At 59.3% G+C, this 47,478-nt stretch carries 44 protein-coding genes (1 of these 44 running past the window's edge); 32 read left to right on the top strand and 12 right to left on the bottom strand.

Annotated elements, in window-relative coordinates; genetic code table 11:
- Positions 1 to 845 precede the first annotated feature (845 nt).
- The 5 genes from GSQ93_RS10280 to GSQ93_RS10260 form a co-directional block, all read right to left on the bottom strand.
- Positions 846 to 1,628 (bottom strand): peptidylprolyl isomerase, encoded by a 783-nt coding sequence (locus GSQ93_RS10280; protein WP_158935550.1) that lies wholly within the window; start codon positions 1,626 to 1,628, stop codon positions 846 to 848.
- A gap of 95 nt (positions 1,629 to 1,723) precedes the next feature.
- Positions 1,724 to 2,047 (bottom strand): BolA family transcriptional regulator, encoded by a 324-nt coding sequence (locus GSQ93_RS10275; protein ID WP_158935549.1) that lies wholly within the window; start codon positions 2,045 to 2,047, stop codon positions 1,724 to 1,726.
- On the bottom strand, positions 2,044 to 2,583 hold the full coding sequence (locus tag GSQ93_RS10270) for a septation protein A (RefSeq protein WP_089160312.1): 540 nt from the start codon (positions 2,581 to 2,583) through the stop codon (positions 2,044 to 2,046). Before GSQ93_RS10270 ends, GSQ93_RS10275 begins: the two co-directional genes overlap by 4 nt.
- A 210-nt stretch (positions 2,584 to 2,793) precedes the next feature.
- Positions 2,794 to 3,216, bottom strand: coding sequence for a peptide-methionine (R)-S-oxide reductase MsrB (gene msrB / locus GSQ93_RS10265; protein WP_158935548.1), 423 nt, complete (start codon positions 3,214 to 3,216; stop codon positions 2,794 to 2,796).
- 83 nt (positions 3,217 to 3,299) lie between these two features.
- Positions 3,300 to 4,898 carry a YdiU family protein gene (locus GSQ93_RS10260; RefSeq protein WP_158935547.1) on the bottom strand — a complete coding sequence of 533 codons (1,599 nt, stop codon included), beginning with the start codon at positions 4,896 to 4,898 and terminating at the stop codon, positions 3,300 to 3,302.
- Between the two features lie 164 nt (positions 4,899 to 5,062).
- Between GSQ93_RS10260 and GSQ93_RS10255 the strand changes: the two genes are divergently transcribed.
- From GSQ93_RS10255 to GSQ93_RS10215, 9 genes are all read left to right on the top strand, one after another.
- The gene (locus tag GSQ93_RS10255; protein WP_158935546.1) at positions 5,063 to 6,721 is read left to right on the top strand and encodes a 3-(methylthio)propionyl-CoA ligase; all 1,659 of its coding nucleotides are present in this window, start codon (positions 5,063 to 5,065) and stop codon (positions 6,719 to 6,721) included.
- 241 nt (positions 6,722 to 6,962) lie between these two features.
- Complete coding sequence (locus GSQ93_RS10250) at positions 6,963 to 9,047, top strand: 3-hydroxyacyl-CoA dehydrogenase NAD-binding domain-containing protein (RefSeq protein ID WP_158935545.1); 2,085 nt, start codon at positions 6,963 to 6,965, stop codon at positions 9,045 to 9,047.
- A 47-nt stretch (positions 9,048 to 9,094) separates the two neighbouring features.
- Positions 9,095 to 9,721 carry a bifunctional nicotinamidase/pyrazinamidase gene (gene pncA, locus GSQ93_RS10245; protein WP_158935544.1) on the top strand — a complete coding sequence of 209 codons (627 nt, stop codon included), beginning with the start codon at positions 9,095 to 9,097 and terminating at the stop codon, positions 9,719 to 9,721.
- 82 nt (positions 9,722 to 9,803) lie between these two features.
- Positions 9,804 to 10,982, top strand: coding sequence for an acetyl-CoA C-acyltransferase (locus tag GSQ93_RS10240; protein ID WP_158935543.1), 1,179 nt, complete (start codon positions 9,804 to 9,806; stop codon positions 10,980 to 10,982).
- 75 nt (positions 10,983 to 11,057) lie between these two features.
- On the top strand, positions 11,058 to 11,360 hold the full coding sequence (locus GSQ93_RS10235) for a Dabb family protein (RefSeq protein WP_158935542.1): 303 nt from the start codon (positions 11,058 to 11,060) through the stop codon (positions 11,358 to 11,360).
- 4 nt (positions 11,361 to 11,364) lie between these two features.
- Positions 11,365 to 11,829: a PaaI family thioesterase gene (locus tag GSQ93_RS10230; RefSeq protein ID WP_158935541.1), complete on the top strand. Its 465-nt coding sequence runs from the start codon at positions 11,365 to 11,367 to the stop codon at positions 11,827 to 11,829.
- A gap of 61 nt (positions 11,830 to 11,890) precedes the next feature.
- On the top strand, positions 11,891 to 12,898 hold the full coding sequence (locus GSQ93_RS10225) for an NADP-dependent oxidoreductase (RefSeq protein WP_158935540.1): 1,008 nt from the start codon (positions 11,891 to 11,893) through the stop codon (positions 12,896 to 12,898).
- Positions 12,899 to 12,940: 42 nt separating this feature from the next.
- Entirely contained in the window at positions 12,941 to 13,804 is an 864-nt protein-coding gene (locus GSQ93_RS10220; RefSeq protein ID WP_158935539.1) for an SDR family oxidoreductase, read from the top strand.
- 88 nt (positions 13,805 to 13,892) lie between these two features.
- The gene (locus tag GSQ93_RS10215) at positions 13,893 to 14,858 is read left to right on the top strand and encodes an alpha/beta hydrolase (protein ID WP_158935538.1); all 966 of its coding nucleotides are present in this window, start codon (positions 13,893 to 13,895) and stop codon (positions 14,856 to 14,858) included.
- 54 nt (positions 14,859 to 14,912) lie between these two features.
- Here the strand turns inward: GSQ93_RS10215 and GSQ93_RS10210 are convergent, their stop codons facing one another.
- Positions 14,913 to 15,752 carry an NRDE family protein gene (locus GSQ93_RS10210; RefSeq protein WP_158935537.1) on the bottom strand — a complete coding sequence of 280 codons (840 nt, stop codon included), beginning with the start codon at positions 15,750 to 15,752 and terminating at the stop codon, positions 14,913 to 14,915.
- Between the two features lie 21 nt (positions 15,753 to 15,773).
- Positions 15,774 to 16,772 (bottom strand): folate-binding protein YgfZ, encoded by a 999-nt coding sequence (locus GSQ93_RS10205; protein ID WP_158935536.1) that lies wholly within the window; start codon positions 16,770 to 16,772, stop codon positions 15,774 to 15,776.
- A gap of 61 nt (positions 16,773 to 16,833) precedes the next feature.
- Between GSQ93_RS10205 and mltG the strand changes: the two genes are divergently transcribed.
- The 10 genes from mltG (at position 16,834) to GSQ93_RS10155 (ending at position 27,135) form a co-directional block, all read left to right on the top strand.
- Positions 16,834 to 17,850: an endolytic transglycosylase MltG gene (mltG, locus tag GSQ93_RS10200; protein WP_158935535.1), complete on the top strand. Its 1,017-nt coding sequence runs from the start codon at positions 16,834 to 16,836 to the stop codon at positions 17,848 to 17,850.
- Positions 17,850 to 18,470 (top strand): dTMP kinase, encoded by a 621-nt coding sequence (tmk, locus tag GSQ93_RS10195; protein WP_158935534.1) that lies wholly within the window; start codon positions 17,850 to 17,852, stop codon positions 18,468 to 18,470. The genes mltG and tmk overlap by 1 nt, the downstream gene beginning before the upstream one ends.
- A 212-nt stretch (positions 18,471 to 18,682) precedes the next feature.
- Positions 18,683 to 19,708, top strand: a complete 1,026-nt coding sequence (locus tag GSQ93_RS10190; RefSeq protein WP_158935533.1) for a DNA polymerase III subunit delta' — start codon at positions 18,683 to 18,685, stop codon at positions 19,706 to 19,708.
- A 31-nt stretch (positions 19,709 to 19,739) separates the two neighbouring features.
- Positions 19,740 to 20,237, top strand: a complete 498-nt coding sequence (locus tag GSQ93_RS10185) for a GNAT family N-acetyltransferase (RefSeq protein WP_158935532.1) — start codon at positions 19,740 to 19,742, stop codon at positions 20,235 to 20,237.
- Positions 20,238 to 20,296: 59 nt separating this feature from the next.
- A complete protein-coding gene (locus GSQ93_RS10180; RefSeq protein WP_158935531.1) occupies positions 20,297 to 21,088 on the top strand; it encodes a TatD family hydrolase in 792 nt (263 codons plus the stop codon).
- Positions 21,089 to 21,176: 88 nt separating this feature from the next.
- Positions 21,177 to 21,953, top strand: a complete 777-nt coding sequence (locus GSQ93_RS10175; protein ID WP_158935530.1) for an ankyrin repeat domain-containing protein — start codon at positions 21,177 to 21,179, stop codon at positions 21,951 to 21,953.
- Between the two features lie 223 nt (positions 21,954 to 22,176).
- The gene (locus GSQ93_RS10170; protein ID WP_089160337.1) at positions 22,177 to 22,533 is read left to right on the top strand and encodes a Rap1a/Tai family immunity protein; all 357 of its coding nucleotides are present in this window, start codon (positions 22,177 to 22,179) and stop codon (positions 22,531 to 22,533) included.
- Positions 22,534 to 22,806: 273 nt separating this feature from the next.
- A complete protein-coding gene (locus GSQ93_RS10165) occupies positions 22,807 to 24,117 on the top strand; it encodes a mechanosensitive ion channel family protein (RefSeq protein ID WP_158935529.1) in 1,311 nt (436 codons plus the stop codon).
- A 257-nt stretch (positions 24,118 to 24,374) separates the two neighbouring features.
- Positions 24,375 to 25,793: an alpha,alpha-trehalose-phosphate synthase (UDP-forming) gene (otsA, locus tag GSQ93_RS10160; protein WP_158935528.1), complete on the top strand. Its 1,419-nt coding sequence runs from the start codon at positions 24,375 to 24,377 to the stop codon at positions 25,791 to 25,793.
- 274 nt (positions 25,794 to 26,067) lie between these two features.
- Positions 26,068 to 27,135 carry a glycosyltransferase family 4 protein gene (locus GSQ93_RS10155; protein WP_158935527.1) on the top strand — a complete coding sequence of 356 codons (1,068 nt, stop codon included), beginning with the start codon at positions 26,068 to 26,070 and terminating at the stop codon, positions 27,133 to 27,135.
- A gap of 154 nt (positions 27,136 to 27,289) precedes the next feature.
- On the opposite strand, the gene GSQ93_RS10150 is transcribed toward GSQ93_RS10155, so the two are convergent.
- From GSQ93_RS10150 to GSQ93_RS10135, 4 genes are all read right to left on the bottom strand, one after another.
- Positions 27,290 to 27,880, bottom strand: coding sequence for a YSC84-related protein (locus tag GSQ93_RS10150; protein WP_158935526.1), 591 nt, complete (start codon positions 27,878 to 27,880; stop codon positions 27,290 to 27,292).
- A gap of 380 nt (positions 27,881 to 28,260) precedes the next feature.
- Positions 28,261 to 28,737: a hypothetical protein gene (locus GSQ93_RS10145; protein WP_158935525.1), complete on the bottom strand. Its 477-nt coding sequence runs from the start codon at positions 28,735 to 28,737 to the stop codon at positions 28,261 to 28,263.
- 354 nt (positions 28,738 to 29,091) lie between these two features.
- A complete protein-coding gene (locus tag GSQ93_RS10140; protein ID WP_158935524.1) occupies positions 29,092 to 29,397 on the bottom strand; it encodes a PsiF family protein in 306 nt (101 codons plus the stop codon).
- A 111-nt stretch (positions 29,398 to 29,508) separates the two neighbouring features.
- Entirely contained in the window at positions 29,509 to 29,751 is a 243-nt protein-coding gene (locus tag GSQ93_RS10135; protein ID WP_158935523.1) for a hypothetical protein, read from the bottom strand.
- Between the two features lie 281 nt (positions 29,752 to 30,032).
- On the opposite strand from GSQ93_RS10135, the gene GSQ93_RS10130 reads away from it, so the two are divergent.
- From GSQ93_RS10130 to GSQ93_RS10085, 10 genes are all read left to right on the top strand, one after another.
- Entirely contained in the window at positions 30,033 to 30,314 is a 282-nt protein-coding gene (locus GSQ93_RS10130; protein WP_158935522.1) for a hypothetical protein, read from the top strand.
- Positions 30,315 to 30,387: 73 nt separating this feature from the next.
- Positions 30,388 to 30,585, top strand: a complete 198-nt coding sequence (locus GSQ93_RS10125) for a hypothetical protein (protein ID WP_158935521.1) — start codon at positions 30,388 to 30,390, stop codon at positions 30,583 to 30,585.
- 90 nt (positions 30,586 to 30,675) lie between these two features.
- Positions 30,676 to 31,668: a sugar ABC transporter substrate-binding protein gene (locus tag GSQ93_RS10120; protein ID WP_158935520.1), complete on the top strand. Its 993-nt coding sequence runs from the start codon at positions 30,676 to 30,678 to the stop codon at positions 31,666 to 31,668.
- Between the two features lie 371 nt (positions 31,669 to 32,039).
- The gene (locus tag GSQ93_RS10115) at positions 32,040 to 33,668 is read left to right on the top strand and encodes a sugar ABC transporter ATP-binding protein (RefSeq protein WP_158935519.1); all 1,629 of its coding nucleotides are present in this window, start codon (positions 32,040 to 32,042) and stop codon (positions 33,666 to 33,668) included.
- Positions 33,669 to 33,975: 307 nt separating this feature from the next.
- Positions 33,976 to 35,055, top strand: coding sequence for a LacI family DNA-binding transcriptional regulator (locus GSQ93_RS10110; RefSeq protein ID WP_158935518.1), 1,080 nt, complete (start codon positions 33,976 to 33,978; stop codon positions 35,053 to 35,055).
- 455 nt (positions 35,056 to 35,510) lie between these two features.
- On the top strand, positions 35,511 to 37,241 hold the full coding sequence (locus GSQ93_RS10105; RefSeq protein WP_158935517.1) for a methyl-accepting chemotaxis protein: 1,731 nt from the start codon (positions 35,511 to 35,513) through the stop codon (positions 37,239 to 37,241).
- Positions 37,242 to 37,661: 420 nt separating this feature from the next.
- Positions 37,662 to 38,423 carry a 2-keto-4-pentenoate hydratase gene (locus tag GSQ93_RS10100; protein ID WP_158935516.1) on the top strand — a complete coding sequence of 254 codons (762 nt, stop codon included), beginning with the start codon at positions 37,662 to 37,664 and terminating at the stop codon, positions 38,421 to 38,423.
- A gap of 678 nt (positions 38,424 to 39,101) precedes the next feature.
- A complete protein-coding gene (locus tag GSQ93_RS10095; RefSeq protein ID WP_158935515.1) occupies positions 39,102 to 41,024 on the top strand; it encodes a PrkA family serine protein kinase in 1,923 nt (640 codons plus the stop codon).
- A gap of 248 nt (positions 41,025 to 41,272) precedes the next feature.
- The gene (locus GSQ93_RS10090) at positions 41,273 to 42,538 is read left to right on the top strand and encodes a YeaH/YhbH family protein (RefSeq protein ID WP_158935514.1); all 1,266 of its coding nucleotides are present in this window, start codon (positions 41,273 to 41,275) and stop codon (positions 42,536 to 42,538) included.
- Positions 42,535 to 44,187 (top strand): SpoVR family protein, encoded by a 1,653-nt coding sequence (locus tag GSQ93_RS10085; RefSeq protein ID WP_158935513.1) that lies wholly within the window; start codon positions 42,535 to 42,537, stop codon positions 44,185 to 44,187. The genes GSQ93_RS10090 and GSQ93_RS10085 overlap by 4 nt, the downstream gene beginning before the upstream one ends.
- Positions 44,188 to 44,300: 113 nt before the next feature.
- Here GSQ93_RS10085 and GSQ93_RS10080 read toward each other — a convergent pair whose 3' ends face one another.
- Positions 44,301 to 45,368 (bottom strand): AI-2E family transporter, encoded by a 1,068-nt coding sequence (locus GSQ93_RS10080; protein ID WP_158935559.1) that lies wholly within the window; start codon positions 45,366 to 45,368, stop codon positions 44,301 to 44,303.
- A gap of 245 nt (positions 45,369 to 45,613) precedes the next feature.
- Between GSQ93_RS10080 and GSQ93_RS10075 the strand changes: the two genes are divergently transcribed.
- The 3 genes from GSQ93_RS10075 to GSQ93_RS10065 form a co-directional block, all read left to right on the top strand.
- The gene (locus GSQ93_RS10075; protein ID WP_158935512.1) at positions 45,614 to 46,198 is read left to right on the top strand and encodes a TetR/AcrR family transcriptional regulator; all 585 of its coding nucleotides are present in this window, start codon (positions 45,614 to 45,616) and stop codon (positions 46,196 to 46,198) included.
- Between the two features lie 94 nt (positions 46,199 to 46,292).
- On the top strand, positions 46,293 to 47,222 hold the full coding sequence (locus tag GSQ93_RS10070; protein ID WP_158935511.1) for an SDR family oxidoreductase: 930 nt from the start codon (positions 46,293 to 46,295) through the stop codon (positions 47,220 to 47,222).
- A protein-coding gene (locus GSQ93_RS10065) for an NAD-dependent epimerase/dehydratase family protein (protein WP_158935510.1) crosses the window boundary here: on the top strand, positions 47,219 to 47,478 show its beginning. It continues 400 nt past the right edge of the window; the window shows 260 of its 660 coding nt (coding positions 1-260); its start codon is at positions 47,219 to 47,221; the stop codon falls past the right edge of the window. Before GSQ93_RS10070 ends, GSQ93_RS10065 begins: the two co-directional genes overlap by 4 nt.

Genomic DNA, 47,478 nt, shown 5'->3' with positions numbered 1-47,478 from the left:
TTTAAAACACGCTACCCTAAGTGTCCACAGCGTGCAGTTTTCATTCATGGGTGCCCCAAAAGCACGGTGCTCGCCAGAGCCACGGATGTGTGAAACCCTCCTTCTCGCGAATCCTGACATAGACACGCTTCGCCACCCGTGCTCTCGGGCAAGCACCCTTGCCAAGGAACCGGCGCGGCCTCACACGTCTTTATTGCGCTGGCTTTTTTGTAGGTTAGCTGTCTGGCCTGCCGTATGCGTGGACCACAGCTTGATAAGTAGTAACTTTACGCGTACTACTGTCTCAGTTTTTGGCAAGTTGGATGCTCTGCCTGCGCGGTTATTTTCGTGAGTATGGCCTTGCGCATCCTGCGGCTTCGTTTCGAGCTGGGTTGGCTCCATGGTTAGGTATGCATACAAATTTGGAAGGAGGTTGTCCGCGGATAGCGCGGGGTGAACCTTAGGCAGCTTCAATCACTGGTGGCGAAGCGTGTCAAAACCTGTGTTCGGAGAAGGAGGGTTTCACACATCCGTGGCTCTGGCGAGCACCGTGCTTTTGGGGCACCTATGAATCAAAACTGCGCGCTGTGGACACTTAGGGTAGTGTGGTTGAAAGCGTTTTCTTTGCTTCGTTTCTTTGTCGCTTTGGACAAAGAAATGACGTGCCGCCACGCACAGTGGCTAACAGTGATAAAGAGAAAATCCGACTCTCGCAGACCACTAAGCCCGAAAGCACCAACCCGGCATAGACCCCGACCGCTAACCCGGCAACCGCGCAACCCCACCATTGACCCCGACGAATCCGCGCCAGCAAACCCCTCCTCCGGTCCACCGGCGCGAGCAACCCCTACTTGGCGAGCAACCCCCTACTTGATTACAGCCTTCTTCTGCAAACCCTCTTCAAAAGCCTGCAGCTTTTCCTGCTGAATCTGCTTCGCAATCTGGTCCTTGACCTGCTCGAGCGGCGGCGGTGCGACATCGCGAATGTCGTCTAACCGGATGATGTGCCAGCCGAACTGCGTCTTGACCGGAGTGTCCGTCATCTCACCCTTCTTCAACTTCTCAGCCGCCGCGCCAAACTCCGGCACGTACGCCTGCGGGCTGGACCAGTCCAGATCGCCGCCATTCTTGCCCGATCCCGGATCCTTCGAATACTGCTTCGCCAGATCTTCAAAACTCGCGCCAGCCTTGATCTTCGCAATCAAGTCCTTAGCCTGAGCTTCGTTGTCGACGAGAATATGGTGCAGGTGATATTCCTTGCCGCCGCCAACTTGCTTCACCATGTCGTCGTATCGCGCCTTGATCTCGGCATCGGTCGGCGCATTGTTCTTCACGAAATCTTCAATCAACGCGCGCAAGACCACGGTCTGCTGAGCAACGGCAATTTGCGCCTTCACGTCAGGTCGCGTGGCAATACCGCGCCGCATCGCTTCCTGCATCAGGATCTCGCGATTCACCAGCTCTTGACGCACGGCCGCCTGCAATTGCGGCGTGTCCTGCTGACCCTGTTGAACGAGTTGCGCGACAAGCGCATCGACACGGGACTTCGGAATCGGCGTGCCGTTCACCACGGCAATGTTCTGAGCAAACACGGGCGCCGCCGCGAACGCGGCCAGCAACACCCAAATACGGGGATTTTTTAAAATCATCAATAGTTCCTGATCAGAACGAGGGCTGGAGATCTTGGCTTAAAGCAAAATTGAACTGAAGGACAGTTCTGACGGACCATTGAGTTACTAAGCGGTCACTCGAACTGGTCTGCAAACTCTTCGGGCGTAAAAGCCTTGATGGCAAGCGCATGAATACCCTGCCGCAGCTCGTCGGCCAGCGCATCATACACTAGCCGATGCCGCGCCACGCGTGGCTTCCCGGCGAATCGGGCCGCTACAATGGTAACCGTATAGTGACTTCCCGCCGAGGCTCCGGCATGACCTGCATGCGCCGCGCTGTCATCGTCGATATGCACCTGCGACGCTTCCAGCGCCGCATTAAGCCGCGCTTCGAGATAAGCGATCTTGGCTTCGGCCGACGCGTTGACGAAGTTCTCGATAAACCCAGGATCGCTCATTTCCCTTCGTCCTCTTTCATATACTTGGCAAGCCACAAACTCTGCGCGACGATAAACACCAGCAAACACCCGGTCGCGCCGAACAGCTTGAAGTTGACCCATTGATCGGTCGTGTAATTGAACGCGACGAACAGATTCACCACGCCGAGAATCGCGAAAAACACGGCCCAGGCAAGATTCAATTGGCCCCACACGCGATGCGGCAACACAATCTGTTTGCCCATCATCGCTTCAATGAGGTTCTTGCCGAAAGCGACCTGCGACACGATCAGCGCGCCGGCAAAAAGCCAGTACAGCGCAGTGGGTTTCCACTTGATGAACGTATCGTTATGCAGCACGAGCGTCGCGCCGCCGAATACGACCACCACACCGAGGCTCACCCACAGCATGGGATCGACCTTGCGATGCCGGAACGCGACCCACGCGATCTGCACAAGCGTGGCAACAATGGCAACAGCGGTGGCGGTGTAGATGCCCCAGATCTTGAATGCGACGAAGAAGAGGAGGATCGGAAATAGATCGAACAGAAATTTCATGTCGTAGGGACGAGGAGGGCATCAATTTGAAAGCGCGCACGCGCCGCGTGTCACCGGTTCGCTACCGGCACAGCGCGACGCCTGGCGAGTGAATGGCCGCAGTCAGCTGCAAGTCGGGCGCGTTTGAAAACGCGCGGCGAGGCAGCCCGCCGCGCCGATGTCGACTCGCCGCAGCAAGGCCGACTCACCGGCCGGCGTCGCCCGACGCGCTTACTTGGGTTCGAATTGTAGCGCAGCCGAGTTGATGCAGTACCGCAGACCGGTCGGCGCGGGACCGTCCTCGAAGACGTGGCCCAAATGCGCGCCACAGTTCTTGCATTGCACTTCAATACGCAGCATGCCATGCGCACGATCGGTCTTTTCGTTGATGACTTCGCCGTTGATCGGCTTGAAGTAGCTCGGCCAGCCGCAACCGGCATCGAATTTCGTATCCGACTCGAACAACGGCGTACCGCAGCACACGCAGTCATACACGCCGCGCTCCGTGTGATCCCAGTATTCGCCGGTGAACGGCCGTTCGGTGGCGGCGTGGCGCGTCACCTGGTACTGGATATCGGTCAATTCCTTTCGATACGCGGCGTCGTCCTTCTGCAGCGGTGCAACGGGGTCTTTCGTGAGATCGTCTCGGTTCATGGTTCTATCTCCAGATCTTTAGCGGAGCCTAAGTGGGTCCAAAAGGAAAGACCCAACAGCGGCTTATTTATTTGGGGGCTATTTCAGGAAGAGCAACTGACTTCCAGGTCGCTCGCCCAGTCGGGCGGCAGGCCGGCGTACGCTTCAAATTCAGGTTGTTCATCGAAGGGATGGCGCAGCACCTGTGCCAGTCGTTCGACTTCGGAGAAATCCTTTTCTTTAGCCAACCGGATGGCATTTTCGGCCAGATGATTGCGTAAGACATATTTTGGATTCACGGCGTTCATCGTGCTTGCACGCGCTTCGTCGCTCTGTGTTTCTTCCGACAAGCGCAGCCGGTAGTCGTTCGCCCAGACATCGAAAGCGGCGCGATCGAGGAACAGGTCACGCACTGGCGCGTCACCAGATGCGTCAGCCTTGCGCATTTTGGCCAGGTTTCGGAACGTGAGCGTGAAATCGGCGCGATTCGCGTTCATCACTTCGAACAGGCGGCTGGCGAGTTTATCGTCGCCTTCGCGAATCTCAGCCAGCCCGAGCTTCGCACGCATACGGCGCTCGAGTGCGGGCGCAAAACGGTCCTTGAACCCTTCCAGCACGCGCTGCGCGTCTTCGATCACCTTATCGTTGCGAGTGTCGCTGTCGTATTGCGGGCCGAACAGCGGCACCAGCGTCTGCGCGAGGCAAAACAGATTCCAGTAGCCAATCTGCGGCTGCATTTTATAAGCGTACCGGCCCTGTGAATCCGAGTGATTGCAGATGTGATTTGCATTGAATCCATCGATAAAACCAAACGGGCCGTAATCGATCGTCAGCCCGAGTATCGACATGTTGTCCGTGTTCATCACGCCATGGCAAAACCCGACGGCTTGCCAGTCCGCCATCAGGTCGGCGGTGCGGTGCATGACTTCCTGCAACAGCGCCAACGCGGGATCGTCGGCTTCGCGGCACTGCGGGTAGAACCGGGCGATCACGTGATCGGTGAGCTTTTTCAATTCATCGAGCCGATCGTTCGTGTAGAAATGCTCGAAGTGGCCAAAGCGCACGAAACTCGGCGCGACCCGCGTCACAACGGCGGCCGTTTCCATGGTTTCGCGGCGAATAGGCTGATCCGATCCGATGACGCACAACGCCCGCGTAGTCGGAATGCCGAGATGGTGCATGGCTTCGGAGCACAAATATTCGCGTATCGATGACCGTAACACCGCGCGTCCGTCGCCCATGCGCGAATACGGCGTGCGTCCCGCGCCTTTTAGCTGCAGCTCGAAACGCTTGCCATCGTGTTCAATCTCGCCCAGGCCGATCGCGCGGCCGTCGCCAAGCTGGCCGGCCCACACGCCGAACTGGTGCCCCGAATACACCGATGCATACGGTAACTTCTCAGCCGGCCATTCGCGGGTGGGGTTGCCCGCAAAAAGCGCTGCAAACGGCGCGGCGAACGCAGGATCACGCGCGTCAGCGGCGTTGAAACCCAATTGCGCGGCGGTATCGGCGGAAATACCCACCAGATAAGGCTCCGGTAAAGGGGCGGCGGGCAGACGGGTGAGAAAGGCGGAGCCGAGTGAAACGAATGCATCGGGCCGATCGGTTTCGATCGATGCGAGCAGCGAATCAACGGGCGCAACCACGGGCGCAAGGCTTGCCGGCTCCGCAACTGCTGCGGTGCTGCTTGGGGAAAACGACATATTGAGCACCTCAAGATTAACCGATATTGTAATTCCGCCCCCGCGCCGCTGCACGAGCCCGCGCGATTGGCTCCCACGTTGGCTCAAGGATCGATTAAGGTATCCATTCCAGTAGTAGATCAGGCATCAAACCCCGTGCATCCGGACTTGTGAGGAACTCGCCCATGACGTCGCCGCTTTTCGGCCAGATGATGGATGTACCGCTACTCGCTTCATCGTTGTTATCCCACGCTGCACGCCATTTCGGCGATACCGAGATTGTCTCGCGCCGTATTGAAGGCGACATTCATCGCTATACCTGGCGCGAATGCGAAAAGCGCGCGAAACAACTGTCGCAGGCGCTGATCGGACTGGGTGTGCAACCAGGCGAACGCATTGGCACGTTGGCGTGGAACGGATATCGCCATCTGGAATGCTATTTCGGCGTGACCGGCATGGGCGCCGTCTGCCACACGATCAACCCGCGGCTTTTCCCCGATCAGGTGGCGTTCATTGTCAATCACGCCGACGACGAATACGTCGCGTTCGACATGACGTTCGCCACGCTGGTGGACATCATCGCGCCGCAGTGTCCGAACGTGAAGGGCTGGATTGCGCTCGGCGACGAGACCTGCATCAGCACCCATCTCGCCGATATGGCCACGCCCGCGCTCAGCTACGAAACGCTGATCGGCAAATGCGACGGCGACTACACCTGGCCCGTCCTCGACGAACGCTCGGCATCGTTTCTTTGCTACACATCGGGCACGACCGGCAATCCGAAGGGCGCGCTTTACACGCATCGATCGACGGTGTTGCATGCGTTTGCGGCGTCGCTGCCTGACGCCATGGGCTGTTCCGCCCGCGATGCCATCCTGCCCGTCGTGCCCATGTTCCACGTCAACGCTTGGGGTATCCCGCACGCCGCGCCGCTGGTCGGCGCGAAGCTCGTGCTGCCCGGCAATTGTCTCGATGGCAAAGCGCTCTACGAACTCATGGAAACCGAAGGCGTCACGTTTTCGGCAGGCGTGCCAACGGTCTGGCTCGGCTTGCTGAACTACATGAAGCAGGCGGGCGTGCGCTTCAATACGCTTAAACGCACGGTGATTGGCGGCTCGGCTTGTCCGCCGACCATGTTGCGCAGCTTCGAAGACGAGTACGGCGTGGAGGTGATTCATGCGTGGGGCATGACGGAGATGTCACCGCTCGGCACGCTTGCCAAGCTCACCTGGAAGCAGCAGCAACGCTCGCCGGAAGAGCAGCGGCATCTGCGTGAAAAGCAGGGCCACGTGATGTTCGGCGTGGACATGAAAGTTGTTGGCGATGACGGCCAGGAACTCCCTTGGGACGGTACATCGTTCGGCGATCTGCATGTGCGCGGGCCGTGGGTGATCGACCGGTATTTCCGCAAGGACGATTCGCCATTGGTCGACGGCTGGTTTCCGACCGGCGATGTTGCGACCATTGATGCCGATGGTTTCATGCACATCACCGATCGCAGCAAGGACGTGATCAAGTCCGGCGGCGAATGGATCAGTTCGATCGACCTGGAGAACGTGATGATGTCGCATCCGCAGGTCGCGGAAGCAGCGTGTATTGCGTGTTCGCATCCGAAGTGGACGGAGCGGCCGCTGGTGGTGGTCGTGCTGCGTCCGGGTGCGACCGTCACGCGTGAGGAATTGCTCGCGTTCTACGACGGCAAGGTGGCGAAATGGTGGAAGCCGGATGACGTTGTTTTCGCCGATGAACTCCCGCATACGGCTACAGGCAAGCTGCAGAAGTTGAGGCTAAGAGAGTTGTATCGCGAGTATGTGCTGCCGACGGTTGATGAAAAAGTGGTCTGAGTTTTTGTCCGATTCTTAGTTTCAGGGTTTTTCGCTTCACCGGGCTGCCGACGCGCAGCCCGACTTTCCCCGCACGTCTCTTCGAAGCTTATTCCCATCTCAGAATTAACAGAATTGAACGAGCGTTCTTTTTTGTGTATTCTTCTCGGGTAACTCACAATCCCAGCGACACGGTAATCAGCGCTTTCCGGGAGTTTCCCGGAGAATCTGGCTATCGCAGGCATCGAATGGAGGTAGACAAATGGCAGTGGACTACACGACTCGCGACGGCATCGCCGTTATTACGCTGAACAATCCGCCCGTGAACGGCCTTGGGTTTTCCACCCGGCTTGGCGTGGTCGAGGGCGTTGAAAAAGCGCAGGCGGACGCGTCCGTCAGCGCGATCGTGATCATCGGCGCGGGCAAGGCGTTTTCCGGTGGCGCCGATATCACCGAATTCAACACGCCCAAGGCAACCCAGGAACCCACGCTGCACACGGTCATCAAGGTCGTGGAGGGCAGCGCAAAACCTGTAGTCGCGGCTATCCATAGCGTCGCGATGGGCGGCGGACTCGAACTGGCGCTTGGGGCGCATTATCGAGTGGCGTCGGTGGGAGCGCAGATCGCGTTGCCCGAAGTCAAGCTTGGTATCTTGCCGGGCGCAGGCGGCACGCAGCGCTTGCCGCGCGCGGTCGGCCTGGAAACGGCGTTGAACATGATCGTGTCGGGTGCGCCGGTGATGTCGGAGAAACTGGCCGGCACGGGCTTGTTCGATCACATGGCGCAAGGCGATCTGCTCGACGAAGCCGTCAAATTCGCGCAAAAAGTGGGCGCGCAAACCGGCCCGCATCCGAAGGTCCGTGATCGCAAGATCGAGCATCCGAACGCCGAGGGCTTTATCCAGTTCGCACGCAACGGCGTCACGCCGCTCGCGAAGAACTTCCCGGCGCCGCTCAAATGTATCGATGCAGTGGAAGCCGGCGTGAAGCTCGGTTTCGATAAAGGCCTGGCCATCGAACGCGAATGTTTCATGGCCCTGGTGCAGACACCCGAAAGCCGCGCGCTGCGGCACGCGTTCTTCGGTGAACGCGCAGCGAGCAAGATTCCCGATGTGCCTTCGAGCACCCCGGTGCGCAAGATCGACCGTGTTGGCGTGATCGGCGCGGGGACGATGGGCGGCGGTATCGCCATGAATTTCGTCAACGCGGGCCTGCCGGTCACGTTGCTGGAGACGAAGCAGGAAGCGCTGGATCGTGGCTTGGCCACCATCCGCAAGAACTACGAAAGCGCCGTGAAAAAGGGACGTTTGACGTCTGAGAAACTGGAAGAACGCATGGCGCTGATCACGCCTACGCTCGCCTACGAGGACCTCAAGGATGCGGACCTGATCATCGAGGCAGTGTTCGAAGAACTTGGCGTGAAAGAGCAGGTGTTTTCGAAACTCGATCAGGTCGCGAAGAAGGGTGCGATCCTGGCATCGAATACGTCTACGCTCGATGTCGACAAGATTGCAGCGTTCACCAAGCGTCCCGAAGACGTCGTCGGCATGCACTTCTTCAGCCCGGCCAACGTGATGAAGCTGCTGGAAGTCGTGCGCGGCGCGAAGACGTCGAAGGACGTGCTCGCCACCGTCATGCAACTCGCGAAGAAGATCAAGAAGACGGCCGTGGTGTCGGGCGTCTGCGATGGTTTTATCGGCAACCGGATGATCGAGCAGTATCTGCGCCAAGCGCTTTTCATGCTCGAAGAAGGCGCGTTGCCGGCGCAGGTTGATCGTGCTGTCGAAAAATTCGGTTTCGCGATGGGACCGTTCCGCATGAGCGATCTCGCCGGCAATGACATTGGCTGGGCGATTCGCAAACGGCGTTATCAAGAGAAACCCGATCTGAAGTATTCGAAGATCGCGGACCGCTTGTGCGAGACGGGGCGCTTCGGACAAAAGACCGGCGCGGGCTGGTACGACTACAAGGCCGGCGATCGCACGGCGCATCCGTCGAAGATCGTCGACGAGATGATCGTTGCGTACTCGAAGGAGCAAGGTGTCACGCGCCGCAAGATCTCCGACGATGAGATTGTCGAACGGCTGGTGTTCGCGCTCGTTAATGAGGGCGCGCTGATCCTGGAAGAAGGGATTGCATCGAAGGCGTCGGACATCGACATGGTCTACCTGACCGGCTACGGTTTCCCGCTGTATCGCGGCGGGCCGATGCTGTATGCGGATACGGTCGGCCTGTACAACGTCGAACGCGCAATGCGCAAATATGCGGACCAAGCCAACGGCGAAGCCTGGAAGCCCGCGGCACGCGTGACTGAACTAGCCGCAGAAGGGCGCGGCTTCAACAGCTAGATTCAAGAGCTAGATTCAAGATCTAGCTACAACCGGTGAGATTCGCGATGAAAGGCGCTGACGAAGTCCTGCTTGTGATCGATGTCCAGAATGATTTCATGCCTCGCGGCGCGTTGCCGGTCGCTCACGGCGACGAAGTCGTGCCGGTGATCAACCGCCTCGCACGCGCGTTTTCGCATGTGGTGGTGACGCAGGACTGGCATCCGGCGAAGCACATTTCCTTCGCCGAAAATCACGCGGGGCGCGCGCCTTTCGACTTGGCCACGCTGAGCTACGGCCAGCAGGTTTTATGGCCAACGCATTGCGTCCAGAACACGGACGGCGCGGCGCTGCATCGCGACCTCGACGTGCCGCACGCTCGGATGGTGATCCGCAAAGGCCATCACGTGGATGTCGATAGTTATTCGGCCTTCATGGAAGCTGATCGCACAACGCCGACGGGCCTCACGGGTTATCTCCGCGATGTCGGCGCGAAGCGGGTCTATTGCTGCGGGCTGGCGACGGATTATTGCGTCGCGTGGTCGGCGCTCGACGCACGCAGCGCGGGTTTCGAAGCGGTCGTTATCGACGATGCCTGTCGCGCGATCGATCTCGACGGTTCGCTTGCGCGGGCGTGGGAGCAGATGACGGCAGCGGGTGTATCGCGAATCGGATCGACGGACTTGCTACGCTGAACGGCGGGTTGAACTCGCGGGTTTAAACCCGCCGGTTAAGCCCAATGAACCAACCCTATTCGTATTCGAAGTGGAGACAAGCATGACTGACGCGGTAATCGTATCGACGGCACGCACGGGCCTCGCCAAATCCTGGCGCGGCGCATTCAACATGACACACGGCGCGACGCTCGGCGGCCATGCCACGCAAGCGGCCGTGGCGCGTGCGGGCATTGACCCGGCGCGTGTGGAAGACGTGATCATGGGTTGCGCGAATCCGGAAGGCGCGACCGGCATGAACATCGCGCGGCAGATCGCGTTGCGCGCGGGTTTGCCGGTCAGCGTGCCGGGCATGACCGTGAACCGCTTCTGCTCGTCGGGGCTGCAGACCATCGCGCTGGCGGCACAACGCGTGATCGCCGGCGAGGGCGATGTCTATGTGGCTGGCGGTGTGGAGTCCATCTCGTGCGTGCAGAACGAGATGAACCAGCACATGCTGCTCGATGGCTGGTTGAAGGAGCACAGGCCCGCTATCTACTGGTCGATGCTGCAGACGGCCGAGAACGTCGCCAAGCGTTACGAGATATCGAAAGAACGGCAGGACGAGTATGGCGTGCAATCGCAATTGCGCGCCGCTGCGGCGCAAGCGGCGGGCAAGTTCAACGACGAAATCGTGCCGATCACGGTGCTAGCCGGTGTCGCCGATAAAGCCACGGGCCGCATGTTCACGAAGGAAGTCACGCTGTCCGCCGATGAAGGCATTCGCGCCGACACGACGCTCGAAGGGGTGTCGAAGATTCGCACCGCGATGCCTGGCGGCGTGGTCACGGCGGGCAATGCCAGCCAGTTCTCCGATGGCGCGTCGGCATGTGTGGTCATGAACGCTACGCTGGCAGAGAAGGAAGGGCTGAAGCCGCTGGGGATTTTCCGAGGCTTCGCGGTCGCGGGATGCGAGCCGGATGAAATGGGTATTGGACCGGTGTTCGCGGTGCCCAAGTTGTTGAAGAAGGCGGGCCTTAAAGTCAGCGATATCGACTTGTGGGAACTGAACGAAGCGTTCGCCGTGCAGGTGCTCTATTGCCGCGATACCTTGGGTATTCCGGCTGATCGCCTGAACGTGAACGGCGGCGCGATTGCGGTGGGACATCCGTATGGCGTGTCGGGGGCGCGCCTCACGGGGCATGCGTTGATCGAAGGCAAGCGGCGCGGCGCGAAGTTTGTCGTCGTGACCATGTGCATCGGCGGCGGGCAGGGCGCGGCCGGGTTGTTCGAAGTGGTGTGATTTTGACCGGTCGCCCGGCGTTTTTGATACGCTTGGGCGATCGACTGAGTCATCGTCTACATCCAGGAGCCCGTCTTGTTACGTCACATCGTCATGTGGAAGTTGAAGGAAAGCGCCGAGGGCGGCACTCGCGCTGAAAACATCGTCAAACTGAAAGCCAAACTCGAAAGCTGCCGCAGCATTGTTTCAGGTCAGGGGCACTTTGAAGTGGGCGTGGCGCAACCCGGTTTCGAAGCCACGTATGACGTGGTCCTTGTCTCTGACTTCGACAATCCCGAAGCCCTTCAAGCCTATCAAGTTCACCCGAAGCACTTGGCAATCAAGGACTTTGTTGCGGCGGTACGTGAATCGCGTCAATGCATCGATTACGAAGTCTGAGACCATGACCGATTTCTCCACGCTCCCAGAAAGCCCGTTCGTCGATTCACTTGGCGTGCAGCTCATCTGCGCCGAAGATGGCGCAAGCGAAGTCCTGCTGCCGCTGAGCGCCACGCACATGAACACCTGGGGCATCGCCCACGGCGGCGTGACCATGACCCTCGCCGACGTCGCCCTCGCGATGGCTGCGCGCAGCCTCGCCGACAACGGCATCGGCGTGGTCACCGTCGAAATGAAAGTCAACTTCATGCAGCCGGGCCGCGGCGAACTCCGCGCGTTTGCCCGCGTGCTGCACCGCTCCACGACAATGGCGTATTGCGAAGGCGAAATCCGCGACAGCGAAGGCCACTTCGTCGCAAAAGCGCTCGGCACCTTCAAATACATGCGCAAGCTCGCCGTCGGCCGCGATATCGCGCAGCAACGCCTCCGTTCAGATCCGTCCGCCACACCCGGTCCCAGCGACGCCTGACGCCGCTTCCAGAGCGCGCCGCGCGCCCTGGTTTATCCCTGGACCGCACAGGAGTATCACGATGTCAGAACACAACTCAATCAATCGCCAGATCCTCCTCGTTTCGCGCCCGCAAGGTGCGGCAAGCGTCGATAATTTCAAACTCGTCGAGACTCCGCTCGAGCCGCTGGCCGAGGGGCAAGTGCGCGTGCGCAATCACTTCCTCTCGCTCGATCCCTACATGCGCGGCCGCATGGACGAATCGAAGTCATACGCCGCATCGCAGCCGCTTAACGAGGTGATGATCGGCGGGACGGTGGGCGAGGTGGTGGAATCGAAGAATCCGAAGTTCGCGATCGGCGACAAAGTGGTCGGAATGGTTGGCTGGCAGGAATTCGGCACGTCCGATGGCAAGGGCCTGCGTAAAGTCGACGACACCCACATCCCGCTTTCCACCTATCTCGGCTCGGTCGGCATGCCTGGGGTAACCGCATGGTTCGGGCTCAACAAGATCATCGCGCCGAAAGCGGGTGAAACGGTCGTGGTCAGCGCGGCGAGCGGCGCGGTAGGAAGCGTGGTCGGCCAGTTGGCGAAAGCAGCGGGCTGCCGCGCGGTCGGCATAGCGGGCGGGGCGGACAAATGCCGCTACGTCACCGAGACGCTCGGTTTCGATGCGTGCATCGACTACAAGGCCGGCAACCTGCATGATGACCTCAAGGCGGCGTTGCCTAACGGTGCCGATGGTTATTTTGAAAACGTCGGCGGCGAAATACTGGACGCCGTGTTATCGCGCATGAACGCGTTCGGCCGGATTGCGTTGTGCGGGATGATCGCGAGCTACGACGGTTCGCCGATGCCACTTAAAAAGCCCGCGTTGCTGCTCACGCAGCGCTTGAAGGTGCAGGGTTTTATCGTCAGCGAAGCGCCGGAAGTGTGGCCCGAGGCGCTCACGCAACTTGGCGGGCTCGTTGCGCAGAAAAAGCTGCAGTATCGCGAGTCGATTGCGCAGGGCCTGGAAAATGCCCCGGAGGCTTTTCTCGGATTGCTCAAAGGCAAGAACTTCGGCAAGCAGCTCGTCAAGCTGATCTGAAGGTTTGGATCTATATAGATCTAAAGGATTAAAGGAGACAAAGTGGATCAGTTCGACGGCAAAGTGGCCGTGATCACCGGCGCCGGCAGCGGTTTCGGCCGTGAGTTCGCATTGAAGGGCGCGGCGCTGGGCATGAAGCTCGTACTCGCCGATGTCGATGTGAAAGGCCTCACGGAAACGGTCGAGATGGCGCGTGGTCTGGGTGCTGAAGCGCTCGGCGTGCCCACAGATGTGTCGGATGCCGTGCAGGTCGATGCGCTGGCGCACACGACTATCGATACCTACGGCGCGGTGCATCTGCTCTTCAACAACGCGGGCGTCGGCACGGGCGGTTTCGTCTGGGAAAGCAGTGCGAACGACTGGGCGTGGGTGTTCGGCGTCAACGTAATGGGCGTGGCGAACGGCTTGCGCGCGTTCACGCCATTGATGCTCGCGCAACAACAGCCCGCGCATATTGTGAATACAGCGTCGGTGGCGGGGTTGCTGTCGGCGCCAGGGATGGGCGTCTATAACGCGTCGAAGCACGCGGTCGTCGCGTTGACCGAGACCCTGTATCACGATTTGAAAATTGTCGGCGGTCCAGTGGATTGTTCGTTGCTGTGTCCGGCATTCGTGCCGACAGGCATCGCGAATGCCGAGCGGGTGCGGCCCGAAGGCTTACGCAACGATGAGCCATTGACGGCATCGCAGCGCATGGCCGGAAAGCAGCTCACGAAGGCGGTAGAGAGCGGCAAACTGAACGCGACACAGGTGGCGGAATTGACCTTCGAAGCGGTGCGCGAACGGCGGTTTTATGTGCTTACGCACCCGAAGATTCTGGCGTCGGTGCAACTACGTTTCGATGACATCACGCAATTGCGCAATCCGACCGATCCGTTGTCGTTGAAGCCGGAGGTGAGGGGGTAGGCGGACGGTTTTGACGAGCTGACGCGCGGAATTCGCCGCCCTATGTCATCATCGCGAGCTTCCAACGCTCGCCCATTTGCCCGCTCCCATGCCGCTGAATCCTGCCATTGCACAGGTCGTCGAACTCATCGCGAAGGCCAAGCGGCCGCCGTTCCACACGCTTTCGGCTTCCGCCGCGCGCGCGTCCTACGAGCGCAGCGCGCTGATTCTCGACATCGCGCCGGCCGCGATGTTCGATGTCCAGAAACTCACCATTCCCACGCGTGATCAAGCGTCCATTCGTGCGCGCCTTTATCACCCCGTCGAGCCCAACTGGACTGCTCCCACACCTACGCTGATCTACTTTCACGGCGGCGGTTTTGTAGTCGGCAGCATTGATACCCACGACTCGCTCTGCCGACGCCTCGCCGCGGATTCGGGTTGCGCGGTGGCATCGGTCGATTACCGGCTTGCGCCCGAACACAAGTTTCCGACCGCCGTGCACGATGCCTTCGATGCCCTCACGTGGCTTCACGCGCAAGCGGCATCGCTAGGGCTCGACAACACGCGCTTCGCGGTCGGTGGCGACAGCGCGGGGGGCACGCTCGCAACGGTGTGCGCCTTGCTCGCTCGCGATGCCAGCATTCCACTACGTCTTCAATTGCTGATTTATCCCGGCGTAAGCGCGCGGCAGGATAGCCAATCGCATGCGCAATTTGCCGAGGGTTTTGTGTTATCGGCGAAAACTATTCAGTGGTTTTTTGCGCAGTATCTTCGCGACGATAAAGACCGTGACGACTGGCGTTTCGCCCCGCTGGACGCACGCGGGTCGGTGCTTGATTTCACCGGCGTTGCGCCTTCGTGGATCGCTGCCGCTGATCACGATCCGCTCTTCGATGAAGACGTGGCGTATGCGGCCAAGCTTGAAAGGGCAAACGTCCCGGTCGAACTGGTCCGCTATGAAGGCATGACGCACGAGTTCTTCAAGATGGGCGGTTTTGTGCCGGAAGTGGCGAAAGCGCATGCGGACGCGGCAGATGCATTGCGTCGATACATGGACGTCACAGAGAGATAAGAATCAGCGCCCGGAACTTTAGGCGCACAAAGTTCCGCTTGGAGTTCAACTGTCCTAAGCCGCCCGCACGATCGTGAAGGCATCGCTTCGTTCGAACGCGCCGGGACGTTGGATGTTGTGCGAACCATCGTCGTCGCTAAGTTCCTTGATCTGCAGCGTCAAATCACCGTTAACCGCCGCAACCCGCAACGCCGTCGTACTGCGCGTGCCGTAACCCTCGGACTCAATAAACGCCGCCGACAACACACGCTCGCGTTCAAGCGAGAGTCCGGTGGACGGCAGCAGATGGTCATCGGCGAGTTGGGGATTGCGCATGGTCTCGATCAAGCTGTCCAGCGACGGCCGTTCATCGACGTGAAGCAGATCCCGCAGCGCGTCGCGTTGCGCGACAAGCTTGGGCCAGGGGGTATCGAGCAAACTATTCGACAACCCGTGAATGCCGGGATCAAGCAGGGAAGGTGGCGCATCGGCACGATTGCCGTACCAGGCCAGTTCGCGCCGCGTGAAGTCGCCGACAACCAGATTGAAGCCGTTGTACCGATGCCCGTCGCGGGCCACCGCGTCCAGATAGGCCATCGGCGCGATCGGTGCGCCCGACAAAAAGTCACTGACCAGCGTACCGCGAGTCGGCGCATTAGGCCGCACTTCCGCTGGCGCCCGATAGTTCGTCAACGCGGCGAAACGGCCGTCGCGCGTGACGCCGAGCCAGGTTCCGCCACCCGTCAGGTCGCGTCCGGCGAGCACTTCCGGCGCGCTTTCCAACCTTCTCCACCAGTGCAACGGCTCGGTTTCGCGACGAAAAAACTCGTCACGATTGGCCGCAAGCGTGAGCAATGGGCGCTCAGCATCGGACGCCGCGGCATCCGGTTGCCAATCGAAGACAATCAGGCACATGAGCAACCCGTCCGCAATAAGTCAGACTTCACTCGGCAGCGCATAGGGCAGCGGCGAGAATTTCAGCGCGGGACCCTCGGCCGTACCGACGTGAACCGAACCCTGTTCAAGCGCCGCGAGCTTGATTTCCACGAGCGCATCCACGCCGCCGCCGGGCGCGGGCGCCACATTGACTACGAGGCCGCACGGCTGGCCGGGGTCGTCGGAGTGGAACAGTTCGTCGCCGGGCTTGGCGGTTTCGGCATGGGCCAGCGACGTGCGGCGCTTGATCGTCCCGCGATACTGGCTGCGCGCGACCACTTCCTGCCCCGGATAACAGCCCTTCTTGAAGTTGACGCCGCCGAGCACGTCGAAGTTGACCATTTGCGGGACGAATTGCTCCGATGTCGGCAGCGTAATGCGCGGTTCGCCCGCGTGAATGTCGAGCCAGTCCCATAACTCGGCCGGGGCACGCGTGAGCTGTTTTTCGATATCGGCGAGGCGCGCTTCGACTTCGGCCTTCGGGCCTACCCAGAGGAAGCGCGGCCGGCCGGCGGCATCGGGAACCCGGATCAGCGAGCCGAGCGGACCGTCCACTTTCACATGTACGCCGTCGGGCATGGCGTCGAAGAGATGGGACAGCGTCTTGCGGACGTCGCCGGCAAAACCCACCGCAGCGAGAGCCGGCGTGGCATCGACGAGCTTCGCTTTCGCGCGCATCACGAACATCGACAAGCGTTTTTGCACCGATGCCTGTATGTCAGCGGCGAGCATCAGACGCACGGCCTCACCGCACCGCCATATCAAAAACGACGCCAGCAAGCGGCCCTTCGGCGAGCAATAACCGGCGAGACGCGCGCTTGATGCGTCCAAGTGCTGGACGTCGCTCGTCAATTGCGTGTGAAGAAACGCAGCGGCGTCGTCGCCGGTGGTGTCGATGATGCCGAATTGCGTCAGCGGCACGAATACGCCGGCGTGAAGGACGGCGTCGAAGGGAGACGTAAGCGGAGATGAAAGCGATGAAGCGGTCGAAGAATTCATGGACCTGACTTGGGCGATTGCGAACAAGTATTATATGGGTCTTACTTAGAGCGTGTTTCGCATGTCCCTTTTGAAGAAATGTTTGGCCGCGGCGGTCGTCGCGGTCGTGGTTGGCGGTGCGCTCGTTGGCGGCGTGTTCAAATGGGCGAATAGCCCGGTCGAGCTGGCCTCACCCGAACTCGACATCACCATCAAATCCCACAGCACGTTACGCAGCGTGGCCCTCCAGCTGGACCGCGGCGGCGCGCACATCCAACAGCAGTTGTTCGTGCTGATGACGCGCGTGCTCGGCCTTTCCGCGCAGCTCAAGTCCGGTAACTACGAGTTCAAGGAAGGCATCACGCCCTACGAGATGCTGCAGAAAATCGCCCGCGGCGACGTCAACGAATACGTAGCGACCGTGATCGAAGGGTGGACATTCCAGAAAATGCGCAACGAACTGGACGGCAATCCGGCGCTGCAGCACGACACGGCGGGCATGACCGACACCGACTTGCTCAAGGCAATCGGCGCGCCGGACGACGTGATTGCGCGGGCGAGCGCGGAGGGGCTGTTTTTCCCCGACACCTATCTCTTTGACAAAGGCACGAGCGATCTCGCCGTCTACAAACGGGCGTACAAGCTGATGCAGCAGCGCCTCGATGAAGCCTGGGGTACCCGCGCGCAGAATTTGCCGTACAAGACGCCTTACGAGGCGCTGATCATGGCGTCGATTGTCGAAAAGGAAACGGGGCGCGCCGCCGACCGGCCCTTGGTCGCGGCCGTGTTCGCGAACCGGCTGCGTATCGGCATGCCGCTGCAAACGGACCCGTCAGTGATCTATGGCCTGGGTTCGGCCTACGGCGGCCGGCTGCGTAAAAAAGACCTGCAAACGGACACTCCGTACAATACCTACACGCGCATGGGCCTTCCGCCCGGTCCGATCGCGTTGCCGGGCGTCGCGGCCCTCGCGGCGACGGTCAATCCTGCGTCCAGCACGGCACTGTATTTCGTGTCGCGCGGTGACGGCAGCAGCTTCTTTTCAGACAATCTCGGCGACCACAATCGGGCCGTCGACAAGTACATCCGGGGACAATGATGGTGCGCGGCAGATTCATCACGTTTGAAGGCATCGACGGAGCGGGTAAGACGACGCACCTCGCGTGGTTTCGTCAGCGCCTGGACGACAAGATCGCAGCCACGGGCCGTTCGGTCGTGATCACGCGCGAACCTGGCGGCACGACGCTGGGAGAGAGCCTGCGAGACTTGCTGCTTAACCAGCCGATGGACCTCGAAACCGAAGCGTTGCTGATGTTCGCGGCACGCCGCGAACATCTGGCGCAGATCATTGAGCCGGCGCTGGCGCGGGGGGATTGGGTGCTGTCGGATCGCTTCTCCGACGCCACCTTCGCGTATCAGGGCGGTGGTCGCGGCTTGCCGCGTGACAAGCTGGAAGCGCTCGAGCGCTGGGTGCAGGGTGGTTTCCAGCCAGACCTGACCTTGCTCTTCGACGTGCCGACGAACATAGCCAGCGAACGACGCGGCGCGGTTCGCTCACCCGACAAGTTCGAGAGCGAATCGGATTCGTTTTTCGGCCGAACCAGGGCCGAGTATTTGCGCCGGGCGGCAGAATCGCCGGAACGATTTGTAATAATCGATGCTACCCAGTCCATAATCGATATTCAGAAACAACTCGAAGCAGTGGTCGCAAGTATTTGATTTTTAATAAAGATTAGTAAATAGAATTTACTTTAAGTCTGGTTAAACGTAGTGTTGGTCGCTGAAATTCGTGGACACAACCGCTGGTCACGCCTCGAAAAAGCTTCAATTACTGTCAACAAACAATTGAATTCATTGAATTTTAGCAACGACTTAAAGTAAATTCAGACTCATAGGATTCTGTCGCAAACACCTGATCCAAAAGACTTTTCATGATCTATCCGTGGCAAACCGATGACTGGACCCGACTTGACCAACTGCGCGCAAGCTGGCCGCACGCGTTGCTCCTGCACGGTCGCGCGGGTATCGGCAAATTGCAGTTCGCGCAGCATCTTGCTCAAAGCCTGCTTTGCGAAACCCCGACCGACACTCGCGAGCCATGCGGAAAGTGCGTTGCCTGCCTGTGGTTCAGCCAGGGCAACCATCCCGACTATCGCGCGGTCCTGCCGGAAGCGCTCGCTGGCGAATTGATCAGCGACGACAAGGCGGAGAAGGCAGACGAGGACGGCAAGAAAACGAAGGTCCTGAGCAAGGAGATCAAGATTGATCAGGTGCTCGGGCTGATGAATTTTTTCAGCCTCGGTTCCCACCGGGGCGGTTTGCGCGTCGTGTTGCTGTATCCGGCTGAATCGATCAACGTGTTCGCCGCGAATGCCTTGCTCAAGACACTGGAAGAGCCGCCCGCGGGCGTGGTATTCATTCTGGTGACGGCGCGTATAGACCGTTTGCTGCCGACGATCATCAGCCGCTGCCGCCAATGGCCGATGACCCTCCCGGCCACCGAGCCCGCCGTTGCATGGCTTGCGCAGCAGGGCGTGGAGCGTCCCGCAGCCGTGCTGGCAGAAGCCGGCGGCGCGCCGTTGACCGCGCTGGCGCTCGCCTCCGATGAAAACCGCGCGCTGCGTGATTTCGCGCTGGCGCAACTGGCCGCCGGGCCCGCGTGCGACGCGTTCGCGTGCGGAGAAAGCCTGCAGAAGCTGCCGGTGCCCATGGTGCTCGGCTGGCTGCAGCGCTGGCTATACGACCTGCTTGCGCAGAAAACGGCGGGCCGTCCGCGCTACTTCCCGGGGGCATCGAAGGCGCTCGAACGCTGCGCTGCGCAGATCGATACCGAGCGTTTCGCCCGCTTTCAAAAGACGGTGACACGGCAGCGCGCGGTGGAAAATCATCCGCTGAACGCGCGGCTGGTGTTCGAAGAACTGTTCCTGGGCTATCGCGACGTGTTCACCACGGCCTGACTACCGACTCACTTTTTTGCATACGAACGCTATGAATCCCAATTTCCGCGACGCCACGCTCGACGATCTTCCCGGCATCGTGGCCATCTACAATTCCACCGTGCCCTCGCGCCTCGTCACCGCTGATCTCGAGCCGGTCACGGTCGAAAGCCGGCTCGCGTGGTTTCATGCGCATGGCCCAAAGGCACGCCCGCTATGGGTCGTCGAAGAAAACGGCGAGGTCATCGCGTGGCTGAGCTTCTCCGATTTCTACGGCCGTCCGGCCTATCTGCGCACGGCTGAAGTCAGCATCTATCTCGCCGAAAGCGCGCGTGGCAAAGGGCTAGGGAAGCAGCTGCTGCAAGTGGCGCTGGAACGTGCGCCGGCGTTGGGTATCGACACGCTGCTGGGTTTCATCTTCGGCCACAACGAAGCAAGCCTGCGCCTGTTCCAGCGCTTCGAATTCCAGACGTGGGGGTCGCTGCCGCGCGTCGCCCTGCTGGACGGCGTTGAGCGAGACCTCGTGATTCTTGGCCGGCGGCTTGGCTAAGCCGCACCGAATGATCGCTAGCTCGCCAGCCAACCCAATCCCGCTTTAACGGAAAACCCATGTTCGTCGATTCGCATTGCCACATCAATTTCGAAGGCTTAGCCGACCGTTTGCCCGAGGTGCTCGACAAAATGCGCGAGCTGAAAGTGACGCATGCGTTGTGCGTATCGGTTGATCTGGAAACGCTGCCTTCGGTGTTGAAGATTGCCGAAGAAAACGAGCATATTTACGCATCGGTCGGCGTGCATCCGGATCACGAGGACGCGCGTGAACCGAGTGTGGCGGACCTCGTGGAACTGGCACGGCATCCGAAAGTAGTGGCTATTGGTGAGACGGGGCTGGATTATTACCGCCTGGAAGGCCGCAGCATCGCCGATATGGAATGGCAGCGCGAACGCTTCCGCACACATATTCGGGCGGCGCACGCGACGGCGAAACCGCTGATCATCCACACGCGTTCATCGTGGGAAGACACGCTGCGGATCATGGCCGAGGAGCGCGCAAGCGTGCCGGGCGGCGTGATGCATTGCTTCACGGAGCCGTGGCATGTCGCCGAGGCGGCGCTCGCCCAGGATTTTTACATTTCGCTGTCGGGCATTGTCACGTTCAAGAGCGCGAAAGACGTGCAGGACGTCGCGGGGCGTGTGCCGCTCGAGCGTTTGCTGATTGAAACGGACTCGCCGTATCTGGCGCCGGTGCCGTATCGCGGGAAACCGAATGAACCTGCGTACGTAAGTTATGTCGGACGCTTCATCGCGCAATTGCGCGAGCTGCCGGAAGAAGCATTGGCGGCAGCCACAACGCGTAATTTTTTCACGCTGTTCAAGATCCCGCAGCCAGTTGAGCAGTGAGGCGCGCCATAGATTTTTCACCGCAGCGCGTCCGATCACTCGCCTGAAAGATTCGTTATTAGAACGTTAAGTAATCCCCAAGGAACACATGCTTACATTTTCAACGGTTTCCGCTTCGACCCTCTCCACGTCCTCGACCCGCCAATCCACCCTGACGCGTAAAACGTGGCGAACCCTGGTGACGGGCCTGGTGCTGACGGCCGCCGCCATCGCGCAACCCGCCTTCGCGACGCCTGCCGACTCCATGATCAAGGCAGTAAAGTTTGACGATATATCTGCCGTTAAAAAGCTGTTGTCACAGGGCGTGGATCCGAATCTCGTCGATGACACCGGCACGCCGCTGCTCGTGATCGCGGCACGGGAAAAGTCGGACAAGGTAGGCAAACTGCTCGCCGATAACCCGAACATCGACCTTGAAAAGCTCGATCCCGCCGGTGAAAACGCGATGATGCTGGCCGCGCTCAACGACGACCTCACCTTCGTGAACCTACTCATCGCGAAGGACGCGGAAGTGAACAAGAAGGGCTGGACGCCGCTCCACTATGCCGCCACCAACGGTCACGACGACGTGGTGAAGGTGCTGCTCGACCATTCGGCCTACATCGACTCGGGTTCGCCCAACGGCACGACCCCGCTGATGATGGCGGCGCGCGGCGGCCATTTGTCGACGGTCAAGCTGTTGCTCGATGAAGGCGCTGATTTGCGGGTGAAGAACCAGATTGGCCTGACGGCGGTGGACTTCGCGAAGCAGTATCACGAGAAAGACGTGGCGGAAGGGCTGGCGGCACGGCTGGCATCGATGCAAAACCAGGGCGCAGCGGGCGCGTCAGGGGCACCGCAAAGCGGCGCAAACAGTGCAAAATGACGCTCGCAAGGCGAGGAACCTGACTCAGGACTGACTTCGGTCTGACTGACAACAGGTCCCGACCGCGCGATACGAGGAACAGCGGGTGTGATCCGGAAATGATGAGCCAAGACATGGCGCGTCCGGGTTCGTCCGTTGATAAGACGGGTTGGCCAACAAGACAGGATGTTTCCACCTGCGCATCCAGGCCGGCCCGCAACCGCCAACATAAAAAAGGACCATCATGCAGCGGGTTTTTGTCATGGCCAGTGTGCTCGCGTTTCCGCTCAGCGCGGCCGCGTTTACGGGCAACGATCTGAACATGCTTTGTACCAAGACGGACACAGCCTCACGCAGCGCATGCGCGGCTTATATAGAAGGTGCCGCTGACGGTATCTACAACACCATTGAAGCAATTGGCGGCACATCGGGACCGCAGGTTGGCCAGTATTTTTGCCTGCCAGTCGATGTCAAACCGCAGGAGCTGACGGACGCGGTACGCAAGTTCATCGCCGACAATCCCACGCGTGGCAACTTCAACGCCACGACCATGGTGTCGCTCGGGCTCGGCAAGGCTTTCCCCTGCAAAGCAGAAAAGTAAGCCGCCATTGGGCGTGACACAGTGCATCCGGGCTGCCCGCCAGGTCATCGACCGACCGGCCGGCGCAGCATTTGCTGCAATGCAATAGAATAGTCAACTCATCACGCGGCTGGCGGGTCAACCCTGTCGGCCGCTGATTTCACTGCTTTAAATCACCACTGATATCACCGCTGACGCCACTACGCTCCACGCGCACGCAGACGCAATCGGGTTTTGCACACTCCCGTCGTATCCCTCCGATATCACCTTCCAAAGGCGGATGCCACGACGACGATGATCTCTTTCGCTTCCTTCGATTTCGACTCCTTCGAGCGCATCGCTTCCGCTCCGCTTAGTACCTGGCCCGGCACGCTTGTCGTGGCGGCGCTCTCCGTGCTGTTCGCCATCGGCGTGCATCGCGTGGGCGCCCGCATCCTGATGCGCATTGCGCGGCCGTACCCGTTGATGAGCGTGGTATTGCGCTTTATCGACAAACCCGCGCTCGCGCTGCTAATCATCCTCGGCCTGGGTTTCGTGCTGGTTGAAGCTCCCGATGCACTGCCGTTCGCCGCCGCGCTGCGCGACCTGCTCACCGTGATGCTGATTGTCGCGCTGACGTGGCTTGCCGTGCGCTCAGTGGCCGCGGTGGCCGAAGCCTTGGTGCAGGCTCATCCGCTCGACAGCCAGGACAACCTGCAAGCGCGCCGGATTCACACGCAGGCTCGCGTGCTGGCGCGTTCGGTGATGGTAGTGATCGTGATCATCGGCTTTGGCGGCGCGTTGATGACGTTTCCCGCCGTGCGTCAGGTCGGCGCGAGTTTGCTGGCGTCGGCGGGCGTGGCCGGGCTGGTGGCGGGTATTGCCGCACGGCCGGTGCTCGGCAACTTGATCGCGGGATTGCAGATTGCGTTGTCGCAACCCATCCGGCTCGACGACGTCGTGGTGATCCAGGGTGAATGGGGACGGGTGGAGGAGATCACCGGCACCTATGTGTCTATCCGGATCTGGGACCAGCGGCGCATGATCGTGCCGCTGCAATGGTTTATCGAGAATCCGTTCACCAACTGGACCCGCAACAGTTCGCAGATCATTGGCACGGTGTTTTTCTACGTCGATTACCGCATGCCGCTTGCGCCAATGCGCGAAGAGCTCGAGCGGATTTTGCAGAACGCGCCGGAGTGGGACAAGCGCGTGCAAGTGCTGCAGGTCACCGACGCCACTGAAAAATCGATGCAACTTCGCGTGCTGGTCAGTTCCTTCGATTCCGGCTTGAACTGGGATCTTCGATGCCGGGTGCGCGAAGGCTTGTTGGACTTCATGCAGTCGTCGTATCCGCAATTCCTGCCGCGCACGCGTGCGGATATATCGCCGGAAGGGGAGCATGTCGATTTTGTTGCGCCGCTTGAACGCAGCATGGCGGACGGGCTTGACGGCACGGCCGGAACGATCAGGCCGCCGGCATCGAGCCGGACAGCGAACACGGAAGCCGATCCGGTAGCGAGCCGGGGAGAGCGGCACGGGCCGGCGGCATCGGCGAATTCGGCGGCGAGCACCGCACCGAGCGCGCCCGGCGGCGGCGCGGCTAAACCCGCCGACCGGCGCTGAGCAGGCGCGGTGGCATCGAGATTGCGGACAAGCTCACGCTAAGCAACAGTGAGAGACCGAGTAGCGAGGCCGCGAAGCACGCCCGGGCACGGGAGAACGCGACAATGAAATTGAACTGAGGCCGTTGCCCGGAGCCGAACGAAGAGCATCGACAGAAAAATAAACGGCTACGACCCTCGCACGTAGGTGCGCCACGAAACGTGGCCGTGCAAAAAATACACACACCCTGAACAGAATCGCAAAAAAGGAAGCCAGTAATGACCCGCCTAGTCGTTGTATCGAACCGAGTAGCTTCTCCGACAGAAACCAAAGGCTCGGCCGGCGGCCTCGCCGTGGGTGTCTTCGGCGCGCTGAAGGACAGCGGCGGCGTCTGGTTCGGCTGGAGCGGCGACGTAGTCAGCGACAGCGTAGCGAACCAGGGACCGAAACTCGAACAGGACGGCGCGGTCACGTTCGCCACCGTGGGCTTGCCGAAGAAGGACTATGACCAGTATTACCGCGGTTTTTCGAACGCGACCTTATGGCCTGTCTTCCATTATCGCAACGACCTGGCCGTCTACGACCGCGAGGAATATGCGGGATACAGACGGGTCAATTCCTGGCTGGCGCATCGTGCAATCAAGCTGCTGCAACCCGATGACGTCATCTGGGTCCACGACTATCACCTGATCCCGTTTGGCGAGGCGCTGCGGTCTGAAGGCGTGACCAACCGGATGGGCTTTTTCCTGCATATCCCGTTTCCGTCTCCGCAGATCCTGCTCAACATTCCGCCGCACGAGGAACTGGTTAAGTCGCTCTGCTGTTATGACGTCGTGGGCTTTCAGACTCCCGGCGACCAAGCTGCTTTTCATGATTACATCGTGCGGCACGCGCATGGAACAGCCACGGCCGATGGCGAAGTGGAAGCGTTCGGCCGCCGGCTTAAAACCGGCGTGTACCGTATTGGCATCTTCCCGGATGAAATCGCCGAGCAAGCCACCCGCGGCGAAGCGCGCCAAGATGTGATGGACCTGAAGCAGAGCCTGGAAGGTCGCAAACTGATCATGAGCGTAGACCGGCTGGACTATTCGAAAGGCCTGGTCGAGCGCTTCAAGGCGTTCGAGCATTTCCTCGAAAAATCGCCGGAATGGCGGGGCAATGTCACGCTGGTCCAGATCGCGCCGCCCACGCGCTCGGACGTGGATACCTACCAGCAGATCCGCCATAACCTGGAGTACGAAGCTGGGCGTATCAACGGCCGCTACTCGGGCCTCGACTACACGCCGATCCGCTACATGAACCAGCGTTATGACCGGTGGAAGCTGATGTCGCTGTTTCGTGAGTCGCAGATCGGGCTGGTTACGCCATTACGCGACGGCATGAATCTGGTCGCGAAGGAATATGTCGCGGCGCAGAATCCCGACGATCCCGGCGTGCTCGTGCTGTCGCAGTTTGCGGGTGCTGCCGACGAAATGAAGGGCGCGCTGATGGTGAATCCGCACGACATAGTCGGCATGAGCGAGGCGATTGGGCGGGCGCTCTCCATGCCGCTCGCCGAGCGCCGCGAGCGCTACGAAACCAACATGGTGATGCTCCGCAAATACGACTTGGGTGTGTGGCGCGACTCGTTTCTCGCCGACCTGCGAGGCGTGAAATTGAACAAACAGCCAAACAAGCGCCCGGCAAGCAACAAATAACAACACATGCGCCGCCGATGTAAAAAGCGGCTCGCAACGGGATATCGGCCTGAAAACCGCAGGAATTCGTCGATATTCGAGTGTTTCGCGACTGTAACAGGGTCGTGAAAGTGAAAGTTTTGCCAACATTCAGGCTTCCCCGGCCAATAATACGGTGTCGTACTCGCGCGCGCTTCGCACATCAATCTCGCGCGTGAGGGCGACCGGCGCCCGTGCCGATCACTATCACCGACTAAACATCACGGCGACGTAAGACCGAGTGGAGACGCGAACAATGAGAATTGCACAAATAGCCCCGTTAACCGAATCAGTGCCGCCCAAGCTGTATGGCGGCACGGAGCGGGTTGTTTCGTATATCACCGAAGCGCTGGTTGAACTTGGCCACGACGTGACCCTGTTCGCTTCAGGTGACTCGCAAACCAAGGCGAAGCTGGAAGCCGTGTGGCCGCGCGCGTTGCGCCTGGACCCGGCTATCCGCGACCGGATCGCTCCGCATATGCTGCTGATGGAGATGGTGCGGCGCCGCGCCGACGAGTTCGACGTGCTGCATTTCCACATGGATTACTACTCGTTCTCTCTGTTCAAGCGCCAGGACACGCCGTTCGTTACCACGCTGCACGGCCGGCTTGATTTGCCGGAGCAGCAGCCGGTCTTCAACACGTTCAATACGGCACCGGTCATCTCCATTTCGGACGCGCAACGTCATCCGTTGCCGCAGGCCAAATGGCTGACCACCGTGTATCACGGGCTGCCGGAAGACCGCTACATGCCGCAGCCGGTTGAGCAGACGTATCTGGCGTTCCTTGGGCGTATATCGCCTGAAAAACGTGTCGATACCGCCATCCGGATCGCCGGCCGCTGCGGGATGAAAATCAAGATCGCGGCGAAGGTGGACTCGGCGGACCGTGAGTACTACGAGCGCGAAATCGCACCGTTGATGGAGCTGCCGTATGTGGAATTTATCGGTGAAATTGCCGATGACCAGAAGGCCAATTTCCTTTCGGGCGCCCACGCGCTGCTGTTTCCGATCGATTGGCCAGAGCCGTTCGGGCTGGTCATGATCGAGGCGATGGCGTGCGGCACGCCGGTAATCGCGTTCAATCGCGGCTCGGTGCCGGAAGTGCTGGACGAGGGCGTGACGGGGTTCATCGTCGAGGACGAGATTGGCGCCGTGGCGGCCGTCAACCGGCTGCATACGGTGTCGCGCGAAGGCGTGCGCAAGCGCTTCGAAGAGCGTTTCACGTCGCATCGCATGGCGCAGCAGTACGTTGATGCTTATCAGGCAGTCATGCGCGCGCAGAAGCGCTCGCGCTTCAAGCTGATTGACAGCGCGACGAGTTAAAAAACGCGCTTTAAGCCGTTTCGCCAGCGTCAAAGCCAAAAAGAAAACCGCCGCGCAGCACGACCTTCTGGTCGGGCTGCGCGGCGGTTTTAACTTATGCGCGTTCGCGTTTAAATCAGGATTCAGGCCGGCTCTTGCCAGCCAAACACCCTGATCAGATCTTCAGACGCGATACCTTCGTGCCTTCCAGCGACAAGTTAGCCATCAGGCCAGCGTTCGTCAGCACGAACACTTCGACCGGCGCCGTTGCGGTGGTCGAATCGATATTGCCGTTCGCGCCCATCTTGACCAACGCGACCGATGCATCGCCGCCGACCGACCAGCCATCCGCATTGCGGAATTGGTCGAGCGCGTCCTGCGTCATGAACAGGAAGACGATCGATTTCGATTGCGCGCCGGCTTGCAGGCCGATCGACCCCGACGTCGTGCTGTAGTAGCCGACCGAGCTGCCGCCAACCCGCAACGCGCCCTTGCCGTACTGCGCCCCGACGATGAAACCTGCCGCCAGCACTGACGGGAACACGAGCACGCCGCGCGCCTTGCCAACCAGCTCACGCGAGCCGCGAGCGGTGACATAGAGGCGCTGCATGGTTGCATCGATATCCGAGTCGATTGAACGGCGTGCGTCCGCGTCGCCCGCCGTTTGTTGCGCGCCCTGGTTCGAGGTCGTCGTGCAACCCGCCAGCGCGAAGCCACCCATTGCAAGCGCGGCGGTCGATTTGATCATGAAGTTTCGTCTTTGCATCGTTTTCTCCTTCGTGGTTTTTTGGGAAACCCCATCTACGGGTGTTGCAGCATGGCGTTTTATAACACAGCACGACCGTGAGCAACATGTCATGAAATGACGCGGAGCCTTACCCCGCTTGGCTTTCGCCGTGTCAGGCAAATGCAATGTGGTAATTTTGACCTGCCCGGCCGAGATGCCGTCCGCATGAGAAAACGCTTGTTTGCGCGAAACATTCGGCTCTCACACCAGACAAAAATCGAGGACGCAAACGGCGGGCCAGCTCGGCCGGATCAATCGAATTCCGGTCAAAGTTACCCGTCAAAATAAAATGAAAAACTGCGTGAGATAGTGCAAAAAGCTTGCAGAGGTGTTGTCTCCGCGCTGCGACGCGATGGTTTTTACGGCTTGGCAATCCGTGTGGATTCATTGGCTTGCTTCGCTTTGTCGTTTTTTGTGGCGGGGCGGCGAAGGGAACGTCGAATGACGCCAATCACTGCACCCAGCAAAAACAGCGTAATCGCCGGTACGACCCAATAGCCGATAAACGCATGCCATAGATAACCAAACAGCACGCTGCGGCGAGTCGAATACTCCTCTTGCGCATCCTGGTTCTTGGTGGCATTGGCAGCGACAACGTCCGGCGGGCAGCCGGCTGTGCGCGCTTCGTCGAGGGAACCGTGGCAGCGCGAAACGGCGGGGGAGGCGCGTTGCGCGTCGGTGAACGTCCAGGTTGACAGGGAGTGCGCAAGATCCTGGGCATCGTACGCGAGCTGCTCGCGAAGCTCATTTGCCGCAACGATCATGACCGGAACCGCCCAAAAAACGATCACGACCAGCCACCGCCTGAACCAGCGGTTTTTATATCGCCATACCATCCTCGGGCCTCCGTCCGTTGCAGTGCTGCAAGCCGGCTGACTGTGGCGGACCGATGGCGCATTAGTTATTCTGGTGGGCCGCCTCCGCGCCATCTTATGAGATAAAACGCGCGCCGCGTAGCACGACCGTAGTTGCACTGCAATAAGACGGGGCGGGGTTTTCCCGGGTTCGGGACTTCACCTACGCCTGATTCATGCGGGATTCATGCGTGATTTATTCGTGGTTTATTCGTGGTTTATATCTGGATTCCTAACCGATCCACGCTTTGGAAAAACCATGAAAAAAGCCGCGTGTTCTAAGCCACGCGGCCTGAGCTGACAATCGCCAGCAATCGAACGTCACCTCGTTCCGGTTCAGCTCTTGTTGCTGAGACAGTCCTTCATGAAGGCCTTCCGGTCGTCGCCCTTCTTGCCCGTCGCCGATTTGTTGCACGCCGTCATTTTCTGCTGCTGGGTCATCGGAGCGGCGGCGGCAGGTGCTGACGAGAGGCAATCTTTCATGAAGGCCTTGCGGTCATCACCTTTCTTGCCCGTAGCCTGCGCATTGCAGGTCGTCATCTTCGATTGCTGGCTGTTATCGGCAAACGCCGGTGTTGCAGCGAAGGTCGCGCTTAAAGCGACGCCCAGTGCGAGCGTTGCCATGGTTGCCCGGATCTTCATGCGATTCTCCCTTTAAATGGATCACGTGAAACGAGGTGAAGTGCTGCGAGGTCAGGCACGTATCGTTACCGCTGCGGCATTTGCCGTTGCTTTTGCCATCATTGCCATCGTCTAGTGGCTTAATGAGGCAAACCAAGGCAAGCCATTATGGCAAAAAGCCATACAAATGCCGTACGGTTTCGAACCTAAGGAAACGAAAAACACGCGACGTCCGCGTCGTTCAAAAGACGCGCGCATTAATCGAATCGAACCGCCTAAAACCAGTTCACTCTGTTCCGGATCCGCTAATGCAGGCTTTGTAAGCTTTCTTTCACCGACGACAACGGTTTCGCGCGGGAGGCTTACAATTTCCATTTCGACCGCCCGCTTGAACAGCACATGACGCTCGATGATTTCGCGGCCGGCAACGACCGCCGCTCACAGGCATCCTCACGGGAAAGTCTCCGTTGTAGCGTCGCAACATTCGCATGAACGGTGTCACCACGCCGACAAAGCGCCTTCACAGTCTCTCCCTACACTCTTCGTGCGCTGCGTTGCAAAGCCGTGCGATCCTGTCGCTCTATTGCCTGAATTTCTACTGCCTGAGTTTCTGCTACCGTTTCTGCTACCGTTTTTGCTACCTAAAGGAGTCGCGTATGTCCCGCCCCTTGTCCGATCACTACAAAGGTTTCGAGATCACTGTCCAGGCGTTGCGCCGCGCGAAAGAGCGCGATGAGCCGGACGATGGTCCGCGACATTTCGATATCGTCGTCAACATTTCGCGCAGTGCCAGTGGCGAGAGCGGTAGATCGGAGATGTTCGGTGTGCCGGAGCAGGAACCGTTTGACAGTCCCATCGACGCGACACGAGCCGGGATTGAGTATGCGCGGGCGATCATCGATAAAAAGGTGGAAGGGGAGTCCGTCGATGAGCTGTGAACGGTTGCCACCGTTGATGCATTACGCGCAGCGCAAAAAAAGACAGCATTTGCGATAGGCAGTGGCAACGTCCATGCTAATTGGGCCGCGCAAGGCGCGCATTCACGTGGACGAAAAGCAAACCCATGCACACCCGCATGGGATCTCGCGCGATGATGAATCTGTCTATTTGAAGCGGTCGTATATCTCGATGCCCGGCACGACTGCCGAATCCCTCGGCCGGGGGCGCGATGCAACCGATACGCCCGGAATACACGCTGCCGGCAGCTGAAACCCGACACGCCGACATCCCGACACCCATCCTGTTTCATCCAATAACTGAACATCTAACAACTCAAAACGAAACCAGGAGATTTGCCGCATGAATTCACATCACAAACCTGTCAAACCTGCGCTGCGCCGCCGTTTCTTGTCGGTCGCGCTGTCATTGGGCGCGTGCGCCGCGTTGCCGTTGTCGCTGTATTCCACGGGTGCAGCTGCACAAGCCGCGCATAAGCCGAAGGTCGCCCTCGTGATGAAATCGCTGGCGAACGAGTTTTTCCTGACGATGGAAACCGGCGCCAAGGATTATCAGAAGCATAACGCCAGTCAGTTTGACCTGATCACCAACGGTATCAAGGACGAAACCGATACCGCGAACCAGATTCGCATTGTCGAGCAGATGATCGTCTCAAAGGTCGACGCGCTCGTGATCGCTCCGGCTGACTCGAAAGCGCTCGTTCCGGTCATCAAGAAGGCCGTGGATGCAGGGATTATTGTGGTGAATATCGACAACCGGCTGGACCCGGACGTGCTCAAGTCGAAGGACCTGAACGTGCCGTTCGTCGGCCCGGACAACGCGAAGGGCGCAAGGCTGGTCGGGGAGTATCTGGCGAAGCGACTCAAGGCAGGTGATGAAGTCGGCATTATCGAAGGCGTGTCGACCACGACCAACGCGCAGCAACGCACGGCCGGCTTCAAGGAAGCGATGCAAACGGGCGGCATGAAGGTCGTTGCACTGCAATCCGGAGATTGGGAAATCGACAAGGGTAATGCCGTGGCATCGCAGATCCTGAACGCGAACCCGGACATCAAGGCGCTGCTGTGCGGCAACGACAACATGGCGCTTGGCGCAGTGGCTGCCGTGCGGGCGGCCGGCAAAGCGGGCAAGGTTCAGGTGGTGGGTTATGACAACATCAACGCCATCAAGCCGATGCTCGCCGACGGGCGGATTCTTGCAACTGCCGATCAATACGCCGCAAAACAGGCGGTATTTGGTATCGACACGGCTTTGAAGGCGATTTCCGAGCATAAGAAACAGTCGGAATTGTCGGGCATAGTGGAAACACCAGTGGTCCTGATTACCAAAAAATAGGTATTACAGGCATAGGGTATCGATTTGTCTGCTTAAATCTTAAGAAACGGGCGCCGCTGCCGATAAACGAGAGAATGGGATGATCAACTCGTTTTTCGATGAGTAGCCAAGCGGAGCCGGGAATCGTGTATCTGAACTTAGTAGGCAGGGTAGTTGGACGAAAATCGGACCAAATTGGGCCGATTTGGCTAGTTGAGGTTTTGCGAACAGACCCGTCTGCAAACGATTGCGATCGGACCCTTGGTGGAATCGAAGCATCGCTTTATTGAGGTTCACAGGGTCTGCGAAGCCCGGTTTGTGGCCGGGCGCAGCGAGAAGGGCGCGCGTTTAGAGGATTTAGAGAACGCAGCGGCTTGTCGCCGGAGAAGAGGATGGACGACAGAGTGGAAACCGCGCCCGTTCTGACGGTGAGCGGTATAGGCAAGACCTACGTGGAACCGGTTTTATCCGATGTCACGCTGGATCTGCATGCCGGCGAAGTCCTTGCATTGACCGGGGAAAACGGCGCCGGGAAAAGCACGCTGTCCAAGATCATTGGCGGCCTGGTTGATCCGACGACTGGCACCATGACCTTGGGTGGAGCGCCTTACACACCGGCTAGCCGCAAGGAGGCAGAAGCGCTGGGCGTGCGCATGGTGATGCAGGAATTGAACCTGTTGCCTACGTTGTCGGTGGCGGAAAACTTGTTCCTGAACCGCTTGCCGCAGCGCAAGGGATTCAAATTTGGCTGGATCGACCGGGCGGCGCTGCGCGAGGACGCGCGCCACGCGATGCAGCAGGTCGGGCTTGACGCAATCGACCCCGATACGCTCGTGGGCGAACTGGGGATCGGGCATCAGCAGATGGTGGAAATCGCGCGGAACCTGATTGGCGATTGCCGCGTGCTGATTCTCGACGAACCCACCGCCATGCTGACGGCGCGCGAAGTGGACCTGCTGTTCGAGCAGGTCGAGCGCTTGAAAGCGCGGGGCGTGGCGCTGGTGTATATCTCGCACCGGCTGGAAGAACTCAAGCGGATCGCCGGGCGCGCAGCCGTGCTGCGCGATGGCAAGCTGGTTCACATCGACGCCATGCAGAACCTCACTAGCGACCGCCTCGTCACGCTCATGGTGGGGCGTGACATAGGCGAGCGGATCGATCTGGGCGAGCGAAAAATTCGCGACGTCGCGCTGAAAGTGGCCGGCATGAGCCGCGGCCAGGTCGTCCGCGACGTGTCGTTCGAGGTGAAAGCGGGCGAGATTTTCGGCATCAGCGGGTTAATCGGCGCGGGCCGCACGGAACTGATGCGGCTGATCTACGGCGCGGATCGGGCCGATAGCGGCGTGGTGTCGGTCGCGCACGAAGGTGCTGCGCTGATGCCGGTGAAGATCACGTCGCCTGCGGACGCGGTGAAGAACGGCATTGCGCTGATCACCGAGGATCGCAAGGACGAGGGTTTGCTGCTGCCGCAGCCGATTGCCGCGAATATTTCGCTCGGCAATATCGGCGCGGTATCGAGCAGGGGTTTTGTCGATGGACAGCGTGAAGCGGCGCTGGCGCAAAAACAGATCGACGCGATGCATATCCGCGCCGCAGGTCCGTCGCAACCGGTGTCGGAGTTGTCGGGCGGCAACCAGCAAAAGGTGGTGATCGGCCGCTGGCTCGCACGCGACTCAACCGTGCTTCTGTTCGATGAACCCACGCGCGGCATCGATGTCGGCGCGAAGTTTGATATTTATGCGCTGATGGGCGCGCTGGCGCTGGAAGGGCGGGCGCTGGTGGTGGTGTCCAGCGATCTGCGCGAACTGATGCTGATTTGCGACCGGATCGGGGTGATGTCGGCGGGACGGATGACGGGGGTTTTCGAACGGGACACATGGTCGCAGGACGCGCTGTTGGCAGCTGCTTTCGCCGGTTACGCGAAACGCGACGAAATCCTCCAGGAACCCATCGTGCCGGACGCCAAGGCGCCGCCTCAGGAGGCTCAGCAGTCTGAGCCAGGCGCGGCGGATCGGCAGTGAAGCGCTGAACCGGCACACCGAAAATTTTTGAAGCAGTTGAAACACGGCAGCCAAAGCAGTTGAATCAGGTAATGCGCGGGTGCAAAAGCGGCAAAAAGCTGTGGCGCCCGTGAAGCATGAAAGCCGGCGCGGGGAAACGCCGGCGGGCGGTCGTCATTCGCAATGGCCGCCCACAGGCAGGCGTACTACGTTAGACCAAGCAGGCAACCGGAAACGCAAGGCTAGAGGGCAGCGCAGTGGGATGCGCGTTGCGGGGGCCAATTAAGAAGAGCAAGAAGCAAGAACAAGTCAGAGAGAAGGACCAAGTATGGCGACGATCAAAGATGTAGCAGCCATTGCGGGCGTATCGTTCACTACGGTGTCTCATGTCGTGAACAACTCGCGGCCCGTGTCGGCTGAGGTGCGGCTGAAGGTGGAGCGCGCGATCGTGCAACTCGATTACGTGCCCTCGGCGGTGGCGCGTTCTCTCAAGGCGCGTAATACGCTCACCATCGGCTTGCTGGTGCCGAACGCGACCAACCCGTACTTCGCGGAACTGGCGCGAGGGGTGGAAGACGGGTGCGCGAAGAACGGCTATTGCATGTTCTTCTGCAATTCGGATGACGACCCCGCCAAGCAGCGCAGCTACTTGCGTGTCCTGCAGGAAAAACGCATCGACGGGCTGGTGATTGCGTCAGCGGGAGAAGATGCGGTGCTGGCGCAAAGCCTGGCCGGTTCGCGTGAACCGCTGGTGATCCTGGACCGGAATATTGAAGGCGTATCGGCGGATCTGGTGCAGATCGACCACGAGAAGGGCGGCTATCTGGCTACGCGCCACTTGCTGCAACTCGGCCACTCGCGGGTTGGCTGTATCACCGGTCCCATTGCCACGGCGGTCAGCGCGATGCGCGTCCACGGATTTATCCGTGCAATGGCGGAGCGCGGCATCGAGATCGAACCGAACGCCATTCAGCAGAGCGCGTTTTCAGCGACCGGCGGTTACGAAGCGGCTTCCCAGCTCTTCGATACCCTCAGGCCTACCGGTATTTTTGCGTGCAACGACATGATGGGCGTCGGTGCATTGCGGGCGGCGGCGGAGCGGGGTATAAACGTGCCGCGCGACTGTTCAATCATCGGTTTCGACGATATCGAATTGAGCCGATACACCTATCCGGCGTTGTCGACGGTGGGGCAATCGGTGCGCGAACTCGGCGAGCTCGCGGCGCAGACGCTGATCGACCGGATCGCGGGCAAGGTGCCGGCGACCACGCGACGGCGCGTCGTCACGCCGCGCATGATCCTGCGTGAGTCGACGGCAGTTGTGCCGGAAGTGTTGCCGCTGACTTATCGGAAAGATGTGGCGGCGAATTCCGTGGCGTTGGGCCAGGGTAAAACCGAGAAGGCCTGAAGCAGGCAGAGCACGGTCGCATTCGGGGTTTTGCCTGGCGTCGGCAAAACCCCGATTGGTGGCGCTTTGGCTGAGCGTCCACTCATAGAAAAGAGCAAGAAACCATCACGTCCGGCAGCATCCTGACCTCTTCGTGTTTCTCCTTTTTTCCTCTTTCTCCCGAATCAATACCTCAACCGATTCCGCTCTCGGCCATAAATCCGATGATGCGATTCATCATGAATCGTTTACAACAAACGCATTAATGCGATCCTTTGCTGAATAACGCGCACCTAAAGTTCTCAGGGTAAATCATTAGACGAAATAACATTTCATGAATTTCCTCAAGTGCGTCGTTCGCACGCCGTAAAAGATGTCCAAGCAGGCGAATCTGGCCTTGTTCCGAATTGCGATTCCGAATCGCGATTCCAGACCGCGCCGTGCCGACATTTTTATAAGCAGCTCCGGGGAAAATCATGAATATGAGTTTAACGATCAAGGCGCGTCTCGGTCTGACGATGGCATTTCTGGGGCTACTTCTGGTAGCAATCGGCGGATTGGGGCTTTACGGGATGACCCAGGCGAACCGGTCCTATCGCGACACGTTCGAGAACCAGATGCCGAGCGCGAACGCCGTTAGCAACGCGGAGCTTTATACGGCCCGCGAACGGCTCATATTCGATCGGGCGGCGTTTCTTGCCGGGACGCCGGAAGTAGCGGCGACTATCGAGCGCGGCGGCATGATGCGCAGCCGTGCCAACGATTACTGGAAAAAATACACCGAGCTGCCGCAGGACGCGACCGAAAGGCAACTCGCCGATGCGTCCAACGCCAAGCGCCTCGCGCTGCAAAAGGTGATCGACAGCGGCTATGACGCGGTCAGGGCGAATGACCAGGCGCGGATCGTAGAGACAGCCAAAGCGATGCAGGTCGCATACGGCGAGCTTTCGACAGCCAACGACGCGCTGCGCACATTCCAGTTCGACGGCGCGAGGCACGGCTACGACGCAGCCCAATCGGCCGCGGCGACATTTCGCACGTTGAGCCTGATTGCCATCCTGGCCGGACTGGCCGCCGCCGCGTTTTCGTGGGTTGCGTTACGCCGCGCGATTGGCCGGCCGCTGGATGCCGCGCTCGAACATTTCGAAGCCATCGCAGCCGGTGATCTGCGCGGCAAGGTGGTCGCCACCTCGCGCGACGAAATGGGCCTGCTGATGCAAGGTCTTGCACGGATGCAGGCCAGTCTCGTCGGAACGGTTCGCAGCGTACGCTCGGGCAGCGAATCCATCGCCACGGCGACCAAGCAGATCGCGGCGGGCAATATCGACTTGTCGTCGCGGACGGAAGAACAGGCGTCGGCGCTGCAGGAAACCGCGTCGAGCATGGACGAACTGACCGGCACGGTAAAGCAGAACGCCGATAACGCCCGGCAGGCCAGTTCGCTTGCCGCCAACGCGTCGGAGATCGCGAACAAGGGCAGCCGCGTGGTGGCCCAGGTGGTCGACACCATGGGCGATATCAATCAGAGTTCGGCGAAGATCGCGGACATTATTACGATCATCGAAGGGATTGCGTTCCAGACCAATATCCTGGCGCTGAACGCGGCCGTGGAAGCTGCGCGGGCCGGGGAAGAAGGGCGCGGTTTTGCCGTCGTGGCAGGCGAGGTGCGCAACCTCGCTCAACGTTCGTCGGCAGCGGCTAAGGAGATCAAGGGTCTTATCGATACCTCAGTCAAGCGCGTGCAATCGGGGACATCGCTGGTCGACGAAGCCGGCCGCACGATGAACGAGATTATCGGCGCGGTGCAACGTGTCACCGACATCATGGGCGAGATCGCGGCGGCGTCGCAGGAGCAGAGCAGCGGCATTGAACAAGTGGCGCGCGCGGTTACGCAGATGGACGAAGTGACGCAGCAGAACGCGGCGCTGGTCGAGGAGGCAGCGGCGGCGGCGCAATCGCTGGAGGATCAGGCAGCGAAGTTGCGGCAGGCTGTGGCGGTATTTCAACTTGAGGACGACAGCGCGGTCGAAGCAGCGTTCAGCCACGCTGCGGCGCGGCCTGGGTCATCCGCGGCAGCAAAGTCGCGGCTGACCGTTCCAGCGAAGCCGCGGCGCGCAGCGCCGGCAACGACGCTGGCTAAAGCGCCCGTCGCGGTACGGCCGGTGGCGGCTGCGGCGGCTGCCGCCGGTGACTGGCAAACTTTCTGATCAGTTGAGTGAGTTTATTGAGTCAAACGCGCTCCGCGAACCTGGTTTGCGGAGCGCGTTTTTATTGATCGCGAGCGGTTTGCTTTAACCCGATTAACTCACGCTCTCACAGCCCCTCCCTCGCGCGGTTGGGTTGGCGCGTCTTATAGGCGCTCCTGGCGTCCAGAGCGCACCTAGCAAGGCAAACCTGCGACTAGGGCCCGATCAGCGCGTGCGCATCGGGCCCGGATACAACCTTCCGTCAACACACAAGAACCCACCGCGCCCAGCGGCGCACTCGTCAAGCAATCGCCATCGCGGAACCCCTATTGTCCCTACCCGAACTCGCGATGCAGGCGGACTTCCCCGTACACTGAGCGCACTTCGTTCATCCTTCAAGGGATTAGAACGCGTTTCGATCACCACCACAGGACGCTTGCCATGACCGGATCCACCCTTGCCGCACAGCTCGTTCAGGCCCGCCGCCAGCGCACTCAGATAGAAGACCTCGAGTCAGTCGATATCCCCGCCGACGCCGAAGCGGCTTACGCCATCCAGCACGAAGTTCTGACCCTTTCCGGCGCGCGAATTGGCGCGTGGAAAGTCGGCGCGCGTGCCCCCGGCGCACTGGCGAACACGGCGCCCATTGACGCGGAACTCGTCCACACTTCGCCGGCGCGCATTGCGCACGCCTCGTTTTTTCGTGCGCTGATTGAACTCGAGATCGCGTTTCGTTTTTCGTACGCGTTACCGCCCCGTGAAGAACCTTACAGCCGCAGCGAAGTGCTTGCGGCGCTGGGCAGCATGGCCGTCGCGCTTGAGGTGGTCGATAGCCGCTTCGCGCAATGGCCAAACCTCGCGACACTGGCACAACTTGCCGATTCGCAGAACAACGGGGCACTCGTCGTTGGCAAGATGGAGCCGTATGACGTGATTGCCCCTAACTTCGATTTCCTTTCTCCGCTGCTCGAACTGTCTGTTGATGGCGTGTCGATCGTGCCGCCGAGCACCGGCAATCCGGCTGGCGATCCCCGGGAACTGCTGGTGTGGTTCGTCAACCATTGCAGCACGCACGGACATACCGTCCAGCCGTTCTGGACCATCACCACCGGCTCCTACACGGGCGCACGGCGGATCGAAGGGCCATGCGTGATAAGCGGCCGGGTGGACCGGATTGGTGACATCGAACTGACGCTGGAATGACATTTTTGCGGCCTTTCAACGCACCGTGACAGGGGCGTGCGGAGATATTCATGCGCGCCTGTTACATCAAAAAAGCACTCATTCGAGTGCTTTTTTTGCGTCTAAATCCCTGTCTGCCGAGCGGGTATATCCGGAGCATAAGCGAGCTATAAGCGGTCAACGGATGCGCGTGCGCATCGTTTAGTAAGAGAGGCGCATTGCGTTTGAGACGCCTGCAATCGAATGGCATTGCAGAGTCGATGTCAAAAAAACGCACTGGACGTTGCATCGTTCCGGCGCTACGAAGCGTATATGGGATAACCGGTGGATAACTTGTGGATGAGCGGGGGACAACACTGGGACAACTCAGCATGAGCGCGGCATAAGCGCTCAATGCATAAATGCGGGCAACGCTGAACCGTCGGCAGCAGCAGTCAGTGGGTTAGGCTGCCAGCATGTCGCATGGGTCCGGGGCTTGTACAGCAAGGCTATGCAGCCAATGCGGAGAACGTTTCGCGAGTCGGGATGATGATTGTAGGTGAACGAAAATATTCCACCAAGCTAGGAATACTTCGAAGCAAATCAACAACGCATTTGCATGAAAAAAAATTCGAATAGGTTTAGGATGAACTGAAGCGATGTTGTTCTGATTAGGCGCGCCGCGCACACATTGCTTTCTGACTTCGGCGAGGAGGTAGCATGGATATCTACAGCAGTTTCGCGACCCGCTTCGAAAAAACCCGCGAGGAGGAATTCTCGCTCGAAGAGTATCTCGCGCTCTGCAAAGACGATCCTGCAACGTATGCAACAGCGGGCGAACGGATGTTGTCGGCCATCGGGGAACCGGAGTCCGTCGACACTCGTACCGATCCGCGCTTATCGCGTGTGTTTGCAAACAAGGTCATCAAGGTGTATCCGGCGTTCCGTGAGTTCTACGGAATGGAGGAAGTGATCGAGCAAGTGGTGTCGTACTTCAGACATGCTGCTCAGGGTCTTGAAGAGAAGAAACAGATTCTGTATTTGCTGGGGCCGGTGGGCGGTGGCAAGTCATCTATTGCCGAACGTCTGAAGCAACTCGCCGAGCGTGTTCCGTTCTATTCAATCAAGGGTTCGCCCGTTAATGAGTCGCCGCTTGGGCTGTTCGATTACGACGAAGACGGCCCTATACTCGAAGAGCAATACGGCATCCCGCGCCGTTATCTCAAGAACATCCTGAGCCCGTGGGCAGTGAAGCGCCTTCACGAATTCAATGGCGACATCCGCAAGTTTCGCATCGTTCGCCGTTATCCCTCCATCCTGCGCCAGATCGGTATCGCCAAGACCGAACCGGGCGATGAGAACAATCAGGACATCTCGTCACTCGTCGGCAAGGTCGACATTCGCAAGCTCGAAACTTTTTCGCAAGACGACGCTGACGCCTACAGCTATTCCGGCGGCTTGTGTCTCGCGAACCAGGGCTTGCTTGAATTCGTCGAAATGTTCAAGGCTCCGATCAAGGTGCTGCACCCGCTGCTCACCGCTACCCAGGAAGGCAACTTCAAGGGCACGGAAGGCTTCGGTGCAATCCCGTTCGACGGCGTGGTCCTGGCTCACTCGAACGAGTCGGAATGGAAGACTTTCCGCAATAACAAGAACAACGAAGCACTGCTCGATCGTATCTTCGTGGTCAAGGTGCCGTACTGCCTGCGCTACAGCGAAGAGATGAAGATCTACGAGAAGCTGCTGCGTAATTCTTCGTTGACGAACGCAGTTTGCGCGCCGGGCACGTTGAAGATGATGGCGCAAATGGCCGTGCTCACGCGTCTGCATGAGCCGGAAAACTCCAGCCTCTTTTCGAAGATGCAGGTCTACGATGGCGACAACCTGAAGGACACGGACCCGAAGGCAAAGTCGTTCCAGGAGTACCGCGATTTTGCGGGTGTCGATGAAGGCATGAACGGCGTTTCAACCCGGTTCGCGTTCAAGATTCTTTCCCGGGTATTCAACTTCGATTCCGCTGAAGTCGCGGCCAATCCGGTGCACCTGATGTACGTGCTCGAACAGCAGATCGAACGCGAGCAATTCCCGCCGGAAACCGAACAGAAATACCTGTCGTTCATCAAGGACGTCCTGGCGTCGCGGTATGCCGAGTTCATTGGCAAGGAGATTCAGACCGCGTACCTGGAATCGTATTCGGAGTACGGGCAAAACATCTTCGACCGTTACGTCACGTACGCCGATTTCTGGATCCAGGACCAGGAATTCCGCGATCACGATACGGGAGAAAGTTTCGACCGGGCTTCGTTGAATGCGGAACTCGAGAAGATCGAGAAACCGGCTGGCATCAGCAACCCGAAGGACTTCCGCAACGAGATCGTGAACTTCGTGCTGCGGGCTCGGGCCGCGAATGGCGGCAAGAATCCGGCGTGGATCAGCTACGAGAAGTTGCGCGTGGTGATCGAGAAGAAGATGTTCTCGAACACGGAGGAGCTGCTGCCGGTGATCTCGTTCAACGCCAAAGGATCGGCGGAAGAACAGCGCAAGCATGAAGACTTCGTCAACCGCATGGTCGCGAAGGGCTACACGCCGAAGCAGGTTCGGCTGCTCTGCGACTGGTATCTCCGGGTACGGAAGTCGTCCTGATGCGTCATCTAGATGAAGATGTTTTCGTCGTGTTTTTATCGGGAGAGAAATGAGTGCTCAGCGAAACCAGGCAAAACGTGATTGAATCAGTATTGTGTCGCTAGTTTTATAGTCATACGTTCGCGTGACGCCGGCCGCAAACCGGCGAACCGCGAGCACCTTGGCGAGTGCTTTACGGCCGGCGCCGCAGCGCGCGGTTCAAGGCCATGGGCGCTTCGCTTCCTCGCCAATTACGCGGGAGACTGGATGTGCTGCATCAAATCATCGACCGCAGGTTAGCCGGCAAGAACAAGAGCATTGCCAATCGCGAACGCTTTTTGCGTCGTGTCAAAAACTATATTCGCCGCGCGGTGTCGGACGCCGTTCGGGATCGAAGCATCAAAGACATCCAGAGCACGCAAAGCATCACGATTCCGAAGAAGGACATCGCCGAACCGTCGTTCCGGCATGGCCCTGGCGGAAAGCGCGAGCTCGTGCATCCGGGTAACGCCGAATACATTCGTGGCGACAAGATTGCGCGCCCGAATGGCGGTGGGGGCGGGGGTGGCAAGACCGCGAGTAACGAGGGCGAAGGGCAGGACGACTTCGTATTCGAGTTGTCGCGAGAAGAGTTCATGCAGTATTTCTTCGACGACCTCGAGCTTCCGCGTCTGGTCAAAACTCAATTAGCCGCCGTGCCCACGTGGAAAAACGTGCGGGCAGGGTTTTCGGCTGAAGGAACGCCGAACAATATCGATGTCGTCCGCTCGCTGCGCAGTGCGCTGGGGCGGCGGATCGCGTTAGGGTCGCCGTTATCCCGTCAGCTGCACGAGTTGGAGCGCCAGTTGGAAGTGCTCCTGGACGAGAAAGGCGACCCTGAGGAAATCGCGCGGCTGGAAGCCGATATCGTGATCATGAAAGGGCGCATCACGCGAATTCCTTTCATCGACCCATTCGACTTGCGGTACGTCAACCGGACCAAGCAGCCCACGCCATCAAGCAAGGCAGTGATGTTTTGTCTGATGGACGTGTCCGGTTCCATGGACGAGCAGCGCAAAGATCTGTCGAAGCGTTTCTTCATCCTTTTGTACCTGTTCCTGAACAGGAATTACGAAAAGATCGAAGTCGTCTTCATCCGGCATCACACGCGCGCCGAAGAAGTGGACGAAGAAACCTTCTTCCACTCGACCGAGAGCGGCGGTACGGTCGTGTCCAGCGCGCTCGAATTGATGAAGAAGATCATGGACGAGCGGTATTCACCCAGCGAGTGGAATATCTACGGCGCGCAAGCGTCCGACGGCGACAACTGGACTGACGATTCGCCCAAGTGCCGGAAGCTGCTTGCCGAGGACATTTTGCAGAAGGTGCGCTATTTTGCGTATATTCAAGTAGCGCCTGAAGAGCAGAATCTCTGGGTGGAATATGCTCATCTGGCGCAAAGCGCGCCTGAACTCGCGATGAAGAAAGTCGAATCAGCTGCAGATATTTATCCTGTCTTTCGCGAATTGTTTGAGAAACAACAGGCGGCTGCATGACAACTCGGCATTTGGATAATGAAGCACGTGGGTATCACCTCAAACCTGGCGAAGAACTGAAAGCACAAGACAGCGCGCTACAAAAGGCCAGGAAGCCTCGCAAAAACGCGGCGTCGGAAGGAGACACCATGAACGTGGCGGAAAAAAGGCCGTTGCCGTGTCCATCGGATTGGACCTTCGAGTTGATCGAGGAATACGACACCGAGATTGCCCGTGTCGCACAGCGTTATGGGCTCGACGTCTACCCGATCCAGCTCGAACTCATCAGCGCCGAGCAGATGATGGACGCCTACGCGTCGGTCGGCATGCCGGTGAACTATCGGCACTGGTCGTTCGGCAAGCACTTCCTGTCCACCGAGAAGAGTTATCGGCGCGGGCAAATGGGCTTGGCGTACGAGATCGTCATTAACTCGAATCCGTGCATTGCGTACCTGATGGAAGAGAACACGATGACGATGCAGGCGCTCGTCATCGCGCACGCGGCGTACGGACACAACTCGTTTTTCAAGGGCAACTATCTGTTCAGGCTGTGGACAGACGCGCACGCCATTGTCGATTACCTCGTTTATGCGAAGAATTACATCGCGGAATGCGAGGAACGGCATGGCATTGACCGGGTGGAGGAACTGCTCGACTCGTGTCACGCGTTGATGAACTATGGCGTGGACCGGTATAAGCGGCCTCAGAAGTTGTCGCTGGCCAAGGAAGTGGCCGCGCGGCGCGAACGCGAAGCGTATTTGCAGTCGCAAGTTAATGAACTCTGGCGCACGCTGCCGAATAAAAAAGCGACCACGGCGGAGGAGATTGAAAGCCGTTATCCGCCGGAACCCCAGGAAAACCTGCTGTATTTTGCAGAGAAAAATGCGCCGCTGCTTGAGCCGTGGGAGCGCGAAGTCATTCGCATTGTCCGCAAGGTCGGTCAGTATTTTTATCCGCAGCGGCAGACGCAGGTCATGAACGAAGGGTGGGCCACGTTCTGGCACTACACGCTGCTCAATACGCTTTATTCGGAAGGCCGTCTGGAAGACGGTTTCATGATGGAGTTCCTGCACTCGCACAGTAACGTGGTGTATCAACCGCCTGTGACGAAGCAGTATTACAGCGGCATCAACCCGTATGCGTTGGGTTTTTCCATGATGAGCGATATTCGCCGCATCTGTGAACACCCGACGGATGAGGATCGCGAATGGTTTCCGGAGCTTGCCGGCAGCGACTGGCTTGAAGCGCTGCATTACGCCATGCGCAATTTCAAGGACGAGAGCTTTATTGCGCAGTATTTATCGCCGCATCTGATTCGAGAAATGCGCCTGTTCTCCATTCTCGACGACGATATGCGCGACTCGCTGGAAGTGTCTGCTATTCACGACGAAAGCGGATACCGGTATGTTCGCCAGGCGTTGTCGCGGCAGTACGACATGCATCATCGTGAGCCGAACATCCAGGTTTATTCGGTGAATACTCGTGGCGATCGCAGCCTGACGCTGCGCCATTTCATGACCGATAACCGTCATTTAACCAATGACAGCGAAGAGGTGCTCAAACACATGGCGCGGCTGTGGCAATTCGACGTCTATCTAGAGAGCGTCGACGAAAACGGAACAGTGAGAAAGCGCTTCGATTGCAAATACACCGGAGCGGAGAAACGCTGAGTTATTTGTTTTCGTGCGTCGCCATCGTTCATTCAGGCATAAAAAACCGGCTCGCTGAGTTAATCAGCGAGCCGGTTTTTATTGAGCCGGGCCTAAACCTTGGACCAGAGACCCTAGACCTTATCGATCTTCCGGGCTTCCTCGTCTTGCGTGAACAGATCCCAGCTCGCCATGAACAGCGCGGCGATCAGCGGTCCAATCACGAAGCCGTTGATCCCGAACAATCCCATTCCGCCCAGCGTCGAAATCAGCACTACCCAGTCCGGCATTTTTGTATCTTTGCCGACCAGGATGGGACGCAGCACGTTATCCACTAAGCCGATCACCACCACGCAGAACAAGATCAGGATCACGCCACGCCAGATATCGCCAGTGAGCAGGAAATAGGCAGCTGCCGGCGCCCAGACCAGCGCGGCGCCAATGGCCGGCAGCAGCGATAGGAACGCCATCAGGACGCCCCACAGCAGCGAGCCCTGGATACCGAGGAACATAAAGATCATGCCGCCGAGGAATCCCTGGACGGCCGCAACGGCGATATTGCCCTTCACGGTTGCCCGGACGACGGTCGTGAACTTGGCGATCAGGTGTTGCTTGGGTTCATCGTCCAAGGGCAGGGCGCGGCGGATGCGCCGGCCGATCTCGCCGCCGTCGCGTAGCAGGAAAAACACGAGATACAGCATCACGCCGAAACTGATCACGAATTGGAACGTGTTCTGGCCAATGCTCAGCGCTTGCGAGGCGACGAACTGGCTGATCGCGGCGGCGCCACTGGTCAGCCGTTGCTGGATGCTCGGGATATCGGTGAGTCCAAAGCGGCCGAGCAGCGTCTGTACCGAATTTGGCAGCGCGTGAATGGCTTGCTGGAAGTAGGTCGTGAAATTGGGCTGGCCAGCCTTGACCTGAGCGTACGCGAGGCCGATTTCCTGGACCAGCGTTGCCGCGACGAAGCTGAGCGGCAGGATCACGATCACGATCGTCAAACCCAGCGTGGCGAACGCCGCCAGATTGCGCCGCTTGCCGAATTTAGCGGCGAGATAACGCTGCAACGGCTGGAACAGGATCGCGAGAATCGTGCCCCAGAAGATCGCGCCAAAGAACGGCAGCAAAATCCAGCAGAGCGCAACCGTGACAACAAACAGCAGGAGGTGGAAGAAATTCTGGTGAACCGAGCGGCTATTCATGAGATCCCTGAAATGAGGCGGAGGCCAGGGAACCAGCGTGAGCTTCAACGTCTGGTCACCCTTGGCAATGCAATTGCCGGATGCTAGCACGGGCAAGATTTGGTCCATCCCGCCCGCTTGGTAATGTTTATTTGACATCTGAGGCTCGGTTTTTCGCCATCGTCTTGCCGGTATCTCAAAATTCGGTATAATTGAGTGCTCACTCATTAATCATATCGATCCACCCATCGATTCGATCACGCACCATGGCTCGACCCAAAAGCGACGACAAACACAATGCACTGCTGCTCGCCGCAGAACAGGTTTTTGCCAAACGCGGGCTCGCGGCTGCGCCGACATCGGCTATATCGAAGCAGGCGGGTGTCGCGGAAGGGACGCTGTTCACTTACTTCCGGACGAAGGACGATCTGGTGAACGCGTTATACCGGTCCATCAAGCTCGATCTGGCCGATGCCCTGATGACCCGGTTCCCCCGGACGGGGCCCTTGCGCGACCGGCTTGAGTACCTGTGGAACGCCTTCGTCGATTGGGGTGTCGCGAATCCGCAGCGGCTGAATGTGCTCGACCAGTTGTCGGTGGCGGACATAGTCAGCGAAGAATCAAAGGCGGTCGGCTACGAACCATTTGCCGAGATCGAAGCGCTTGCGCAGCACAACATCGACACCCAGGTCCTGCACGCTTACCCGGTTGCGTTTATTGCGGCAAGCATGAAGTCGATGGCCGAAACGACGATGGCCTTCATGACCGCGTGCCCGAACGAAGCGGGTCAGTATCGGGAGATTGGATTCAAGGTGTTCTGGAATGGCATCGCCCGCATCGCAGATAGTTGAATGACCGGTTGATCAAGCGGGCACGTTTTGTTGCCGGTTTTCTCAACGTTTTAATGACTGATTACTCACGCAAAAACATCTGGAGGATGAGCACATGAGTACATGGACCACGGCCGACATTCCCCCGCAATCGGGCAAACGCGCGCTGGTGACCGGCGCGACGGGCGGATTGGGTTATGAAACATCGCTCGAACTGGCCCGGGCAGGCGCAGAAGTGATTCTCACCGGACGCAGCGACGCGAAAGGGCGTACAGCTCTCGAACGTATTCGCCGCGAAGTGCCGAATGCCCGGATCCGTTTCGAATCTATCGACCTCGCGAGTCTCGCGTCGATCTCGAGCGCGACGCAGCGGCTGCTTGCAGAAGGCGAGGCGATCGATCTGCTTGTGAACAATGCCGGCGTGATGATGTTGCCCAAGCGTGAAAGAACCGTCGATGGCTTCGAGCGTCAGTTCGGCACCAACTATCTCGGTCACTTCGCGCTGACCGCGCAGTTGCTGCCGTTGCTGGAAAAAAGCGCGGCGCCGCGCGTGGTGAACTTGAGCAGCATTGCACATCGGCGAGGCAAGATCGCCTTCGATAACCTGCAAGGCGAGCGTGCTTATAAAGCATGGCCGGTGTACGAACAGTCGAAGCTCGCAATGCTGATGTTCGCGCTGGAACTGCAACGCCGCAGCGACGCAAACGGCTGGCGTCTCATGAGCAACGCCGCGCATCCGGGTTTTGCGCGAACCGATCTCATCGCGAACGGGCCGGGTAGCTCGGGCGTGTTGTCGTTGATCAGCCGCGCGATGATGCCGTTCCTGAGCCATAGCGCCGCTGAAGGGGCATTGCCTACTCTGTTGGCGGCGACCTCGCCGGATGCACGGCCCGCGGCTTATTACGGCCCGAACGGATTCCAGGAGATGAAGGGCGCGCCCATCGAGGCCCGCATTTATCCCCAGGCGAAGGACGCTGCGGTTGCCGCTAAACTGTGGGATGTATCGGTGAAACTGACGGGCGCGTCGTGGCCTGAAAAATCATGAAAGTGCTTATTTTTGGTGCGACGGGAATGGTCGGGCAGGGTGTGTTGCGCGAATGCCTGCTTGATAAGGATATCGAACGAGTGGTCGCGGTGGGACGCAATGCGACGGGGCAGAAGTACCCCAAGCTTACCGAGATCGTGCATAAGGATCTCTTCGACCTTACGTCGATCGAGGCAGAACTCACGGGTTTCGATGCGTGCTTTTTCTGCCTGGGCGTGTCGTCGTTCAGGATGAGCGAGGCCGACTATACGCACCT

The sequence above is a fragment of the Burkholderia sp. S171 genome (genome assembly GCF_009766085.1).
GTDB lineage: Bacteria > Pseudomonadota > Gammaproteobacteria > Burkholderiales > Burkholderiaceae > Caballeronia.
Note: the sequence above shows the minus strand (reverse complement) of the source record. Positions and strands in the feature narration are given on the sequence as shown.

What these genes read in the sequence shown, in the direction of transcription:
- GSQ93_RS10280 (WP_158935550.1), bottom strand. Translation starts at nt 1,628, where the DNA reads ATGATTTTAAAAAATCCCCGTATTTGGGTGTTGCTGGCCGCGTTCGCG.
- GSQ93_RS10275 (WP_158935549.1), bottom strand. Translation starts at nt 2,047, where the DNA reads ATGAGCGATCCTGGGTTTATCGAGAACTTCGTCAACGCGTCGGCCGAA.
- GSQ93_RS10270 (WP_089160312.1), bottom strand. Translation starts at nt 2,583, where the DNA reads ATGAAATTTCTGTTCGATCTATTTCCGATCCTCCTCTTCTTCGTCGCA.
- msrB (WP_158935548.1), bottom strand. Translation starts at nt 3,216, where the DNA reads ATGAACCGAGACGATCTCACGAAAGACCCCGTTGCACCGCTGCAGAAG.
- GSQ93_RS10260 (WP_158935547.1), bottom strand. Translation starts at nt 4,898, where the DNA reads ATGTCGTTTTCCCCAAGCAGCACCGCAGCAGTTGCGGAGCCGGCAAGC.
- GSQ93_RS10255 (WP_158935546.1), top strand. Translation starts at nt 5,063, where the DNA reads ATGACGTCGCCGCTTTTCGGCCAGATGATGGATGTACCGCTACTCGCT.
- GSQ93_RS10250 (WP_158935545.1), top strand. Translation starts at nt 6,963, where the DNA reads ATGGCAGTGGACTACACGACTCGCGACGGCATCGCCGTTATTACGCTG.
- pncA (WP_158935544.1), top strand. Translation starts at nt 9,095, where the DNA reads ATGAAAGGCGCTGACGAAGTCCTGCTTGTGATCGATGTCCAGAATGAT.
- GSQ93_RS10240 (WP_158935543.1), top strand. Translation starts at nt 9,804, where the DNA reads ATGACTGACGCGGTAATCGTATCGACGGCACGCACGGGCCTCGCCAAA.
- GSQ93_RS10230 (WP_158935541.1), top strand. Translation starts at nt 11,365, where the DNA reads ATGACCGATTTCTCCACGCTCCCAGAAAGCCCGTTCGTCGATTCACTT.
- GSQ93_RS10225 (WP_158935540.1), top strand. Translation starts at nt 11,891, where the DNA reads ATGTCAGAACACAACTCAATCAATCGCCAGATCCTCCTCGTTTCGCGC.
- GSQ93_RS10215 (WP_158935538.1), top strand. Translation starts at nt 13,893, where the DNA reads ATGCCGCTGAATCCTGCCATTGCACAGGTCGTCGAACTCATCGCGAAG.
- GSQ93_RS10210 (WP_158935537.1), bottom strand. Translation starts at nt 15,752, where the DNA reads ATGTGCCTGATTGTCTTCGATTGGCAACCGGATGCCGCGGCGTCCGAT.
- GSQ93_RS10205 (WP_158935536.1), bottom strand. Translation starts at nt 16,772, where the DNA reads ATGAATTCTTCGACCGCTTCATCGCTTTCATCTCCGCTTACGTCTCCC.
- mltG (WP_158935535.1), top strand. Translation starts at nt 16,834, where the DNA reads ATGTCCCTTTTGAAGAAATGTTTGGCCGCGGCGGTCGTCGCGGTCGTG.
- tmk (WP_158935534.1), top strand. Translation starts at nt 17,850, where the DNA reads ATGGTGCGCGGCAGATTCATCACGTTTGAAGGCATCGACGGAGCGGGT.
- GSQ93_RS10190 (WP_158935533.1), top strand. Translation starts at nt 18,683, where the DNA reads ATGATCTATCCGTGGCAAACCGATGACTGGACCCGACTTGACCAACTG.
- GSQ93_RS10185 (WP_158935532.1), top strand. Translation starts at nt 19,740, where the DNA reads ATGAATCCCAATTTCCGCGACGCCACGCTCGACGATCTTCCCGGCATC.
- GSQ93_RS10180 (WP_158935531.1), top strand. Translation starts at nt 20,297, where the DNA reads ATGTTCGTCGATTCGCATTGCCACATCAATTTCGAAGGCTTAGCCGAC.
- GSQ93_RS10175 (WP_158935530.1), top strand. Translation starts at nt 21,177, where the DNA reads ATGCTTACATTTTCAACGGTTTCCGCTTCGACCCTCTCCACGTCCTCG.
- GSQ93_RS10170 (WP_089160337.1), top strand. Translation starts at nt 22,177, where the DNA reads ATGCAGCGGGTTTTTGTCATGGCCAGTGTGCTCGCGTTTCCGCTCAGC.
- GSQ93_RS10165 (WP_158935529.1), top strand. Translation starts at nt 22,807, where the DNA reads ATGATCTCTTTCGCTTCCTTCGATTTCGACTCCTTCGAGCGCATCGCT.
- otsA (WP_158935528.1), top strand. Translation starts at nt 24,375, where the DNA reads ATGACCCGCCTAGTCGTTGTATCGAACCGAGTAGCTTCTCCGACAGAA.
- GSQ93_RS10155 (WP_158935527.1), top strand. Translation starts at nt 26,068, where the DNA reads ATGAGAATTGCACAAATAGCCCCGTTAACCGAATCAGTGCCGCCCAAG.
- GSQ93_RS10150 (WP_158935526.1), bottom strand. Translation starts at nt 27,880, where the DNA reads ATGCAAAGACGAAACTTCATGATCAAATCGACCGCCGCGCTTGCAATG.
- GSQ93_RS10145 (WP_158935525.1), bottom strand. Translation starts at nt 28,737, where the DNA reads ATGGTATGGCGATATAAAAACCGCTGGTTCAGGCGGTGGCTGGTCGTG.
- GSQ93_RS10140 (WP_158935524.1), bottom strand. Translation starts at nt 29,397, where the DNA reads ATGAAGATCCGGGCAACCATGGCAACGCTCGCACTGGGCGTCGCTTTA.
- GSQ93_RS10135 (WP_158935523.1), bottom strand. Translation starts at nt 29,751, where the DNA reads ATGGAAATTGTAAGCCTCCCGCGCGAAACCGTTGTCGTCGGTGAAAGA.
- GSQ93_RS10130 (WP_158935522.1), top strand. Translation starts at nt 30,033, where the DNA reads ATGTCCCGCCCCTTGTCCGATCACTACAAAGGTTTCGAGATCACTGTC.
- GSQ93_RS10125 (WP_158935521.1), top strand. Translation starts at nt 30,388, where the DNA reads ATGCTAATTGGGCCGCGCAAGGCGCGCATTCACGTGGACGAAAAGCAA.
- GSQ93_RS10120 (WP_158935520.1), top strand. Translation starts at nt 30,676, where the DNA reads ATGAATTCACATCACAAACCTGTCAAACCTGCGCTGCGCCGCCGTTTC.
- GSQ93_RS10115 (WP_158935519.1), top strand. Translation starts at nt 32,040, where the DNA reads ATGGACGACAGAGTGGAAACCGCGCCCGTTCTGACGGTGAGCGGTATA.
- GSQ93_RS10110 (WP_158935518.1), top strand. Translation starts at nt 33,976, where the DNA reads ATGGCGACGATCAAAGATGTAGCAGCCATTGCGGGCGTATCGTTCACT.
- GSQ93_RS10105 (WP_158935517.1), top strand. Translation starts at nt 35,511, where the DNA reads ATGAATATGAGTTTAACGATCAAGGCGCGTCTCGGTCTGACGATGGCA.
- GSQ93_RS10100 (WP_158935516.1), top strand. Translation starts at nt 37,662, where the DNA reads ATGACCGGATCCACCCTTGCCGCACAGCTCGTTCAGGCCCGCCGCCAG.
- GSQ93_RS10095 (WP_158935515.1), top strand. Translation starts at nt 39,102, where the DNA reads ATGGATATCTACAGCAGTTTCGCGACCCGCTTCGAAAAAACCCGCGAG.
- GSQ93_RS10085 (WP_158935513.1), top strand. Translation starts at nt 42,535, where the DNA reads ATGACAACTCGGCATTTGGATAATGAAGCACGTGGGTATCACCTCAAA.
- GSQ93_RS10080 (WP_158935559.1), bottom strand. Translation starts at nt 45,368, where the DNA reads ATGAATAGCCGCTCGGTTCACCAGAATTTCTTCCACCTCCTGCTGTTT.
- GSQ93_RS10075 (WP_158935512.1), top strand. Translation starts at nt 45,614, where the DNA reads ATGGCTCGACCCAAAAGCGACGACAAACACAATGCACTGCTGCTCGCC.
- GSQ93_RS10070 (WP_158935511.1), top strand. Translation starts at nt 46,293, where the DNA reads ATGAGTACATGGACCACGGCCGACATTCCCCCGCAATCGGGCAAACGC.